Genomic DNA, 56,519 nt, shown 5'->3' on the forward strand with positions numbered 1-56,519 from the left:
ATCCAGCTTTGATGACAGGCTGGTTATACTTCGCTTTTAAAAGATTAGTGGATACAGACCATGACTGAAGTTGCCCTGGACACTGCAACCCCACACGCACCGTCTGTCATCCGGCTACTGCTCGAAAAACTCCACGTGCCCTACGAAGAGGTGGCAGAGCACCCAGCGCTGTCGAGCGCATCACAGGTGCAGGCGATCCTCCTCGACGACGAGATTGGCGCTTTGCTGGTGTTGTTCCCGCAAAGCAAGCTGCTGGACCTCAGCCGCCTGGAAGAGCTCACCGGGCGCAAGCTCAAGGCCGTCCCGCTGCCGCGCCTCAAGCAGATGCTCGACAAACACCAGCTCAAGGCATTGCCGGCGATCCCGGCGCTGACCAGTTCGCCCTGCCTGTATGAAGGCAAGTTGCTCGAGGCCGAGCACCTGCTGATCCAGTCCGGTGAAACCGGCTTGCTGCTCAAGGTTCACCGCGACGATTTCAAGCGCATGCTGATCAAGGCCAGCGCCGGCAGCTTCGGCCAGCCCGTTCGCGATATCCGTCCCAATCTCGACCGCCCGGATGACGACCCCAAGGAAATCACTCTGGCGGTGCAAGCGTTCACCGCACGGCGCATCCAGAAGCGCCTGGAGGAAACCATCGAGATTCCTCCGCTGGCCGACACTGCACAAAAAATCATCAAGCTGCGGGTCGACCCCAATGCCAGCATCGACGACATCACCGGCGTGGTGGAAACCGACCCGGCCCTGGCCGCCCAAGTCGTCAGCTGGGCTGCTTCGCCCTACTACGCGTCACCCGGCAAGATCCGCTCTGTCGAAGATGCCATCGTGCGCGTACTGGGCTTCGACCTGGTGATCAATCTGGCCCTGGGCCTGGCGCTGGGCAAGACCTTGAGCCTGCCCAAGGATCAGCCCCAGCAGGCCACGCCGTATTGGCAGCAGTCGATCTATACGGCCGCCATCATCGAAGGCCTGACCCGTGCCATGCCACGCGCCGAACGCCCCGAGGCCGGCCTGACTTACCTCGCAGGGCTGCTGCACAATTTCGGCTACCTGCTATTGGCGCATGTGTTCCCACCGCACTTCTCGCTGATCTGCCGCCATCTGGAGGTCAACCCGCACCTGCCGCACACCTTCGTCGAGCAGCACCTGCTGGGCATCAGCCGTGAGCAGATCGGCGCTTGGCTGATGAAGCTGTGGGACATGCCCGAAGAGCTGTCGACCGCCCTGCGTTTCCAGCATGATCCGGCATACGACGGCGAAAACTCGGCATATCCCAACCTGGTGTGCCTGGCCACCCGCCTGCTGCGCTCGCGCGGCATCGGCTCGGGGCCGCAGGAGGAAATTCCGGACGAGCTGCTCAAGCGCCTGGGCATCAGCCGCGACAAGGCCAATGATGTGGTGAACAAGGTGCTTGAGGCCGAGTCGCTGCTGCGCGAACTGGCGTCGCAGTTCAACGCTCCACACTGACGACCGGCATGCGCGGTGGGCGCAACGTGTTGCGCCCACCGGTTTTGGTCAGCGTTTCTTCTTGGGTTTCAGGTATTTCATCAGCCCCTGGAACCACATGACCAGCGCCGGATTGCCTTTGATCTGGATGTGCTTGTCTTGGATACCCTGCATGAAGGCCAGCTGTTTGTTGCTCGCCTGCAGCGTGGTGTAGCCGTAAGCCGCATCCTTGAAAGCGATGGCGAAGGCAGGCTGCGGATAGGTGCCGGCTTTGCTGCTGACCCGCTCGCCGCTGACGATGAAGTGCCGAGCGATCTTGCCGTCGAGCGTCTGCATCTGGAACACCAGATCCTTGTCCCTGAGCTGCTGCTGGAACGCCGGGTTGGTGCGGCTGGCTCGGGCCATCAGCAGGCCCATGGCCCAAAGGAGAAAGCGAAACTTCATCAACACGCCTCGAATACAAAATGACTGAGACGCGCAGTTTAGCCTTTTCCTGAATTATTTAGCCAAGTTCGTAACACTTCGCCGCTGAAACGTACAACGGGCGCCCGTGGGCGCCCGTTCGAGTGACAGTGCCAATCTCATTTTTTCTTCGTGGCTTTCGCTGGCTTGGCCGCCACATTGACGCTGTCGCGCAGGTTCTTGCCAGGCTTGAAGGCCACGGTGTTGCTGGCCTTGATCTTCACCGGCTCGCCGGTTTGCGGATTCTTGCCCGTGCGCGCACCCCGATGGCGCTTCTCGAACGTGCCGAAACCGACCAAGGTCACGGTGTCCTTGTCCAGGGCACTGGTAATACTGTCGAGGATAGCGTTGAGCACCTGATTGGCCTTGTCCTTGGTCAGATCGGTCTTTTCGGCAATGACAGCGGCGAGTTCTGGTTTACGCATAGTGAAGCCTCTTTGACGGAATTCTTGTTGTTATGCCGTGCTGCCATTGGAGCAGCGTTCAAGGCACCGCAGGCTCTAACCTGCGGCAGACGGAACTGAGAATGGCACGCTCGCCAAGGCCGCGCCAGTATCGGGACGGCCATTGTGCTGGCAACAACAGGATAAATCCGACAGAACGCCCGCGATTTACGCCATCAACGCCGGGAGCTGGCGGTTGAGCGCCAGTTTCTCCATCACCGCGCTGCCGGTCAGTACATAGCCCAGCAGTTGGCCATCGGCGTCATGACAGAGCACCTTGAGGTCGCGGCCCTGCCCGCTGACTTGCCAGGATCCTTCTGTGCCGGGCGGTGGCGGCGAGACCACCAATGGGCAAGCCGGAGTCTTCACGGTGATCGGCATGGGGCCGTAGCTGACCTCGGTGGGGTTGCCGACCAAGGTCTGCGCCAGCGCCCGCACACAGGCCATCAGCGGCATGACATAGAGCAGGTTGATGCCGTCGACCTCGGCGCAGTCGCCAAGGGCGAAGATGTGGCTGTGCGAGGTGCGCAACTGACGGTCGACGACCACGCCGCGATTGATCTGCAAGCCTGCAGCGGCGGCCAGGTCAGTGCGCGGACGCAGGCCGATGGCCGACACCACCACGTCACAGGCGATCACCTGACCATCGGACAGATGCGCCTGCAAGCCCTCGTCAGCGCGCACCAAGCGGTTCAGCACCGGGCCCAGGTGCAAGCGTACTCCGAGTTCTTCCAATCCGGCTCTTACTGCTGCCGCCGCAGCCGGATGCAGCAGCGTGGGCATGACCTGCTCGCACGGTGCGACCATGTCGACGTCGAAGCCGCCCTGGCGCATGTCGTTGGCGAATTCACAGCCAATCAGACCGGCGCCGAGGATCAGGACGCGCTGCTTGCCCGCAGCCGCAGCGCGCAAACGCGCGTAATCTTCCAGATCGTTGACCGGAAACACCTTGTCGGCAGCGTCGCCCTCGATGGGCACCTGCACGGTCTGCGCCCCCCACGCCAGAATCAGGTCGCGGTACTCGATCGCTTCCTCACCGACCCAAAGCCGCCGATGACCTGGGTCGATGCCGCTGATGCGCGTGTGGGTACGGATCTCGGCGTTGAGCTGCTCGGCCATCGCGCCGGCTTCAGCCATGCACAGGCCATCGGCATCTTTTTGCTTGGCAAAGCCGGTGGACAGCATGGGCTTGGAATACGAACGACCGTCGTCAGCGGTAATCAGCAACAACGGCGTGACGCCATCGAGCTTGCGAAATTCACGGGCCAGGTTGTAACCGGCCAGGCCGGTACCGATGATTACCACTGGAGCGGTCATGCGCTTGTTCCTCGATCAGCCGATGGAGATCATTTCAAAGTCGCTCTTGCCCACGCCACAATCTGGGCACAGCCAATCCGCCGGGACGTCTTCCCAACGGGTTCCCGGCGCGATGCCGTCGTCCGGCCAGCCTTCGGCTTCGTCATAGATCAGGCCACAGACAATACACTGCCACTTTTTCATCGGATCGTTTTCCTTGGTCCAGGCTCAGGCTAAGTGTTGCTGCTGCTGGCGCTTGGCAGGCTGGGGCGCCGCCACATGGCCAGTGCGCAATTCGTGCAGGCTTTGTAACGGCCCTGCCGGCAGGATGCAAGCGCTCAGGGCAATCATGCTAAGCTCGCCGCCTCTCTGGCTGTCATCAAGCATATCGACGTGTCGTACGAATCCCCGCAAGCAGCCGCTGTCGCGTGGCTGACGTATTCACAGCTGGCCAGCGCAGTCGACCAGCCGACCTTGGACTGGCTGTTCGACGACGGTTCGCTGACCCGCCGCCTCATTCAATTGTCCCAGGATCACTTTGCCGTCACCCCGTTGTACGAGGGCTGGCAAGCCCTGCGCGATGACGAGTGCCTGGCCCTGAACATCGCCCCCGGCGCCGAAGGCTGGGTCCGTGAGGTGTTCCTGCGCGGTCACGGTGAACCTTGGGTGTTCGCCCGCAGCGTCGCCAGCCGCAGCGCTCTCGAACGCGGCGGCCTCGATCTGGAAACCTTGGGCAGTCGTTCGCTGGGTGAGCTGCTGTTCTGCGATCAGGCGTTCGTTCGCCTGCCGATCGAAGTGAGCCATTACCCATCACACTGGCTGCCGGCCGAGGCCGCGCAAGCGGGGCTGTGGGGTCGGCGCTCGCGCTTCGAGCGCGACGGCCTGGCACTGCTGGTGGCAGAGGTTTTCCTGCCTGCGCTGTGGCACGCAGCCACGGAGGAACCCTGATGTACCTGCACTTGCTCAAATCGCTGAACCGCCTGCACCCGCGCGCCTGGGACTTCATTCAGCTCAGCCGCATGGATCGGCCGATCGGTATCTACCTGCTGCTGTGGCCGACCTTGTCAGCGGTATGGATTGCCGGGCACGGCTCGCCGACCCTGGCCAACGTGCTGATCTTCGGCCTGGGGGTGGTGTTGATGCGCGCAGCCGGCTGCTGCATCAACGACTTCGCCGACCGCAAGGTCGATGGCCACGTCAAGCGCACGGCCGATCGACCACTGGCCAGCGGCCGAGTCAAATCGCGCGAGGCGCTGGTGCTGTTCGCCATTCTGGTCGGCGTGAGCTTCCTGCTGGTGCTGTGCACCAATAGCCGCACGATGTGGCTGTCGTTTGGCGCAGTGGCGCTGGCGTTCTGCTACCCATTCATGAAGCGCTACACCTATTACCCCCAGGTGGTACTCGGTGCCGCCTATTCGTGGGGCATCCCCATGGCCTTCACCGCTGCCGGGGGCGAATTACCGGCCAGTGCCTGGCTGCTGTACATCGCCAACCTGCTGTGGACGGTGGGCTATGACACCTACTACGCCATGGTCGATCGCGATGACGACCTGAAGATCGGGGTCAAATCCACTGCCATTCTGTTCGGCGAGGCCGATCGCAACATCATCCTCGGCTTGCAATTGTCCTCGTTGGCCTGCCTGCTGCTGGCCGGATCCCACTTCGCGTTGGGTGGCTGGTTCCACCTGGGCTTGCTGGGTGCGGCGGCGTGCTTTGCCTGGGAATACTGGTCGACGCGCAGCCTGGACCGCGAGGCCTGTTTCAAGGCGTTTTTGCACAACCACTGGGCGGGTATGCTGGTGTTCGTGGGTGTGGTGCTGGATTACGCACTGCGCTGAACATGCCGTGGGCCAGGCGCAAAATGCCTGGCCCCGTCATTTAATGTCGCAAGAACGGCCAACCCTCTGTCACACAGCTGCAATAATTCCGTTATCTAATGCGGGCCAAGACAGGATTTCTGGAAGAGGTTTTGAGCATGGTTGGCAGAAACATTCTGATCGTCGACGACGAAGCGCCGATTCGCGAAATGATCGCCGTGGCATTGGAAATGGCCGGCTATGACTGCCTGGAAGCCGAGAACTCGCAGCAGGCGCACGCTATCATCGTCGACCGCAAGCCTGACCTGATCCTGCTCGACTGGATGCTCCCAGGCACCTCCGGCATCGAGCTGGCCCGGCGCCTGAAGCGTGACGAGCTGACCGGCGATATCCCGATCATCATGCTCACCGCCAAAGGTGAGGAGGACAACAAGATCCAGGGCCTGGAGGTCGGTGCCGATGACTACATCACCAAACCCTTCTCGCCCCGCGAACTGGTCGCCCGCCTCAAGGCGGTGCTGCGGCGCACCGGCCCCAGCGACAGCGAGGCGCCGATCGAAGTCGGCGGCCTGTTGCTCGACCCGATCAGCCACCGCGTGACCATCGATGGCAAGCCGGCCGAGATGGGACCCACCGAGTACCGTCTGCTGCAGTTCTTCATGACTCACCAAGAACGCGCCTACACGCGCGGGCAGTTGCTTGATCAGGTCTGGGGCGGCAATGTCTATGTCGAAGAGCGCACGGTCGACGTGCACATCCGCCGCCTGCGCAAGGCGCTGGGCGAAGCCTACGAAAACCTCGTGCAAACCGTTCGCGGCACCGGCTACCGCTTCTCCACCAAGAGCTGAAAAGCAGTAGCAAGCTTCAAGCTTCAAGGAAGAGCAGTCGGCATCGACTTCTAGAGATTAATCACCATCGTGGATCCAGCACCTCTTGTAGCTTGCAGCTCGAAGCTTGCAGCTGGGTCCGAAGGATCCCCCCCCAGTGAACCAGAACTGGCACGCCACGCTGATTCGTCATTTGTTGCTGTTGATCACCGTCTGCCTGATCGGCGGGCTGATCAGTGGTTACTATGGCTGGAGCCTGGCCATTGGCCTGGCACTCTACCTGGGCTGGACCCTCAAGCAGCTGCTGCGCCTGCATGACTGGCTGCGCAATCACCAACCCGATGAAGCACCGCCCGATGGTTACGGCCTGTGGGGTGAGGTGTTCGACAGCATCTATCATTTGCAGCGTCGCGACCAACGGGTGCGCGGGCGCCTGCAGGCCGTGATCGATCGGGTGCAGGAATCCACGGCGGCATTGCGCGATGCAGTGATCATGCTTGACAGCGACGGCAACCTGGAATGGTGGAACCGCGCGGCAGAGACCCTGCTCGGATTCAAGACGCCTCAGGATGGCGGTCAGCCGGTGACCAACCTGGTGCGTCACCCGCGCTTCAAAGAGTACTTCGAAGCGCAAAATTACGCAGAGCCGCTGGAAATCCCCTCACCGATCAACGACCGTCTGCGCGTGCAACTGCACATCACCCGCTACGGCAACAACGAGCACCTGATGCTGGTGCGCGACGTCACCCGTATCCATCAGCTTGAACAGATGCGCAAGGACTTCGTCGCCAACGTGTCCCACGAACTGCGCACGCCGCTGACGGTGATCACCGGTTACCTGGAAACCCTGCTGGATAACGTCGAGGACGTGAACCCGCGTTGGACCCGAGCACTGCAGCAGATGACTCAGCAGGGCTCGCGCATGCAGACGCTGCTCAATGACCTGCTGTTGTTGGCCAAGCTCGAGGCCACCGACTACCCGTCGGATAACCAGCCGGTGGCTGTCGATGCCCTGCTCGCGGCGATCAAGCAGGATGCCCAGGCGTTGTCGGGCCCGCGCAAGCAACGCATTACCCTCGAAGCTGCGCCAGGCTTGCGCCTCAAAGGCAGTGAGTCAGAGCTGCGCAGCGCGTTTTCCAACCTGGTGTTCAATGCGGTCAAGTACACCCAGGACGAGGGCAGCATCCGCATTCGCTGGTGGGCCGATGACCAGGGCGCCCACCTGACGGTGCAGGACTCGGGGGTTGGCATCGACGCCAAGCACCTGCCCCGGCTCACCGAGCGTTTCTATCGCGTCGATTCCAGCCGTGCGTCGAATACCGGTGGCACCGGCCTGGGCCTGGCGATCGTCAAGCACGTGTTGATGCGTCATCGCGGCAAGCTGGAAATCAGTAGCGTGCCGGGGCACGGCAGCACCTTCACCTGCCACTTCGGTCCTACCCAGCTGATGGGCCCCAAGGGCTGAGATTGCGTCGATGCGACTTGCCGTCGAAGGCTGAGAGCCGCTACATTGGATCCCCCGTGCCAGCAAGAGCTGGCACTTTTTTTTCTCTACGCCAAAACGGACCCTGTAAAAACTCCATCATGGACCCTTCCCCTGGTATCAGCCTCACCTCGTTATTCGCCGATTTCGGCATGATCATGTTTGCCCTGCTGCTGGTGCTGCTCAACGGCTTCTTCGTTGCGGCAGAGTTCGCCATGGTCAAGCTGCGCGCGACGCGCGTCGAGTCCATTGCCGAACAACACGGCTGGCGCGGCAACATCCTGCGTAAAGTGCACAACCAGCTCGACGCCTACCTCTCGGCCTGTCAGTTGGGCATCACCTTGGCTTCGTTGGGCCTGGGCTGGGTCGGAGAGCCCGCGTTCGCCCACTTGCTCGAGCCGCTGCTGGCCTACCTGGGCGTCGACAGCGCCGAGCTGGTCAAGGCCATATCATTCTTCGTGGCGTTCTTCGTCATCTCCTACCTGCACATCGTGGTCGGCGAGCTGGCGCCCAAGTCGTGGGCGATCCGCAAGCCCGAGCTGCTGTCGTTGTGGACGGCGGTGCCGCTGTACCTGTTCTACTGGCTGATGTATCCGGCGATCTACCTGCTCAACGCCAGTGCCAACACTATTCTGCGCATCGCCGGCCAAGGCGAGCCAGGCCCGCACCACGAGCACCACTACAGCCGCGAAGAGCTCAAGCTGATCCTGCATTCCAGCCGTGGCCAGGACCCCAGCGACCAGGGCATGCGCGTGCTCGCGTCGGCGGTGGAAATGGGTGAGCTGGAAGTGGTCGACTGGGCCAACTCGCGCGAAGACATGGTCAGCATCGATGCCCATGCCCCGCTCAAGGAAATCCTCGCCCTGCTGCGCCGCCACAAGTTCAGTCGCTACCCGGTCTACGACACCGAGCGCGAGGAATTCACCGGGCTGCTGCACATCAAGGACTTGTTGCTGGAACTGGCGGAACTCGAGCACCTGCCGGAAACCATCGACCTCGAAGACCTTGCCCGTCCGCTGGAGCGCGTCTCGCGGCACATGCCGCTCTCGCAATTGCTGGAGCAGTTCCGCAAGGGTGGCGCGCACTTCGTGCTGGTAGAAGAAGCCGACGGCAAGGTCATCGGCTACCTGACCATGGAAGACGTGCTCGAAGTGCTGGTCGGCGACATCCAGGACGAGCACCGCAAGACCGAGCGCGGCATTCTCGCGTACCAGCCAGGCAAGCTGCTGGTACGTGGCGATACCCCGCTGTTCAAGGTCGAGCGCCTGCTGGGCGTGGACCTCGACCACATCGAGGCGGAAACCCTCGCTGGCCTGATCTACGAAACCCTCAAGCGCGTGCCCGAAGAGGAAGAAGTGCTCGAGGTCGAAGGCTTGCGCATCATCATCAAGAAGATGAAAGGGCCCAAGATCGTCCTGGCCAAGGTGCTCAAGCTCGACTGAGCCTAAGGGTTGCCGGCCGTGAAGTCCGGCAACCCATTGAGCGGTCGATCGAACTGAAACGGTATCGACTCCAGCGCCAGGCCGACATTGCGCTGCACCACGAAGTGCAGATGGGGCCCGGTGCTGTTGCCGGTGTTGCCCGACTTGGCCAATGCCTGGCCCACTACCACCTGCTGCCCTTCCGTCACCAGCACCGAGCCGCGCATCAGGTGCAGGTAGACGCCCATGGTGCCGTCAGGATGCATGATCCGCACGAAGTTACCTGAGCGCAGGCTGCCGCGTCCGCTCTGGCCGTTCTCCACGCCTACCACCACGCCACCGCGCGCCGCGATGATCGGGGTACCCTCGGGCATGGCGATATCCATGGCATAGCGGCCCTTGGGGCCGAAGTGGCTGAAGCGGCCGTTGGCGCCCTGGGTCAGGCGAAACGGCCCGCCTTTCCAAGGAAACGGATACAGGTACGCCATCGAGCGCGGGCGCGGATCACCCATGGCGTACTGGAAGTTGGCCGCATACTGCAATTGCCCACCCGGGGCCGCCAGCACCGAGCCGATCACCTTGGTCGAGCGCGGGCCGATCACGGCGCGCACCAGGCGCGGTTTGTTGCCGCCGAAGGCATTGACCAGCTTGTCGATACGCACCTGGACCTGCATCGGCACGTGCAGGTCGTTACGCACCATGAAACGCACCCCGCCAGGGAACACTTCGGCCTGCAGGCGCACGCGCTCATCGATGCGTTCGAGCATTGGCTCGCGCAGCTCAAGGGCCTTGGCACCTGGGCTGTAATGCTCGGAATAGGACACGGCGCCATAGTTATCGACGCTTTTGTACAGGGTTGCGCCCAGGCTCGATACCGACGCCGAAAGCAAGGCACAGGACAGCAACAAGCGAGCGGCTGCGAGCATGATGGTGGCTTTTTGACAGTTAGGGTCTGTCGAAGACTAGCAGCGCCAGAAATCCGCGATAGTGCTATTGGTCGGATCACACCGCCAGTTGCGAGCACCGCCTGTGACAGCGCTCGACCTGAGCCGTACCGAGCAGGGTCGCGCCCCGCTCAGGCGCCGGGGGTAAAGTGTTTCTGCTGGGTGCCACGGGCGATCAGGCGCGACAGGTAGTCGAGCTTCTGCGCATCCTGGTCGACGAACTTGAAGTTCAACTGCAGCCACTCGCTGTCAGGCTTGGCTTCCAACGCAGCCACTGCATGCAGATACCCATTGAGCCGCGCCACCTCGGCGTTTTCGCCCTGTTCCAGGTCGAGCACTGCGCCCTCGAGCACTTGCGGCAAGGCTGTGCTACGGCGCACCACCAGCAAGGCTTCCTTGAGGCTCAAGGCCTTGATCACGCAGGGCTGGCTGCCGCTGGACAGGCGCAGCTGGCCCTGCCCTCGCCCGACCTGGGCTGCCGCAGCGGCGGCACTTTGCGGCTTCGGCGCGTTGACCAGCGGCTTGGCTGGCGCGGCGCTGGCGGCCGCCACTTTGACTGCTTCGGGCTTGCCACCGGTCAGCGCACTCAAGGAATCGTTGGCGAACGCCGAATTCACCCGCGCCGGCGCACCGGCGATGAGGCCCTCGAGCTTGCCGATCTTGGTCAGCGCCTTTTTCACCTTGGTCAACAGCTGCTCATTGGTGAACGGCTTGCCGACGAAGTCGGAAACCCCGGCCTGGATGGCCTGGATGACGTTTTCCTTGTCGCCACGGCTGGTCACCATGATGAACTGCAAGTCCTTCATTTCAGCCTGCTGGCGGCACCAGGTCAGCAACTCCAGGCCCGACATCTCAGGCATTTCCCAATCGCACAGCACCAGGTCGAAGCGCTCTTTGCCGAGCATGGCCATGGCCTTGCGGCCGTTGACTGCATCCTCGATGACCATGCCGGGAAAGGCGTTGCGCAGGCACTTTCTGACCAGGTCACGAATGAACGGCGCGTCATCCACGACCAGCACATTGACTTTACTCATCGATACTCCTCTTGAACCCGACTAGCCTACCGCGCAATGGTGGCCATTTGCCAACTCTTGGGTCACGCCGGGACTTCTTCGCATCGTTCGCGGGTGCCTGCCGATTGCTCTGCCGCCAACGAAAACGCCCGGCACAGGCCGGGCGTCGTAGCTCGGGAGCAATCTTATTTATCGTCCGCTAGACCAGGAACATTAGCGATTTCGCGCGGATCTTCCGGGCTGCCTTGCACTTGCGCCTGCATGCGCTTGAGGCCCATGTGGCGCACATCGGTACCGCGCACCAGGTAGATCACCAGCTCGGAGATATTGCGCGCATGGTCGCCGATGCGCTCCAGCGAACGCAGCACCCAGATCACGCTGAGTACCCGCGAGATGGAACGCGGGTCTTCCATCATGTAGGTGACCAGTTCGCGCAACGCCGTCTTGTATTCACGGTCGATGGTCTTGTCGTACTGGGCCACGGCCAACGCCAGGTCGGCATCGAAACGGGCGAACGCGTCCAGGGCGTCACGGACCATGTTGCGTACCTGATCGCCAATGTGGCGCACCTCGACATAGCCGCGCGGCGACTCGCCCTCTTCGCACAACTGGATGGCGCGGCGGGCGATCTTGGTCGACTCGTCGCCGATACGCTCCAGGTCGATCACCGACTTGGAGATGCTGATGATCAAGCGCAGGTCAGAGGCAGCTGGCTGGCGCCGAGCAAGGATGCGCAGGCATTCTTCGTCGATGTTGCGCTCCATCTGATTGATCTGCTCATCGACCTCGCGCACCTGCTGAGCCAGGCCCGAGTCGGCCTCGATCAGCGCGGTGACGGCATCGTTCACCTGCTTCTCGACCAAGCCGCCCATGGCCAGCAAGTGGCTGCGCACCTCTTCGAGTTCGGCATTGAACTGCTGAGAAATATGGTGCGTCAGGCTTTCTTTGTTGATCATGTGTTCGCTCCGCGAAGCGGCAAGCTGCACGCTTCAAGTGGTTCGTGTCGTTCCCTGGCGCTACGCCGACCGCTCTTCGCTGCAGCTTGCAACTCTAAGCTTGCCGCTGCGACGTGGACGCCCTTAGCCGTAACGACCGGTGATGTAGTCTTCGGTTTGCTTCTTGCCCGGGTTGGTGAACAAGGTATCGGTATCGCCGAATTCGATCAGCTTGCCCATGTACATGAATGCGGTGTAGTCCGAAACGCGGGCTGCCTGCTGCATGTTGTGGGTGACGATGACGATGGTGTATTTGGCCTTGAGTTCATAGATCAGCTCTTCGACCTTCAAGGTCGAGATCGGGTCCAGAGCCGAGCATGGTTCATCGAGCAGCAGCACTTCCGGCTCTACCGCAATGGTACGGGCGATCACCAGACGCTGCTGCTGACCACCAGACAAGCCCAGGGCCGATTCATGCAGGCGGTCTTTTACTTCGTCCCACAGCGCTGCACCCTTGAGCGCCCACTCCACCGCCTCGTCGAGCACGCGCTTCTTGTTGATGCCCTGGATGCGCAGGCCGTACACGACGTTCTCATAGATGGTCTTGGGAAACGGGTTGGGCTTCTGGAAGACCATGCCAACCCGCCGACGCAGCTCGGCCACATCCTCGCCCTTGCGGTAGATGTTGTGCCCATAAAGGTTGATGGCACCCTCCACGCGGCAACCGTCGACCAGATCGTTCATGCGGTTGAAGGTGCGCAGCAAGGTCGACTTGCCGCAGCCGGATGGGCCAATGAACGCTGTCACGCGCTGCTTGGGGATGTTCATCTGGACATCGAACAGCGCCTGCTTGTCGCCGTAGAACAGGCTCAGGCCAGGCACCTCGATGGCGACGGTTTCCTCAGCCAGGCGAAGCCCTTGCTTGTCACGGCCCAGGGCAGACATATCGATGCTGCGGGTTTGCGGTTCATGCTGCATGGTCGACTCCGTTGTAGCTGCAAGCGCTGAGCTGCAAGCTGCAAATTGTGGCAAAACGGCAAGCTGTTTGGGCTGGCCGTGGCTTGAAGCGTCAATCAACTGTCCAGCGCCTTGTACTTCTCGCGCAGGTGGTTACGGATCCATACCGCTGACAGGTTAAGCGTAGCGATCACCAGCACCAGCAACAGCGCAGTGGCGTATACCAGGGGGCGCGCGGCCTCCACGTTCGGGCTCTGGAAGCCGACGTCGTAGATATGGAAACCCAGGTGCATGATCTTCTGGTCAAGGTGCAGATACGGGTAGTTGCCGTCCAGCGGCAGCGAGGGCGCCAGCTTCACCACCCCGACCAGCATCAGCGGCGCCACCTCACCGGCAGCGCGGGCCACAGCGAGAATCATGCCGGTCATCATCGCCGGGCTGGCCATCGGCAGAACGATCTTCCACAGGGTTTCGGCCTTGGTTGCGCCCAGCGCCAGTGAACCTTCGCGCACCGTTCGCGGGATCCGCGCCAGGCCTTCCTCGGTGGCGACGATCACTACCGGCACTGCGAGCAACGCCAGGGTCAGCGAGGCCCAGAGCAGCCCTGGCGTGCCCAGGGTCGGTGCCGGCAAGGCCTCTGGGAAGAACAAGCGGTCGATCGAGCCACCCAGGACGTAGACGAAGAAGCCCAGCCCGAACACGCCATAGACGATCGCCGGCACGCCGGCCAGGTTGTTCACGGCGATACGAATCAAGCGCGTCACCGGGCCTTGGCGAGCGTATTCGCGCAGGTAGACAGCCGCCAGTACGCCGAAGGGCGTGACGATCACAGCCATGATCAAGGTCATCATCACCGTGCCGAAGATCGCCGGGAAGATGCCGCCTTCGGTGTTCGCCTCGCGCGGATCATCGCTGAGGAATTCCCACACCTTGGCAAAGTAGGTCGTCAGCTTGCTCACGCTGGACATCGCGTTCGGCCGGGTGGCGTGGACAACCTTGCTCAAGTTGATTTCAACTTCCCGGCCGTTGCCGTCCCGGGCCACCAGGCTGTCGCGGGCAAACGCCTGGTGCAGGCTCAGAAGGCGCTCTTCGATGGCCTTGTAGCGGCTGTCGAGCTCGGCACGCTCGGCTTGCATATCGGCCTGAGCCGCGGCGTCCAACTTGCCTTCGAGCTCAAGCTTGCGCCCTTGCAGGCGCAGGCGCTCGAGGCCATGGTTGATGGCACCGATGTCTTTCTTTTCCAGCGCCTGCAATTCACGGTTGAGCTGGTTGGCACGCTTGAGCCGGGCCTGCAGTTCGTCCCAGGCCGCCGCGCCGGTGGCCAGCACGCGGCCGTCCTGCTTGACGCTGACCAGATAGCCGTAGAAGTTGCCCCATTCGCGACGCTCCAGGGTCATCAACTCGGCTGGGCGCTGCTCATCGACCAGCCAATCACCAATTACCCAGGTGAAGTCGCTGCCATTGAGGTCGCGGTTACCCACCTTGATCAGCGCTCGGGTCATGAATTGCGGCCCGTCGTCCGGCACTGGCAAGCCAGCACCCTTGAGACGCTCGCGCGGCACTTGTTCGCTCTGCACCACCTCGCCGATGACGGTGTGATCGGCCTGGCCCGGCACCTTGTAGGTCGCTTGCACCAGATCAGCCGGCCAGAAATGGCCGAGGCCGCGCACGGCGATGACCGACAGCAGGCCGATGGTCATGATCACCGCCATGGCCACGGCACCGGCGCTGATCCAGACACCGGGCGCGCCGCTCTTGAACCAGCCTTTGAGGGAATCCTTTTTCACCGATCGCTACCTTCTGTCAAAGCGACGAATATTTCTTGCGCAGACGCTGGCGTATCAGCTCGGCCAAGGTGTTCATGACGAACGTGAACATCAGCAGCACCAACGCCGCGAGGAACAGCACGCGGTAGTGACTGCCGCCAACTTCCGACTCGGGCATCTCGACCGCCACGTTGGCGGCCAGGGTGCGCATGCCCTCGAAGATGTTCAGCTCCATGACCGGCGTGTTGCCGGTGGCCATCAGCACGATCATGGTTTCGCCCACCGCACGGCCCATGCCGATCATCAGCGCCGAGAAAATGCCTGGGCTGGCAGTCAGGATCACCACGCGGGTCAGGGTCTGCCAGGGCGTCGCGCCCAGGGCCAGAGAGCCCAGGGTCAGGCTGCGCGGCACGCTGAACACGGCGTCCTCGGCGATCGAATAGATGTTCGGGATGACCGCGAAACCCATGGCGATGCCGACCACCAGGGCATTGCGCTGGTCATAGCGCAGGCCAAGCGTCTCGGTGATCCACAGGCGCATGTCGCCGCCGAACAACGCGCTCTCCAACCACGGGCTGACCGACAGGGCGAACCAGCCGATCGCCAGGATCACCGGAATCAGGATCGCCGCTTCCCAGCCATCGGGCACGCGCAGGCGAATCGACTCGGGCAGGCGACTCCAGCCGAAGCCGACCAGCAGGATACCCAGCGGCATGATCAGGAACAGGCTGAACACACCGGGCAGGTGACCCTCCAGGTAGGGAGCCAGGAACAGGCCGGCGAAGAAGCCGAGGATCACCGTCGGCATCGCTTCCATCAACTCGATCACCGGCTTGACCTTGCGACGCATGCCTGGGGCCATGAAGTAGGCGGTATAGATGGCCGCCGCGATGGCCAGCGGGGCTGCCAGGATCATTGCGTAGAACGCGGCCTTCAAGGTGCCGTAGGTCAGCGGTGAAAGGCTCAGCTTGGGCTCGAAGTCGGTGTTCGAAGCGGTCGACTGCCACACGTACTTGGGCTCGTCGTAGTTCTCGTACCAGACTTTGCCCCACAAGGCGCTGAAGGACACTTCAGGGTGCGGGTTGCGCAGACTCAGCGGCAGCAGCTTGCCGCCCTGCTCGATGATGATGCGGTTGGCGCGCGGCGAAAACGCGAGGACTCCCGGGCCCTCGGCTACTGGCTCGACCAGCAGCGTGCGATGTGCGGTGCTGTGGAACACGCCCAGTTGCCCGGCGCTGTCCAGGGCGATGAAGCCCTTGCGACGCTCCTCGGCATCGATCTGCACGATGGGCGACTTGCCCATCTGGAAAGTGCGGATCTGCTTGAAGCGCTGCTCGCCGTCGGGGTCGCGGGCCATGAACCATTGCGCCAACCGGCCTTTGGAATCGCCGATGATCAGCGAAATGCCGCCGACCAGCGGCGCCGTGGCGGTGATTTCGGTATCGGCACTGTCGGTGAGCCTGTAGCGGCCGTTGAGGCTCTTGTCGCGCAGGCTGAAGACATCTGCAGTCGCGCGGCCGTTGATCACGTAAAGCCACTGCTGGCGGGGATCGATGAAGATATTCTTCACCGCCTCGGTCATCTGCGGCAGTTCGATGCGCCGCTGCTCGGTGCTGACCTCGCCGGTCATCATGTTCTCGCTACGCGACAGTTCGACGACCTGCAGGTGCGCGCCGGTGGAGCCGGCCAGCATCAGCGTGTCACCGTTGACGTTGACGCTGACATGCTCAAGAGCACGAGCCTGGTCGTCCAGCACGAACGGCGCCTGGCCGTATGGGTAGTCCAGGCCAGGGGTGATGGTTTTCTGATTGTCGGGGTAGGTCACCTTGTAGGTGTGGTGGAACACCAGTGCCTGGCCATTGGACAGGCCGAGTACCACCAGCGGGCTGCCCGGTTGGTCGGCGCTGATCGAGACGACCTGGGTGCCCGGCGGCAACGGCAGATCGACGCGCTTGAGTGCATTGCCGGTCTTGGTGTCGAAGAACAGCACCTGGCCCTGATCCGCTACCCGCATGCCGACCAGGTTCTGCTCTTCGAGCGCGATCATCAGCGGCTTGCCGGCATCCTGCTGCAGCCAGCTCGGCGCCAATGCCGGCTTCTGTGTCAGTTGCGCACCCTGGAACAGCGGCAGCACGACGTAAGCCAGGTAGAAGAAGATCAGGGTGATCGCCGCCAGTACGGCCAGGCCGCCGACCAGCACGTACCAGCGGGTCAGGCGATCCTTGAGGGCGCGGATACGGCGTTTGCGTTGCAGCTCGGGCGTATTGAAATCAATGCGCAAAGGTGGGGAATCAGCGGACATTTTGGAATTGGCCAGATCATTCATGCGCACACCCTAGCGGTCCCGTATGACAGAAACATGACAGTGAGTTGACGCACAAAAGCCCGCTGCTCAGAAACCTGGCACCGGACTGGGAAGACATGCACGAGGCCGGCACCAGCACCGGCCTCGTACCGGGATTATTGCTTGGCGATGTTACCGGATCGAGACAGCCCAAGGTCAGCCAGGGTCTTGTCGACGACCTTGGCCGGCAGCGGAATGTAGCCGTCCTTGACCACCACTTGCTGGCCTGCCTGCGACAGCACCAACTTGACGAACTCCGCTTCCAGCGGCGCCAGCGGCTTGTTCGGCGCCTTGTTCACGTAAACATAGAGGAAGCGCGACAGCGGGTAGGTGCCGTTCAGCGCGTTGGCTTCGTTGTCTTCGACGAACTCGCCACCTTCCTTCTTGGCCAGGGCTACGGTCTTGACGCTGGCGGTCTTGTAACCGATGCCGGAGTAGCCGATGCCGTTGAGCGAGGAGCTGATCGATTGCACTACCGACGCCGAGCCTGGTTGTTCATTGACGCTTGGCTTGAAGTCGCCCTTGCACAGCGCCTCTTCCTTGAAATACCCGTAGGTGCCCGATACCGAGTTGCGGCCGAACAGCTGCACGGGCTTGTTGGCCAGGTCGCCCGTCACGCCCAGGTCGCCCCAGGTTTTGACATCGGCCTTGGCGCCGCACAGGCGGGTAGACGAGAAGATCGCGTCGACCTGAGCCATGGTCAGGCCCTTGATCGGGTTGTCCTTGTGCACGAACACGGCCAGGGCGTCGACAGCGACCGGAATGGCAGTTGGCTTGTAGCCGTATTTCTGCTCGAAGGCCTGCAGCTCGACGTCCTTCATCTTGCGGCTCATCGGGCCGAGGTTGGCCGTGCCCTCGGTCAGCGCAGGTGGCGCAGTGGAGGAGCCTGCGGCCTGAATCTGAATGTTTACGTTTGGATATTCCTTCTTGTAGGCCTCAGCCCACAAGGTCATCAGGTTCGCGAGCGTATCGGAGCCGACGCTGGAGAGGTTGCCCGACACACCGGTGGTCTTGGTGTAGGTCGGGATCGCAGGGTCGACAGCGGCTACCGCGTTGGCGGTGGCAACGCCAGCGGCGGCAAACGTGAGGGCCGCCATCAAACGCTTCAGTTTCATGCCTTGCTCCTAGCAGGAATATTGGGGTGCTGGATGGAACGGGGCCAAGTATCTGCAGGCCGCATGAACACGATATGACCCAATTGTGACAAATGGATGAAAGGCCATCATTGCCTCTGCGGTGGCCCTGCTTCCAAAAGAGTGGCCGTGCCCCGCCGCTCCCGAGGTGTGGACGGCAGGCGTCGCTGAATCAGCGCTTGTTGGCAAGCAGATACACCCCTACCGCCAGACCCACCCCGCACAATCCGGCCACGTAGTAAGCCGGCGCCATCGGGCTGATCTTGAGCAACGCCGTGACCACCATCGGCGTCAGGCCGCCGAAGATCGCGTAGGCCACGTTGTAGGAGAACGACAGGCCACTGAACCGCACCGCCGCCGGAAATGCCTTGACCATCACGTAGGGCACCGCACCGATCACGCCCACGCACAGGCCGGTTACCGCATACAGCGGGAACAGCAGCTCAGGGTGGGTTGGCAGGCTGTGGTAGAAGGTCCAGGAGCTGGCCAGCAGCAGCAGGCTGCCGACCACGAAGACCCGGCCTGCACCAAAGCGGTCGGCCAGGCTGCCGGCGCCGATGCAGCCGAGGCTGAGCAACACGATTGCCAGGCTGTTGGCCTTGAGCGAATCGGTTGGGCTGATGTGATAGATGCTCTGCAGCAGGGCCGGCGTCATCAGGATCACGACCACGATCCCAGCCGAGAGCATCCAGGTCAGCAGCATCGACAAGATGATCGGGCCGCGGTGATCACGCAGCACGGCGCGCAGCGGCAGCTCCTCGGCCAGCGCCTTGCGCTGCTGCATTTCGGCAAACACCGGAGTTTCATGGAGCCAGCGGCGCAGATACACCGAGAACAGGCCGAACACCCCGCCCAGCAGGAACGGAATTCGCCAGGCGTAGCCGGCAACTTCTTCAGCGCTGTAGACCGTGTTGATCAACGTGGCGACCAGCGAGCCGAGCAGGATGCCGGCGGTCAGGCCAGCGGTAAGCGTGCCGCAGGCATAGCCCGTGTTACGCGCCGGCACATGTTCGGAGACGAACACCCAGGCGCCCGGCACCTCACCGCCAATCGCCGCGCCCTGTATCACCCGCATCAGCAGCAACAGGATCGGGGCCCACAGGCCAATCTGCGCGTAGGTCGGCAGCAGGCCCATGATCAGCGTCGGCAGGGCCATCATGAAAATGCTCAAGGTGAACATCTTCTTGCGCCCGAGCAGGTCGCCGAAGTGGGCCATGATGATGCCGCCCAGCGGACGCGCCAAGTAACCGGCGGCGAAGATCCCAAACGTCTGCATCAGGCGCAGCCATTCGGGCATGTCAGGGGGGAAGAACAACTTGCCGACCACGGTGGCGAAGAATACGAAGATGATGAAATCGTAGAATTCCAGCGCTCCGCCCAAGGCGGACAGTGAGAGGGTCTTGTAGTCGCTGCGGGTCAGCGGCCGGGACGGCTGCTCGGTACTGCTGGGCACGGAAGTCATCGCTCTTCATTCTCTTTGTAGGTCGTGCAGGCCGCTTGGCACGCGGCTTCTGGGATGGGGCGAGGAGCGAAGATAGCAAATTGCCGAGCCGCGCCGAAAGCGGAACAAAATCTGTACAAATATTCATGAAGGCACGGTCGTCGCTGGACGATTGCTATATATACTGGCCGTTCGTAGGAAAAAGTCGCTTCTATCTACGCAATTTGTGCGAAAACGCCGATCAAAATGTCAGACGATTTCGCAGAGTTTGCCCACGGCCGCCCAGCAAAGCGGAATCGGCGTAGTATGTCGCTAGTTGAATCGACTAGCGGCCCCGCGCCACATCAACGAAAGCGTCACGGGTCAGAGGCCCCATCGCATGATTGAGCTCGAACAAGAAGATCCTATCCCACAAGGCGATCTGGCCTTGCAAATCACCGCGCTGCCGCGCGAAACCAATGGCTTCGGCGATATCTTCGGCGGCTGGCTGGTGGCGCAGATGGACCTTGCCGGCACAGCCATGGCCAGCCGTGTGGCAGGCGGTCGCGTGGCCACGGTATCGATCGACCGCATGGCGTTCCTGGTGCCCGTGGCTGTCGGCGCGCAACTGTCGTTCTACACCCAGACCTTGGAAATCGGCCGCAGCTCGATTCGCATGATGGTCGAGGTCTGGAGCGACGACCCGTTGTCCAGCGAATGGCGCAAGGTCACCGAAGCGACTTTCGTCTTCGTCGCCATCGACGGCAGTGGCCGCACGCGCTCAGTGCCTCGCCGCTGACCCACGCGAGCGGTAAACTCATTGCACGTCATCGGGTCCAAGGGCCCACAGGCAAACAATGAGATGAGTGCAATGGCTACCTTCGAGGTCGATTCCGAGCAACATGGCGAACTGAACTGCTGGCGCATCAGCAGCGCCCCCGGTGAACTTCTGATCGCCCAGCAAGGCGCCCAGATTCTCAGCTATCAGCGGGTCGGCGAGCCGCCGCTGCTGTGGTTGAGCGAGCAGGCCATCTTCCGCCAGGGCAAATCGGTACGTGCCGGTGTTCCGGTATGCTGGCCGTGGTTCGGCAACCTGCAACGCAATCCGCAATCGGTTCAGGCGATGTACCGTGGTGAACAGGCGCCGGCCCATGGCTTGGCACGTACCCGCGACTGGCAACTACTGGGGATCGAAGAGCGCGGTCAGGCCCTGCACATCACCTTCGAGCTGCCGTCAGCACGCGGCGAGCTGCCGGATTGGCCACACGACGTCGAGCTGACGCTGCAGATCGTCATGGGCGAAGCCTTGGATGTATCCCTCAACAGCCATAATCGCGGCGATAGCCCGGTGACCATCAGCCAGGCCCTGCACAGCTATTTCGCCGTCAGCGACGTACGCCAGGTGCGCGTCGAAGGCGTAGAGGGCTTGCCGTATGTCGAAACCCTGGCCGACTGGGAGCAGCGCCAGCAACAGGGTGCATTGGCGTTCACCGGCGAAACCGACCGCATCTACCTGGATACGCCGCCACAGCTGAGCATCGTCGATCCACACTGGCAACGGCGCATCACCCTGGCCAGCACCGGCTCGCGCTCTGCGGTGATCTGGAACCCTTGGACCGAGCGGGCCAGCGAGCTGACCGACATGGCCGATGACGGCTGGCAACGCATGCTCTGCATCGAGACGGCCAATGTCTGGGATGACCTGGTTGAGCTTGCGCCGGGTGCCAGCCATTCGCTACGCGTCAGCATCAGCAGCACCGCGCTCTGATTTCACGATGGGGCCAGTGATTGGCCCCGCAACCCGGCCGGAGCGCGATCAGAGATCCGCATCCTCGACCACTCGCACCTTCCCGGCATCCAGCGCGTACGCAGCATCCGCGAGGTCGTTGCTGACCTTCTCCACCTTCAGCGTGCCGCTGACCCACAGCGGCGTGTAGATGTCGGCGATCTTCAGCCCTTTCGGGTAGCGCACCAGCACCAATTGGTTCGGCGGCGGCGGCGGCACGTGGATGCAGGCGCCAGGGTACGGCACCAGGAAAAACAAGGTGCTGTTGCCCTTGGCATCGCTTTCCAAGGGCACGGGATAACCGCCCAGGCGGATCTGCTTGCCATTCAGCGCGGGCACGGTCTTGGTGGAATACATCACCGCCGGCAGGCCTTTGCTCTGCTTCAAGCCGCCTTTGGCGGTGAAGGTGCCATCGGCCTCTGGCGAGTTATGGTCGATTTCAGGCATCTGCTCGAGCGCCTTCTGATCGGACTTGGGCATCAGCTCCAGCCAATCGGTTTCGGGCAATTCGGCATGGGCCAGGGCACTGGCCAGGAGAAGGGGAACGAGAAAGAATGCACGCATGAACTGCTCGGCAACTCGGGATGAATTGCCGGGCATTCTAACCAGAATTCAACGCTTCTTGATGAATCCGTAGATCACCAGCAGGATGATTGCACCAATCAGCGCGCCCAGGAAGCCTGCGGCCTGGCCTGCCTGGTAGATCCCCAGTGCCTGGCCACCGTAGGTGGCGAGCAAGGAGCCTGCGATACCCAGCAGAATGGTCATGATCCAGCCCATGCTGTCGTCGCCCGGCTTGAGAAAACGCGCCAGCAGGCCGACGATGAGGCCGATGAAGATGGTTCCGATGATACCCATGGCAATCCCTCTGCATTAAAGATGAAACAAGCCAAAGCCTAGACAGCGCTTTGGCGTGTTGCCATTTCAGAGGGCTTGGCGCGGGCAGAAGTTCGATCAGTTGCTGATCAAGGCCTCTACATCGGCAATCTTGGCCTTCAGGGTGGTCATGTCCTGGCAACGCAGGGTAGCGTGCCCGACCTTGCGGCCGGCCTTGAAAGCCTTGCCATAGTGGTGCAGGTGGCAATCGTCGATGGCCACCACCTGCTCCACTGCCGGGACTTCGCCGATGAAGTTGAGCATGGCGCTCTCGCCCAGCTTGGCAGTCGAGCCCAGCGGCAGGCCAGCCACGGCGCGCAGGTGGTTTTCGAACTGGCTGCACTCGGCGCCTTCGATGGTCCAGTGGCCGGAGTTGTGCACGCGCGGTGCGATTTCGTTGGCTTTCAGGCCACCGTCGACTTCGAAGAACTCGAAGGCCATGACGCCGACGTAGTCCAGTTGCTTGAGCACGCGGCCTACGTAGTCTTCGGCCAGGCTTTGCAGCGGATGCGCAGCGCTCGCCACCGACAGGCGCAGGATGCCATCGACGTGGGTATTGTGGACCAGCGGGTAGAAGCGCGTTTCACCGTCGCGGGCACGCACCGCGACCAGCGACACTTCACCGGTGAACGGCACGAAGCCCTCCAGCAGGCACGGCACGCTGCCCAATTCGGCAAAGGTGCCTGCCACATCTTGCGGCTGGCGCAGCACCTTCTGGCCCTTGCCGTCGTAACCCAGGGTGCGGGTCTTGAGCACGGCAGGCAGGCCGATGCTGGCCACCGCCGCCTCCAGGTCTTGTTGCGAGAGGATGTCGGCGAACGCTGGGGTTGGAATCCCAAGGTCGCGGAACATGCTCTTTTCGAACAGCCGATCGCGGGCGATGCGCAACGCCTCGGCGCTCGGGTAGACCGGGACGAACTGAGACAGGAAGGCCACGGTTTCAGCTGGGACGCTTTCGAATTCGAAGGTCACCAGGTCAACGTCGTTAGCCAGCTGGCGCAGGGCATCCTGGTCGGCGTAGCCGGCCAGCAGATGCTCGCCCAGCGAGGCGGCGCAGGCGTCTGCTGCCGGATCGAGAAAAGCGAAGTTCATGCCCAGCGGAGTACCCGCCAGGGCCAGCATGCGGCCCAGTTGGCCGCCACCGATTACACCGATTTTCATGACGTTCGACCTCAAGCCTGGCGCGGGTCTGGATTATCCAGCACGGTTTCGGTCTGCTCAGTGCGAAACTGCTTGAGCGCCGCGTGGAACTGCGGGTGCTTGGCACCCAGGATACTCGCCGACAGCAGCGCCGCATTGACCGCGCCGGCGCGGCCAATGGCCAAGGTCGCGACCGGTACGCCGGCCGGCATCTGCACGATCGACAGCAACGAATCGACGCCCGACAGCATTGACGACTGCACCGGCACGCCCAGTACCGGCAGGTGGGTCTTGGCAGCGCACATGCCTGGCAAGTGCGCAGCGCCACCAGCGCCTGCGATGATCACCTCGATGCCACGCCCTTCGGCCTCTTCGGCATACTGGAACAGCAAGTCCGGGGTGCGATGGGCGGAAACCACCTTCACTTCATAGGGAATGCCGAGTTTTTCCAGCATATCGGCGGTGTGGCTAAGGGTGGACCAATCGGACTTGGAGCCCATGATCACGCCAACCAGTGCACTCATCGTCGAGCCTCTCCTGCAAGCGCCGTCTGGCGCGCTAAAAGCAACAAGCCACGCAGGTGGACCGGCGTGGCTTGTCATACGGATTCTGAATCGACCGGGTCGGCCGAAGGCGCGGGATTGTAGCTCATTTCAAAGCGAACCGCCCAGCCCTGCAAGCACATGTCGGATCAAAGGGCAAGCTGTCTCAGGAGACAACTTTTCCTACTGACCCGGTATCGGTCCAGCCGGCAAAATTGCGGCTTTTTCGTAGTTCGCGCCCTGAAGGTTCCGAGATGAACAAACCCCGAGACATTGCGCTTGCCTTAGGTCTGGCGTGCTGCATGACTGTGTCTGCGGCCTGGGCCACGAGGCCGTTGGTGATCACTGTTTATCCCCATGACGAGCTAGCCGATATCAGCGACGAGCAGTTGCACGAACGGTACTTCCAGCACTGGCTGGAAGAAATGCGCAGCTTCACCGACCACCCGATCGAAGTGATCTATCAGCGCTCGATCGCAGGGCTGACCGACATCGATTACCACGCCCTGGCGCCGCACCAACTGCTCGATACGTTCACCGACGAAATTCAGGCTCAGCGCTCAGGCCGGCCGTTTTCCTATATGAACAAAGACCTGCTGCTCACCCAGGCCAGATATGGCACAAGCGGCATGCTCCCGACTGCCGGGCTGCCCCACCCCAGCGACACCACCGCCGTGGCTTCGGCCCACAGCCCAAGCGACCCGGGACACGAACTCGGCCACCTGCTTTCAGCCACGCATGAACAGGCGCAGATCAGCTACAACGGCTGGCCGTGCGAGAGCTACATGGTGCCCACCCGCACCCCGCTGCGCGGCAACTGCTACACCTACAGCGCTGCCAATCGCGCGGCCATCCGCGACTACCTCCGGTACAACTCAGACTGACGCTTCGCTCGAGTTACCGGCAGATTCCAGCTTGCGCCACAACAGGCGAACATTGGCCTTGCGTACCAGCGCGCAGCGATACAGGCGAATTTCCAACGGCACATGCCACTGGCTGGGTCCGCAGATCGCCAGCTCGCCGCGCTCCAGTTCGCCGCGCATCGACAGGCGTGGCACCCAGGCGACGCCCATGCCCTCCAATGCCATGCTCTTGAGACTGTCAGCCATGGCCGTCTCGTACACGGTGGTGTAGCGCAGGTTGCGCTGGCGCAGCAGCAAGCTGACCGAGCGTCCGAGAAAGGCACCGGCACTGTAGGCCAGCAGCGGCACGCTGACGTCGCCCTCAAGGTCGAACAGTGGTTTACCGTCTGCGTCCACCGCGCACACCGGCAGCATCTCGGTGATGCCCATGTGCAGCGACGGGAAGATCTCGGCGTCCATCTGCAGGGCCGCATCCGGATCGTAAAACGCCAGCATGAGGTCGCAACCACCCTCGCGCAGCGCATGTACCGCGTCTCCGACGTTAGTCGCAACCAGGCGCGTGGCGATGTTCAGGCCATCGTTGCGCAACTGCGCCACCCAGCGCGGGAAGAACCCCGATGCCAGCGAGTGCGCCGCCGCCACCTGAATGACCTCGCCCTGGCCACCTTCAAGGTGGTGCAGATGACGCAGAACCTCACTGAGCTGGTCGACGACCGTGCGCGCCGTGACCAGAAACAGCTGACCCGCCTCGGTCAATTCAATGGGGGTGCGGGAACGATTCACCAAGGTCAGGCCCAAGGCCGCTTCCAGGCTGCGGATGCGCCGACTGAAGGCCGGCTGGGTGACGAAACGTCGTTCGGCCGCCTGGGAAAAACTACGGGTCGAGGCCAGCGCACTGAAGTCTTCCAGCCATTTGCTTTCGAGGTTCATGAAGCACATCTCCCGGCATGCACCAAAATGGAACACGCTCGAATGTCAATTGACGTCACACCAATCACTATGCCGTTTGTGCATAGGTTAGCGTGCATCAGCATTGGCCGCAAAATCACCTTAAGGCCTAGGATTGGCGCCATTCCGGCATGTGCCGGGTCAAACTCGAGATGATATCTATCATGTCCTCCGCTGCATCGTTCCGCGTCGAAAAAGATCTGCTTGGTACCCTTGAAGTCCCTGCCGATGCCTACTACGGCATCCAGACCCTGCGCGCTGCCAACAACTTCCATCTCTCTGGTGTTCCGCTGTCGCACTACCCGAAGCTGGTCGTGGCCCTGGCCATGGTCAAGCAGGCGGCTGCCGACGCCAACCGTGAGCTGGGTCACCTGAGCGATGCCAAGCACGCTGCCATCAGTGCAGCCTGCGCCCGCCTGATCAAGGGCGACTACCACGAGCAGTTCGTGGTGGACATGATCCAGGGTGGCGCCGGTACTTCCACCAACATGAACGCGAACGAAGTCATCGCCAACGTCGCGCTGGAGGCCATGGGTCACCAGAAAGGCGAGTACCAGTACCTGCACCCCAACAACGACGTGAACATGGCGCAGTCGACCAACGACGCCTACCCGACCGCCATCCGCCTGGGCCTGCTGCTGGGTCACGACGCGCTGCTGGCCAGCCTCGACAGCCTGATCCAGGCCTTCGCTGCCAAAGGTAAGGAATTCGATCACGTGCTGAAGATGGGCCGTACCCAGCTGCAGGACGCCGTACCGATGACCCTGGGGCAGGAATTCCGCGCCTTCGCCACCACCATGACCGAAGACCTGCAGCGCCTGCGTTCGCTGGCTCCAGAGTTGCTGACCGAAATCAACCTGGGCGGTACTGCCATCGGCACCGGCATCAACGCCGACCCTGGCTACCAGGCACTGGCAGTCCAGCGCCTGGCCACCATCAGCGGCCAACCACTGGTTCCGGCAGCCGACTTGATCGAAGCCACCTCGGACATGGGCGCCTTCGTGCTGTTCTCGGGCATGCTCAAGCGCACCGCGGTCAAACTGTCGAAGATCTGCAACGACCTGCGCCTGCTGTCCAGCGGCCCGCGTACCGGCATCAACGAGATCAACCTGCCGGCGCGTCAGCCGGGCAGCTCGATCATGCCGGGCAAGGTCAACCCGGTAATTCCAGAGGCCGTCAACCAAGTGGCCTTCGCCATCATGGGTAACGACCTGGCCCTGACCGTCGCCGCCGAAGGTGGCCAGCTGCAGCTGAACGTGATGGAGCCGCTGATCGCCTACAAGATCTTCGACTCGATTCGCCTGCTGCAACGCGCCATGGACATGCTGCGTGAGCACTGCATCGTCGGCATCACCGCCAACGAACAGCGCTGCCGTGAGCTGGTCGAGCATTCGATCGGCCTGGTTACCGCCTTGAACCCGTACATCGGCTACGAAAACGCCACGCGTATCGCCCGCGTCGCCCTGGAAACCGGCCGCGGCGTGCTGGAGCTGGTCCGTGAAGAGAAGCTGCTGGATGACGCGATGCTCGACGACATCCTGCGTCCGGAAAACATGATCGCGCCGCGCCTGGTTCCGCTTAAAGCGTAACCAAGTCACTGCAACACCGTCTCACCAGGTCGAGGGACTAGACACCTCTCAACCTTTCAGAGGCCCGAGCGCACGCTACGGGCCTTTTTTTTGCCTGACAGGCCCGCTGCATGCGCCGCTGCGGCGTCGGCACGCAACTTGCTCCATAATGCCTCCCAGCCCCCGGGATGAGCGAGCGATGCTGCACAGCCACCTGACCACCCTCAACGCTGTTTCCCTGATCCTCAACCTGTTCCAGGAAGAGGGCTGCGAAGCCATGACGCTGCTCGACGGCAGTGGCATAGGCCCGGCGGACCTGGGCCACAGCGATGCGCGCATCACCACCCAGCAGGAACTGCAAGTCTGCGCCAATGCCGTCGCCAGGCGTGAAGAGATTGGCCTGGAACTGGGCCGGCGCATGCATGTGTCGTGCTACGGCATGCTTGGTTACGCCCTGCTCTCCAGTGCCACTTTGGGTGACGCCCTGCGCCTGGCGCTGCAGTATCCGGCACTGCTGGGAACGGTGTTCACGCTGCGCCTGGTCGACGATGGCCGGCGCGTATGGCTCAGCGCCAGCGACTACCGCGATGCGCCCGCGCTGGCCTCGTTCAATAGCGAATTCTGCATGGTGTCGTTGAAGGTGATCTGCGACGACCTGCTTGGCCGCACCCTGCCACTGCTCGGTGCACGCTTCGAGCACAGTCGGCCCGGCTATCACCGGCTGTATGCCGGAGCCTTCGAATGCCCGCTGGCGTTCGAGGCCGAAGACAGCGCGTTCGCCTTCGAGCGCCGCTGGCTCGACACCCCGTTGCCGCTGGCCGATCCAATCACCCACAAGGCCATGAGCGAGCGTTGCCGGCAGTTGAACCTGGAGTTCACCGGTCGCCAGGCCTGGCTTGGGCGTATTCGCCAGCTGTTGCTGCAGCAACTGGATGCTGCGCCTGGCCTTGAGGGCCTGGCACGGCAGATGAACTGCTCATCGCGTACCTTGCGCCGGCATTTGCAGGCTTTGGGCTGCAGTTATCAGCAGTTGCTCGACCAGGTGCGCTTCGAGCGAGCCAAGCAACTGCTCGCCGACGAGCACATGCCGATCTACCGCATCGCCGAGTGCCTGGGCTTCAGCGAGACAGCCAGTTTCCGCCACGCCTTCCAGCGTTGGAGTGGCGTGGCGCCGAGTCATTTTCGCGGGTAGAAACCAGCGACAGCGCCAGGCGGCCATTCAGCTTGGCCATATCGATCCCCTTTTGGCCAGTTGCGTCGTTCTCGCTCACTGCCTCGACCATGAAAATGGAGCCACGCCAGTCCCGACGGAGAACAACAAATGCTGACTGTGTATTCCGATGATCATCGCCTGCACCATGGCCGCTGCGAGCTGATCGACGGCAAGCTGATGCCCTGTTTCGAAATGCCTTCGCGCGCCGACCACGTGCTGCAGCAGGTCCACACGCGCAACCTGGGTGAGGTGCAGGCACCCACTGACTTTGGCCGGGAGCCGCTGCAGCGCATCCACAGTGCCGCTTACCTGGATTTCTTCGAAGGTGCCTGGGCCCGCTGGGCCGCGCTGGGTCACGAAGGTGACCTGCTGCCGTTCACCTGGCCCGCGCGGACCCTGCGCCAAGTCAAACCAACCGGTTTGCACGGTGAATTGGGTTACTACAGCTTCGATGCCGGTGCGCCGATCACCGCCGGCACCTGGCAGGCCGCCTACAGCGCCGCGCAAGTGGCGCTTACCGCTCAGGCCGCTATCGCGCAAGGCGCTCACGCAGCGTTCGCCCTGTGCCGGCCACCGGGGCACCATGCCGCAGCCGAAGTCATGGGCGGCTACTGCTACTTGAACAACGCCGCCATCGCCGCCCAGGCGTTTCTCGATCAGGGCCGCAGCAAAGTGGCCATCCTCGATGTCGATTACCACCACGGCAACGGCACCCAGGACATCTTCTACCAGCGCAGCGATGTGTTCTTCGCCTCGATTCACGGTGATCCGCAGGATGAATTTCCGTTCTTCCTCGGTTATGCCGATGAGACCGGTGAGGGCGCAGGTGCTGGCTACAACATCAATTACCCGTTGCCTGCCGGTAGCGACTGGGCAGCCTGGAGCGCTGCACTGGAAGATGCCTGTCAGCGCATTGCCGCCTACGATGCCGAGGTGCTGGTGATTTCACTGGGTGTGGACACCTTCAAGGACGACCCGATCTCGCAGTTCAAGCTGGACAGCCCGGATTACCTGGAAATGGGCAAGCGCATCGCCGCGCTCGGCAAGCCGACCCTGTTCGTGATGGAAGGCGGCTACGCTGTGGAGGAAATCGGTATCAACGCGGTCAATGTGCTGGAAGGTTTCCAGCGCGCCCAGCCAGGAGTCCGATAATGGCCCGACTCAAGCGTCTGCTCGCCCCTTGCATCGCTGCAAGCCTGTTCGCCGCAACCTTGCAGGCGCACGCCGAACAACGAACCTTGCGCGTGTATAACTGGTTCGATTACATCACCCCGCAGACCTTGACCGATTACCAGAAGGACAGCGGGGTCAAGTTGGTGTACGACATCTTCGACACCAATGAGGCGCTGGAAGCCAAACTCCTGACGGGCAATTCCGGCTACGACGTGGTGGTGCCCTCTAATGTGTTTCTGGCCAAGCAGATCGAAGCCGGTGTGTTCCAGCCGTTGGACCGCAGCAAGCTGCCGAACTGGCAACACCTGGACCCGGCGCTGATGAAGCTCATCGAAGCCAACGACCCAGGCAACAAGTTCGCCGTGCCTTATATGTATGGCACGATCCTGATCGGCTTCAACCCAGAAAAGGTCAAGGCAGCGCTGGGCGAGAACGCACCGGTCGACAGCTGGGACCTGATCTTCAAGCCTGAAAACATTGCCAAGCTCAAGCAGTGCGGGGTAGCGCTGCTCGACTCACCGTCCGAAATCCTGCCGCTGGCATTGCAGCATCTGGGCTTGCCGCCGAACAGCGACAAGCCAGAGGACTACAAGAAGGCCGAGGCGCTGATGCTGAAAATTCGGCCTTCGATCACCTACTTCCACTCTTCCAAGTACATGGCCGACATCGCCAATGGCGACATCTGTGTCGCCGTCGGCTACAGCGGCAGCTTCTCGCAGGCAGCCAACCGCGCCAAGGAAGCGAACAATGGGGTGCAGGTGGACATGCGCCTGCCCAAGGAAGGTGCGCCGATCTGGTTCGACATGCTGGCGATCCCAAAGAACGCGGCCAATGCCGAGGATGCCCACGGCTTCATCAATTACTTGCTGCGCCCTGAAGTGATTGCGCCCATCAGCGACTTCGTCGGCTATCCCAACCCGAACAAGGACGCGACCGACAAGGTCAGCCCGGCGATACGCAACAATCCGAACCTTTACCCGACTGCTGAGGCGATGACCAAGCTCTATACCCTCAAGCCCCTGCCGCGTGACGCCGAGCGGGCGCGCACCAGGGCCTGGACGCGGATCAAGTCCGGTACCTGAGGCAACCTGCCATATCCGGGGCCGCACAGCGGCCCTTTTTCATTTCTTCCAAGCTTTGCGCAAGCGCATCAATGCTTCGGCGATTTGCCCTTCGGGCACCGCAGCAAAGCCCAGGACCAGCCCGGCTCGCTTATCCACAGGCGCCGATGAATCAGGTAGCCAATAGCCGCTGAGCGGATTGACCTCCACCCCTGCCGCTTCAGCCTTGGCCACCAACTCCCGCTCGCGCGCAAGGTTATCCACAGCGACTTTCACATGCAGACCCGCAGCGACCTCTGGCATCTCGCCCAACCCGGCCACGTCTGTAGGCCAACCTGCCTTGAGTACGTTGCGTCGGCTCAACGCCGCCTTGCGCATACGGCGGATATGGCGCTGGAAATGGCCCTGGGCCATGAATTGGGCCATCACACATTGAGTACCGACCTCCGAATGCCTGACCGCCAGAGCCCGCGCCTGACTGAACGGTTGCATCAAACGTGCTGGCAACACCAGATAGCCCAGCCGCAACGCCGGGAAGGCGATCTTGCCGAAAGTGCCGACGTAAAGCACCCGGCCTGCCCTGTCGAGCGCTGCCAACGGCGCGAGCGGTGCCCCGGTGTAGCGGTACTCACCGTCGTAGTCGTCTTCGATGATCCAGCCGTTGCGGTGCTCTGCCCACTCCAGCAGGGCCAGGCGCCGGGCCAGGCTCAGGGTCACACCAGTGGGGTACTGATGGGCAGGGGTCACATACGCCAGGCGGCAATCGGCCATCTGCCACAGCTGCTGGCACTGCATGCCCTGCTCGTCCACTGGCACGCCGGATACCTTGCCGCCGGCCATTGCAAAAGCGTGCCCTGCGGCTCGGTAACCGGGGTTTTCCACAGCCACGCCATCCCCTGGCTGCAACAGCAGCTGTGCACAAAGGGTTATCGCCTGCTGTGCGCCGCTGGTGATCACTATTTGTTCAGCGCTGCAACTCAGACCGCGCGAGCGACGCAGGTAAGCGGCGATCAACTCGCGCAGTGCGGGCTCGCCTGCGGGGTCGCCGTAGCCCAGTTGTGCAGGGTCCGGGTTACGCCAGAAGCCCGCTTGTAACTTGGTCCAGACGTCGAAAGGAAAGAGATCGAAGGCCGGCACCCCCACCCGAAAAGCGCGTGGCGCACCCGCTCTAGGCAGCGGCAGATGATGATTTTTCAATCGTTCGATGGGCGCCTGAAATGACGCTTCACTGGATAAAACCTCAGTATCGGCAGTCAAAAATGTGGATAAGTCTGTTGATAAACCCTGGGATAACCCTGTGGACAGTTGTGTGGATAGTTTCCCCAGGCGGGTCACGTAGGTGCCGTCGCCGACGCGACTCTCGATGAAGCCTTCGGCATATAGCTGGTCGTAAGCCCGGATAACGCTGTTGCGCGACAGCGAGATGATCCGCGCCAGGTCACGCGTGGCCGGCAACCGTGTGCCGCTGCTCAAACGGCCATCGAGCACTCGTGCGCGCAGGGCCTGATAGAGCTGCTGGGCCAATGGGCGACGGCGGTCGAGGACAATGCCGGCAGGATCGAACGGCAGCGCAATGGATAACTCGTTCATGGGAATTGGACCTATCAAAAGACTAGGTAATGGCTCTTACCGGGAACCATTAGCTTGCCTAGCATGAGTCCATCGAACAAGGACCTTCATATGTACAACAGCAAACCCCACCAGGAGCATGATCTGCAGCGCTTGCATCAACGGATGCTCGAAACACGTCTGGCGATCTTGATCAGTCATGGCGAACACGGCTTGCTGGCCACTCACCTGCCCGTGCTGGTCGATACCCAGGAAGGCGAGAACGGTACTGTCTACGCCCATCTGGCCCGAGCCAATGCGCAGTGGCAGGACCTGCAAAATGCGGCTGAGGCGTTACTCGTGTTTCCAGGGCCTGACGCTTATGTGAGCCCCAGTTATTACCCCAGCAAAGCCGACAACCCGAACGTGGTGCCAACTTGGAACTACCTCGCGGTGCATGCCTACGGCGCGGTCGAAGTGATCCATGACCCCGCCCCGCTGCTGGACATCGTAAGCCGCCTGACCGCACGCCATGAAGAGGGCCGCAGCGCGCCCTGGCAGGTCTCTGATGCGCCGGCCGACTACCTCGACAGCATGCTGCGCGCCATCGTCGGCATCCGTTTGCCGATCGCCCGCCTGCAAGGGGCACGCAAGCTCAGCCAGAACCGCTCTGTCGAAGACGTCGCCGGCGTGCGTGACGGCCTGAGCGCCAGCCCCGACCACCTGGACAATCAACTCGCCGCGCAGATGCGCTCACTCTGAAGGACTAGCCCATGCCCACCGTTACCTTGCGCCCTGTCAGTACCCATGATCACGCTGCCTGGTTCGATCTCTGGCAAGCGTACTTGCGCTTCTATCAAACCGAATTGGCGCAAGACGTCACCATCAGCACCTGGCAACGCCTGCTCGAGCCCAGCGAGCCGACCCATTCGACGCTGGCCTGGGTCGATGGCCGTGCGGTGGGCATGGTCAACTTCATCTATCATCGCTCCAACTGGAGCATCGAGAATTCCTGCTACCTACAGGATCTCTACGTCGACAGCGGCCAGCGCGGCTTGGGCATCGGTCGCCAACTGATCGAGCATGTCTATGCTCAAGCCAAGGCCGACGGCTGCAGCAAAGTGCACTGGCTGACCCACCAGACCAATGCCACCGCGATCAGCCTGTACGAGCAAGTCGCAGAGCGCTCGGGCTTCATTCAATTTCGCAAAGGGTTGTAGGCCATATGACTGATGCACTGAACTGGACCCCCGCTGCGACACCCAAGGCCGAGCCCATCGATGGCCGCTTCATTCGCCTCGAAAAGCTCGAGGCTGCGCGCCACGGTGACGATTTATGGGCGGTGCTGCAGGGGCCGGCCGCGGACCCGGCACTGTGGGACTACCTGCCCTATGGCCCATTCAGCGAGCGCAGCGCCTTCGATCGCTGGCTGCAGGGCCACGCTACGGGCCAGGATCCCCTGTTCTTCAGCGTGATCGACCGCCGCAGCGGGCAGGCCCAAGGTTTGCTCAGCCTGATGTCGATCGTGCCCGTTCACGGTCGCATCGAAATCGGCCACGTCGCCTTCGGCGCTGCCATGCAGCGCACGCCCAAGAGCACCGAAGCGGTGTATCTGCTGGGCAAATTGGCGTTCAAGCTGGGCTACCGCCGCCTGGAATGGAAATGCAACAACGCCAATGCCCGCTCAAGGCGCGCTGCGCAGCGGTTCGGCTTTGCCTTCGAAGGGGTGTTCCGCAAGCATATGGTGGTCAAGGATCACAACCGTGACACCGCCTGGTACTCGATTACCGATGACGAGTGGCCGCAAGTGGCGGCAGGCTTCGAGCGGTGGTTGAGCGAGGAGAACCAACGGCCTGACGGCCAGGTTGAAACGCTTGAGCAATGCCGCAAAGCCTAGCTTGGCGCGCCCCCCCGGAGCGAAGGCAAAAAAAAAAAGGGGAGCATTCGCTCCCCGGAGGTTAACCGCTTGTAGCGTGAAGCCTGTTTCAGCCTTCGATCTCGATCAGGATTTCACCCGGCGTCACGCGATCGCCCTTGGCCACGTGAATGGCCACGACCTTGCCGGCGATGGCAGCCTGCACTTCGGTTTCCATCTTCATCGCTTCGGTGATGAGCACGGCCTGGCCGGGCTTGACCGTGTCGCCCTCCTTGACCAGCACATCGACGATGTTGCCCGGCATGGTGGTGCTGACATGGCCAGGGGCGCTGGCCTGCTTGCGCTTGCTGCTGCCACCGCCGACGAATTCATTGAGCGGCTCGAACACCACTTCCTCGGGCATGCCGTCGATCGACAGGTAGAAGTGGCGCTTGCCTTCTGCCTTGACCCCAACCCCAGTGATATCGACCCGGTAGGTTTCGCCGTGCACATCGATGACGAACTCGGTCGGCACCCCTTCGCCACCAGGCGCGGCGACCGCCCCGGCTTCCGGAATCGGCAGCAGCGCCTCAGGGGTGAGGGTGCCTGCCTCGCGTTCTTCAAGGAACTTGCGTCCGATATCAGGGAACATGGCAAAGGTCAGCACGTCTTCTTCGCAACGCGCCAGTGCACCGATCTCGGTACGCAGCTTGGCCATTTCTGGCTTGAGCAGGTCTGCCGGGCGTACGTCGATCACTTCTTCGCTGCCGATCGCCTGGCGGCGCAGCTGCTCGTTGACCACGCCCGGTGCCTTGCCGTAGCCGCCTTGCAGGTACAGTTTGACCTCGTTGGTGATGGTCTTGTAACGCTCGCCAGCCAGCACGTTGAAGAACGCCTGAGTGCCGACGATCTGCGAAGTCGGGGTCACCAGCGGCGGGTAACCGAGGTCTTCCCGGACCCGAGGAATTTCGGCCAGCACTTCGTTCATGCGGCTGAGCGCGCCCTGTTCCTTGAGCTGGTTGGCCAGGTTGGAAATCATGCCGCCCGGTACCTGGTTGACCTGCACGCGGGTGTCCACGGCGGTGAACTCGCTTTCGAACTGGTGATACTTCTTGCGCACCGCATAGAAGTACAGGCCGATTTCCTGCAGCAGCTCAAGGTCGAGCCCGGTATCGAACTCGCTGCCCTTGAGTGCAGCGACCATCGACTCGGTACCCGGATGGCTGGTGCCCCAGGCAAAACTGGAGATGGCGGTATCGATATGGTCGGCACCGTTTTCCACGGCCTTGAGCTGGCACATGGCGGCCAGCCCTGCGGTGTCATGCGAGTGGATGAACACCGGCAGCGACTGTTCGGCCTTGAGCGCCCTGACCAGCTCGCCGGTAGCGAACGGGGTCAGCAGCCCGGCCATGTCCTTGATCGCGATGGAGTCGCAACCCATGGCTTCCATCTGCTTGGCTTGGGCCACGAAGGCGTCGATGGTGTGTACCGGGCTGACGGTATAGGCGATGGTGCCCTGGGCGTGCTTGCCGGCGGCCTTGACCGCTTCGATCGCCACGCGCAGGTTACGTACGTCGTTCATGGCATCGAAGATGCGGAACACATCGATACCGTTGACCGCGGCCTTGGCCACGAAGGCCTTGACCACGTCATCGCTGTAATGCCGGTAACCCAGCAGATTCTGGCCGCGCAGGAGCATTTGCAGACGAGTGTTGGGCAGTGCTGCGCGCAGCTTGCGCAGGCGCTCCCATGGATCTTCCTTGAGAAAACGCACGCAGGCGTCGAAGGTGGCGCCGCCCCAGACTTCGAGCGACCAATAGCCGACCTTGTCGAGCTTGTCGCAGATCGGCAGCATGTCTTCGGTGCGCATGCGGGTGGCCAGCAAGGACTGGTGGGCGTCACGCAGGATGGTGTCGGTGACGTGGATTTTCTTGGACATTGTTATCTCCTCAAAGCGGCGAGCTTCAAGCTGCAAGCGGCAAGAAAAGCTGATCTGCTTTTACTTGCAGCGTGCCGCTTACAGCTTGCAGCTGCATTCATAGGCCTGCGTGGGCGGCGATGGCGGCGGCGATGGCTAGGGCCAGCTCTTCGGGTTTGCGCTTGATCGAGTAATTGGTCAGTTCCGGGTGGCTTTCAACGAAGCTGGTATTGAACTGACCACCACGGAATTCCGCATTGCGCAGGATCTCCTGGTAATACGCGGCGGTGGTCTTGACCCCCTGCACACGCATGTCGTCCAGGGCGCGCAGGCCACGGTCCATGGCTTCTTCCCAAGTCAATGCCCAGACCACCAGCTTCAGGCACATGGAATCGTAGAACGGCGGAATGGTGTAACCGGTATAAATCGCCGTGTCGGTGCGCACACCCGGGCCACCTGGGGCGTAGTAGCGGGTGATCTTGCCGAAGCTGGGCAGGAAATTGTTCTTCGGATCTTCAGCGTTGATGCGGAACTGCAAGGCGTAGCCGCGGTGCTGAATGTCTTCCTGCTTGACCGACAGGGGCAGGCCCGAGGCGATGCGAATCTGCTCGCGGACCACATCGATGCCGGTGATTTCTTCGGTGATGGTGTGCTCGACCTGGACGCGGGTATTCATTTCCATGAAGTACACCTCGCCATCGGCGAGCAGAAACTCCACGGTGCCGGCGTTCTCGTAGTCCACCGCCTTGGCCGCACGCACCGCCAGGTCGCCGATGTAGGCGCGCTGCTCGGGCGTCAGCTGCGGGCTGGGAGCAATTTCGATGAGTTTCTGGTTGCGTCGCTGGATCGAGCAATCGCGTTCGAACAGGTGCACGACGTTGCCAAAGCTGTCGCCGAGGATCTGCGCCTCGATGTGCTTGGGGTTGACGATGCACTTCTCGAGGAACACTTCGGCCGAACCAAACGCCTTGGTGGCCTCGGAGATAACCCGCGGGAAGTTCTGCTCCAGTTCTTCACGGCTGTTGCAGCGGCGGATGCCACGGCCACCACCGCCTGAGGTCGCCTTGAGCATCACCGGATAACCGATGCGCTCACCTTCGCTCAGGGCTTCATGGATGTCGGCAACATTGCCTTCGGTGCCGGGCGTGACCGGCACACCGGCCTGAATCATGGTGCGGCGCGCTTCGGTCTTGTCACCCATGCGGCGGATGACCTCAGCCGCCGGGCCGATGAACTTGATCCCGCGTTCAGTGCAGATTTCGGCAAGCTCGGCGTTTTCCGACAAGAAACCGTAACCGGGATGCAGCGCATCGCAGCCGGTTTCAACGGCAAGGTTGACCAGCTTGCGCGGGTTGAGGTAACCCTCCAGCGGCTCGGCACCAATGCTGTAGGCCTCGTCGGCACGCTTGACGTGCAAGGCGTGACGATCGGCATCGGAATAGATCGCGACAGAGCGAATACCCATTTCGGCACAAGCCCGCACGATGCGGACTGCGATTTCACCCCGGTTGGCGATCAGGATTTTTTTTATCACTGGATTCTTCCCAAAGCCGTAGGAACAGACGATCCGGTTCTACCGGTCGGCGCGGCCAGTGGTTACTGGCCAGTCGCACAATCACCCTAGCGCCGTGGGTCGATAAACAAAAATCAATATTTGTTAGAGGCAGTATTAGCAAAAGCTTATAGTGCGGTAACAAGGTATTGCCCAAGAGATAATAAAAATGCGTAAGTCCTTGATGCGCATGACATTGCGCCAGCTTCAAGTGTTCAATGAGGTGTGCGACTTGCGCTCATACAGCCGCGCTGCCGAAGAAATGGCACTCACTCAGCCTGCTGTCAGCTTGCAGATTCGCCAGCTCGAAGAGTTGATCGGCCAGCCGCTTTTCGACTATGTGGGTAAAAAGCTGTACCTCACCGAAGCGGCCGAAGCGTTGCAACGGGCCAGTCGCGATATCTTCGGGCGCCTGGAGAGCCTCGACATGCAGTTGTCGGACATGCAGGGCTCACTGCAAGGGCAATTGAAGTTGGCGATCGAATCCAGCGCCAAGTACTTCGTGCCGCACCTGTTCGCGGCTTTCAAGCAGCGCCATCCGGAGGTCAACCTGACCTTGACGGTGGTCAATCGCGCCCAGGCCATCCGCCGCCTTTCCGATAATCGCGACGATCTGATCATCATGTCGATGGTGCCGCAGGACATGGGCCTGGAGTTTCTGCCATTTCTCAACAACCCGATCGTGGCCGTCGCCCCGCCCGGGCATCCGCTGACCAAGCTCGAGCAGCTGCGCTTGCAGGACCTGGAGCCGCACACGTTGCTGGTGCGTGAGCAAGGATCCGGTACGCGCAAAGCCTGCGAGGAATACTTCAAGGACAAGCGCGTGCACTTCACCCAGACGCTGGAGGTCGCCTCCGCCGATGCCCAGCGCGAGTGCGTGATCGCAGGCCTGGGCATTGCCTTGCTGACCCGCCATGCGGTGAACATGGAACTGGCAACCGGGCTGCTCCAAGAGCTGCCCGTCGAGGAGCTGCCGCTGTACCGCAGCTGGTGCGTGGTGCAGGCCAAAGCCAAGCGACAATCGCCGGTAGCGCTGGCGTTTCATGCATTCATTCGCAGTGAACGTGCGTTGATCAGCACGCTTGTCGAACGTTTTTCAGGGAGTTCGCTGCCGCCACCTGCCACCCGGTGAGCGCGTGCAAATCGGGGTAGTCGGACAACTCGCGCTGCAGTTGGCGCTGGTCGCAGTAGCTCTCGATGGCGCGGCGGTAGGCCATGCGACGCTGATCTTTTTCCTGCTGCTTGCGCGCTTTGGCGTTGGGCAGATAGGTACCGTCGAAATCACGAGCCATGGCGTGTCTCCCTGAGCGGATGCGGGAGCTTCAGACTGGCCTGACAGGTTGACAGTTTGGCTGTGAACGGGTGACAGAACGATGAAAGGTGACGAAGTGTGCCGGCGCGCAGCCAGCACAGGGCCAGCATCAGTCTTCCGTGGCCTTGATCGACTTGGGCGACAGGCGCAGGCTGCGCAAGCTGCGCTTGACGCTCTTGAGGTGATTGACCAGGCTGGGGCCGCGCGCCATGGCGACACCCATGGCCAGCACGTCGATCACCACCAGGTGAGCGATGCGCGAGGTGAGCGGGGTGTAGATTTCGGTGTCTTCATGCACGTCGATGGCCAGGTTGACCGTCGACAACTCGGCCAATGGCGTTGCGCTTGGGCACAGGGTGATCAGGTTGGCCCCGCTTTCGCGCACCAGGTTAGCAGTGATCAGCAGATCCTTGGAGCGGCCTGACTGGGAAATGCACACCGCCACGTCACCGGGCTTGAGCGTCACCGCCGACATCGCCTGCATGTGCGGGTCCGAATACGCCGCAGCGCTGAGCAACAGGCGGAAGAACTTGTGCTGGGCGTCGGCGGCCACCGCGCCAGAGGCGCCGAAGCCGTAGAACTCCACGCGTTGCGCCTGGGCCATGGCGCTGACTGCCTGCTGCAGCGCCTGCGGATCAAGGTGCTCGCGCACTTCCATCAAGGTGTGCAGCGTGGTGTCGAAGATCTTCAGGCTGTAGTCGGCAACCGAGTCGTCTTCATGGATGGCGAACTGACCAAAACTGGCGCCAGCCGCCAGGCTCTGGGCAAGCTTCAGCTTCAAGTCCTGGAAGCCCGAGCAGCCGATGGCCCGGCAAAAACGCACGATGGTCGGCTCGCTTATGCCCACGTTGTGCGCAAGGTCAGCCATGGAGCTGTGCATCACGGCAGCTGGGTCCAGCAGCACATGGTCGGCGACCTTGAGTTCCGATTTGCGCAGCAGATGGCGCGATTGGGCGATATGTTGCAACAGATTCACGGGCTGGACTCGGTTATGATCGGCTGGCCGGGATGTAGCTTTCTTGTAGTTATACTACATGGACGCCAACCCGCCCAGTTAAACGAACGTGGAGCGTGGTGGTTTGACTATTCCTTGCGACATTCTGGTATTCGGCGGCACGGGCGACCTGGCCTTGCACAAGCTCCTGCCGGCGCTCTATCACCTGTATCGCGAGGCGCGTTTGCACAATGCCGTGCGCATCATCGCGCTGGCGCGCCGGCACATAAGCCGTAACGAATACGTTCGCCTCGCCGAGCGGCACTGCCGTGCACAGATTGCCCGCAACGACTTCGAAGAAGAGGTCTGGCAGCGCTTCAGCGCGCGCCTGGACTATTTCCCACTGGACGCCTCGCAAAGCGCCGACTTCGGTCGCCTGGCGCGCTATCTGGGGGAGCCGGGCGGGTTGACGCGGGTGTTCTACTTGGCCACCGCCCCCAATCTCTTCGCCCCGATCGCCACCCACCTGCAGATTGCCGGGCTGGCCGACAGCGAAGCGCGCATCGTGCTGGAGAAACCGATTGGCCATTCGCGGGCCTCGGCCACGGCCATCAATGAGGCGATCGGCGCCGTGTTCGGCGAATCGCAGGTGTTTCGCATCGATCACTACCTGGGCAAGGAGACGGTGCAGAACCTCATGGCGCTGCGCTTTGCCAATGCGCTGCTGGAGCCCGTCTGGCGCAACGGCCAGGTCGATCACGTGCAGATCAGCGTGTGCGAAACCCTGGGTGTCGAGAACCGCGGGGCATACTACGATCGCGCCGGTGCGACCCGTGACATGCTGCAGAATCATCTGTTGCAGCTGCTGTGCCTGGTGGCGATGGAGCCACCGGCGCAGTTCGAAGCCGAGGCCGTGCGGGACGAAAAGGTGAAGGTGCTGCGCGCACTCAAACCCATCTGCGGCCAGGACGTGCAGGACAAGACCGTGCGTGGGCAATACGGTGCCGGCTACATCGGCGGCCAGGAGGTGCCGGCGTACTACTTCGAAAAGGACGTCGATAACGACACCGACACTGAAACCTTCGTGGCGGTGCAAGCGCACATCGATAACTGGCGCTGGGCCGGGGTGCCCTTTTATCTAAGAACCGGCAAACGCATGGCGCGCCGCTCATCGCAGATCGTCATCCAGTTCAAACCGGTACCCCATGAGCTGTTCACTGGCGGGCAGGTCAACCAGTTGGTGATCCAGTTGCAACCTGAAGAACGTATCAGCTTGCGCATGATGAGCAAAAGCCCGGGCAAGGGCATGCGCCTGGAACCGGTCGAGCTGGACCTGAACCTTGCGCAGGTGTTTGGCCAGACCCGTCGCTGGGAAGCCTACGAGCGGCTGCTGCTGGACATTGTCGAGGGTGACTCGACGCTGTTCATGCGCCGCGACGAAGTCGATGCCGCCTGGGCCTGGATCGACCCCATCCTCAATGGCTGGCAAGAGCATTTCCAGGCGCCCCGCCACTACGCCGCCGGCAGCAATGGGCCGGAACAGGCCAATACTCTGTTGGCCCGGCACGGCAGGCACTGGCACAGCTGAAACGCTTCGCTCTGCTGGCCCCATCGAACTATCCGCATTCTGGCGTGCAGAAGGGCATACCGCCCTTCTGCACACAGGAGTTCACCCATGTCCATCGCCAGCAAGAACTGGAAGGTCCAGCACGACAAAATGCCGCCAGGCGCCCGCCTGCGGGTGCACGGCACGGTCACCGTCAATCACCCGGGTATCGAACCGGTACTGGTCAGGCGCGCTGCCCAGAACGGTTCGACGACCGTCACGCTGGACCTTGAGCTGCAGCGCAAGGAAGGCGCATTCGTACAAGTCGTTTGCGACAAGGCTGTACGCTTCGAGGAGTCGATCCTCGACACCGTGTCGCAGGTGGAGATTTTCCATGACGGACAATTGCTCGCGTCCATCACGGACATTCTGATCACCCACTGACTTAGCCCTCCAGGCGGATGCTGAGCTGCCCGAGCACGGGGGCGGCGCCCCAGCAATGGCCCAGCATTGCGCGGAATTCCGGCTCAGGGACAGGTTTGCTGATGAGGTAGCCTTGCGCCTCATCGCAAGCCTGTTCGCGCAGAAACGCCAGTTGCTCGTGTGTTTCCACCCCTTCGGCCACGACCTTCAGACCAAGGCTGCGCGACAAGGTAATGATGGCCTGGGTGATGGCTGCATCCTGGCTACCAGGGTGTAAACCGCGTATGAATGCCTGGTCGATCTTCACATAGTCGACCGGCAAGCGTTTGAGGTAACTCAGGGACGAATAACCGGTACCGAAATCGTCGATGGCCAATTTTACCCCCAGCGCGTGAAGCTGCTCGAAGGTCGAGATGATGTGCTCGACGCTTTCCAGTAGCTGGCTCTCGGTCAGCTCCAGCTCCAGCAACTGCGGTGTCAGCCCCGTCTCTTCCAGCACCTGCCGTACCAGGCTTACCAGCTTGCCTTGGCGCAACTGGTACACCGAAAGGTTGACCGACACCCGTACCGCAAAGCCTTGCAACGACCATTGGCGCGCTTGCCGACAGGCCTGGCGAAGCACGAATTCACCGATTGGCGCGATCAGCCCGGTTTCCTCTGCCAGGCCGATGAACTGCGCCGGCGGCACCATGCCGCGCTCGGGGTGCTGCCAGCGCACCAGCGCTTCGGCCGCGTGCAGGCGGCCGCTACGCAGGCACAGTTTGGGTTGATAATAAACCGTCAGCTGCCCTTCATCGATGGCTTTGCGCAGCTGGTTCTCCAGCTGCAAGCGCTCAAGCGTGCTGGCGCGAAGGCTTTCGGTGTAGAACTGGAAATTGTCACCGCCCAGATGCTTGGCGTGCTGCTTGGCCATGTCTGCCTGGCCTATCAGGGCTTCGACATCCCGCGTTGCGTCGGACAGCACGCTGATGCCCACCGAAGCGCTGACCACCACTTCATGCCCGTCCAGGCGCTGGGGTTTGCGCAGCTTGTTGAGCAAGCGGGTGGTCACCCGCACCAGGCTCGACAGGTTGCTGTAGCCGTCGAACAGCACGGCGAACTCGTCCCCCGACAGCCGAGCTACCGTATCGGCCTCCGGCACGGCGCTCACGATGCGCCGGGCGATCTTGCGGATCAGTTGATCGGCCAGCTCGTGGCCCAGGCTTTCGTTCAACAGCTTGAAGCGGTCCAGGTCGATGTGCAGCAGTGCCAAACTGCGGCCATTGCTGCGAATCCGCTGCGCCGCTTCTTGCAAGCGCAGCCGGAACAACGAGCGGTTGGCCAGCCCGCTGAGTTCGTCGTAGTGAGCCAGGTAGCGCAAGCGCTCTTCGGAGGCGCGACGCGCCGACAGGTCGGTGAAAAAACCGACCAACTGGCTCACGCGGCCATCACGATCGCGCACGGCCTTCAGTTGCAGCCATTGGGGATGCAATTCACCCAGCTTGCGTGACTCGACCAGTTCGCCCTGCCAGTCTTCGTGCTGCTCGAGCGCTGCCTCGATGGCTTGGCTATGGCGCCGCGCATCACTGTGGCAGGGTAAATCGAACAGCGCCTGCGCCAGTACCTCGCTGCGGTCGTGACCGGTCATCTGGCAGTAGGCCTGGTTGACCGCCAGTACCACCCTGTCGGCACTGAGTATCACCACCCCTTCACTGCAGGCTTCGAACACCGTGGCCGCCAGGCGTTGCTGCTCTTCCAGCGCCTTGCGCGCAGAAATTCGCTGCAGGTCCTGATTCAATGCCTGATTGTGAAAGCGCCGCAGCAAGCTGCACTCCAGCAGCCTATGCACTTGCCAGGCCACCACCAGCAACGCCACCAGCAAGATCAGGCCGAGCCAGCCCCAACCGCGCTGCTGGCCCGCCTCGAACTGGAACAGGAACAGGGTCGGCGGCAGCAGGCAAGGCAAGGCAAAACTGAGAAACGCCGGCAGGCTGACGGCATAGGCGATGCTCGCACTCAAGCTGGCCATGCCCAGCAAGCCGAACACCCACGCCTGTTGCACGAAGTTGTCTTGCGGCACCAGCGCGATGGCGGCACCGGCCAGCGTCAGGCCACTGAACGCAGAACCGAACATGAACATGCGTCGCCAGGCAGGGTTGGCCTGACGTTGCGCTGGGGCATTGTTGAACGCCGTGACCTGAATCAGGCGCAGCGCTACCAACGCCAATAACCAGGCCAGCCCTACCCCCACCAGCAGTCGATGCCCAGGGCGCCACATCAGCCAGGCGCAAAGCAGCCCGTTGAGCAGCATGAACAGAGTGGGCAACAGCGAGCCCTGATACAGCAAGCGGGTACGTTCGACCGACAGTTCGGTGGCGAACTGCCTGCGCAGCTGCTTGGTCATCTCCGACGATACGCCGATCGCCGCGCAGTCCTGGGTCATGGTAGCGAGTCTTGTAGGGTTCTTATTATGGGCAGTGCCGAACGAGCTGCGATCTTACACAACCGAGCGAGCGCACCAAACACCCGATGAACGACAGCTGCAACGGTGAATATTTATACAGTAGATATTTGCCCCATCCCCGCCCTCCCCCTAGAATGGCCGGATGCACACAGATGACCTCTCCCTCCTGCTCAATTCCCTCAACGATGCCCAACGCCAGGCCGTCGCCGCCTCGCTCGGGCGTCAGCTGGTGCTTGCGGGCGCCGGTTCCGGTAAAACCCGCGTGCTGGTGCACCGCATCGCCTGGCTGATCCAGGTCGAGCAGGCTTCGCCGCATTCGATCCTGTCGGTGACGTTCACCAACAAGGCTGCCGCCGAAATGCGTCAGCGTATCGAGCAACTGCTGGGGATCAACCCGGCAGGCATGTGGGTGGGCACCTTCCACGGCCTGGCGCACCGCCTGCTGCGCGCACACTGGCAGGAAGCACGGCTGGTGCAGAACTTCCAGATTCTCGACAGCGACGACCAGCAAAGGCTGATCAAGCGCGTCATGCGCGAGCTTGGCCTCGACGAGCAGAAGTGGCCCGCCCGCCAGGCGCAGTGGTTCATCAACGGGCAAAAGGACGAGGGCCTGCGCCCGCAACATATCCAGGCCGGCGGCGACCTGTTCCTGCAGACCATGCGCGATGTCTACAGCGCCTATGAACTGGCCTGCGAGCGCGCCGGGGTTATCGACTTCTCTGAGCTGCTGCTGCGCGCCCTCGACCTGTGGCGCGATCACCCAGGCTTGCTCGAACATTATCAGCGGCGCTTCCGGCACTTGCTGGTGGACGAATTCCAGGACACCAACGCCGTGCAGTATGCCTGGCTGCGCCTGCTGGCGGGCCAGCAAGGCGGCAGCTTGATGGCCGTCGGCGATGACGACCAGTCGATCTACGGCTGGCGCGGCGCCAAGATCGAGAATATCCACCAATACACGGCGGACTTCCCAGACGCCGAGATGATCCGCCTGGAGCAGAACTATCGCTCCACCGGCGGCATCCTCAAGGCGGCCAACGCCTTGATCGCCAACAACAGTGGGCGCCTGGGCAAAGAGCTGTGGACCGACATGGGTGAAGGCGAGCCGCTGACGCTGTATGCCGCCTACAACGAACACGATGAAGCGCGTTACGTGGTCGAAACCATCGAAAGCCTGATCAAGAAGGGCAGCGCGCGCAACGACATCGCTATTCTGTACCGCTCCAACGCCCAGTCCCGGGTCCTGGAAGAAGCCTTGCTGCGCGAGCGCATCCCCTACCGTATCTACGGTGGCCAGCGCTTCTTCGAACGCGCCGAAATCAAGAACGCCATGGCCTACCTGCGTCTGATCGAAGGTCGTGGTAATGATGCTGCACTGGAACGGGTGATCAACGTGCCGCCGCGCGGCATCGGCGAGAAGACCGTCGAGGCCATTCGCGAGCATGCCCGCCACAGCCAAACGTCGATGTGGCAGGCGATGTGCCAGCTGATTGCTGCAAAAGCGCTCAAAGGTCGAGCCGCCAGTGCCTTGGGCGCTTTCGTCGAACTGATCGAAAGCCTGGCCAGCAAAGTGGCCGACATGCCGTTGCACACCATGACCCAGACGGCCATCGAGCAGTCCGGTCTGATCATCTATCACCAGGAAGAAAAGGGTGAAAAGGGCCAGGCACGGGTAGAAAACCTTGAAGAACTGGTGAGCGCGGCGCGCAACTTCGAAACCAGCGAGGACGACGGCGACCTGTCGCCGCTCTCGGCGTTCTTGGGCCATGCGTCGCTGGAAGCCGGTGATGCCCAGGCCCAGGAACACGAAGACAGCATTCAGCTGATGACCTTGCACAGCGCCAAGGGCCTGGAGTTTCCCTACGTGTTTCTGGTGGGCATGGAAGAAGGCCTGTTCCCGCACAAGATGAGCCTGGAAGAACCCGGCCGCCTGGAAGAGGAACGGCGCCTGGCCTACGTAGGCATTACCCGCGCCATGCGCCAGCTGATCATGACCTACGCCGAGACACGGCGGCTGTATGGTAGCGAGACCTACAACAAGGTATCGCGCTTCGTCCGCGAGATTCCAAGTGGCCTGGTCCAGGAAGTGCGGCTGTCCAACAGTGTCAGCAGGCCGTTTGGCGGGGCTTCCAGTGGTGCCAGCAGCCTGTTCGCCAACGCCGCGATTCCGCAGACGGCCTTCATCCTCGGGCAGCGGGTGCAGCATTCGGTATTCGGTGAAGGGGTGATCCTCAACTTCGAGGGCTCCGGCGCGCAGGCGCGGGTGCAAGTGAACTTCGCCGAAGGCAGCAAGTGGCTGATGCTGGGCTACGCCAAGCTCGAGGCCCTATAGGGCGATGGCAGGCGCCTGGTAATATCAGGCAAAAGCTCGAAACATCTTGCCACTGGCTATGTGCACAGGAACCTGTGCACCATGACGCGCGTGCAATCCACAACAGGGGAAATCCCATTTATGCAACGTTTTCTTAGCATCGCACTGGCGCTCTGCGTTGGCCTGACGCTGAGCCTGGACGCCAACGCCAAGCGCTTTGGCGGCGGCAAGAGCTCTGGCTCCGCGCCTATCCATCAGACCCGCCAGGCTACGCCAACCACGCCTGCAGCCGCGCCAACCGCGCCTGGCCGCGCTCCGGCCGCCGCCAGCGGTGCTTCGCGCTGGCTTGGCCCGCTGGCCGGCCTCGCCGCAGGTGGCCTGCTGGCGTCCATGTTCATGGGTGACGGCTTCGAGGGCCTGCAGATCATGGACTTCCTGATCGTCGGGCTGATCGCCTTCCTGGTGTTCCGCTTCATCGCCGCCCGTCGCCGCCAGCAGCAGCCGCAAATGGCCGCGCCCGGCCACGCGCCATTCCAGCGTGAAGCGCACGGTCAGCCAGCTCAATCGTCGATCTTTGGTGGTTCCGCCGCGCCTGCTGCCGCCGCCCCGGTGATCAACGCCCCGGCGTGGTTCAACGAGCAGAGCTTCCTGGCCGCTGCCCGTAGCCACTTCCAGTCGCTGCAGCAGCACTGGGATGCCAACGAGATGGACAAGATCGCCGAGTTCGTCACTCCGCAGATGCTTGAATTCCTCAAGCGCGAGCGTGCTGACCTGGGTGATGGCTTCCAGTCCACCTACATCGACGACCTCGATGTGCAGCTCGACGGTGTGGATGATCGCGCCGACCGCACTGACGCGACCCTGACCTTCCGTGGTGTATCGAAGACCTCGCGCTTCGACCAGGGCGAGCCGTTCAGCGAAAGCTGGCACATGGTGCGTGCCCAGGGCGACAACCAACCTTGGCTGGTTGCCGGTATCCGTCAAAACGGCTAACCGCTCTGCGGCGCACAAGAAACCCCGGGCCTTCCCGGGGTTTTTTGCTTTTGCCAGAGTGCGCTACTAGGGTATAACGCGCAGCGTTGTCATAAAGGTCAGAGGATGTGAACCGTGGAAGAAGTGATCGAACAACTCCGTGAAGCCAACGAACCCGTGCCTGTTCCGTTGGAGCTTCCCGACGAAGATGATCTGGTCGAAATCGAAGAACAACTGTTCATCAATATCCCGTTCGTGTTCAAGGAGTTTCTCCTGACCGTCAGCGACGTGGTGTACGGCTCGCTGGAGCCGGTGACGGTCACCGATCCGCAGTCGCATACCTATTTGCCTGATGTTGCCGCCAATGCCTGGGATGCAGGTGTACCGCGTGACCTGATTCCGCTGTGCGTCTATGGCGATGACTACTACTGCGTCGAAGAGGACGGCACCGTGGTGCTGTGGTCCGGCGAAGAAGAGATCGTCACCGAAGAAAGCTGGGAATCGGTGTGGCACTGGGCACGGGATGTGTGGCTGGAGAGCTGACAGCGGCTCAGTGTGCAGCACCCTCTTCGCCAGGTCGTTGGCGAAGAGGGCGCGCCGTCAGTGGGAATGATCGCGGTTGTTTTCCAGGGTTTCCAACAAGGCGATCTGCATCTTGGAATGCACGCGAATGAACCAACGCCACAGCACGGCGACCACTACAGCAGCAACCACGGCGATGATCAGCAACAGCTCGTTGGTCGGCAGAATGCTCGCCGAAAGCGCCGACAACAGCAGGAAAATCACCAGCAGCGACAACAGCGGAATCACCTCGGCAATCACTCGCCGAACACGCTGGGTATGCCGCCCGGCCACGTCGGGCTTGACCCCCATCTCGGCCAGCAGCATCGACAGTGCCTTGAGCTTGCGGTAGGCGGCAATCAGGAAGGGTAATGACAGCAACAGCGCTGCGCCCCAGATCAGCGCCTTCTGCTGGCTGACGTCGGTGACCCATTCACTGAGCCAGCTGCCGATGCGCGCCGCGAAATATCCGCCGCTGAAGAAGATCGCGATCACCAGTGCCAGGTTGACGCCTACTTGCAGCAGGATGCGTCGAATCATGGCGGCGAGCATGGCACCTTCGCCCTGGGGCTGGATGCTGCGTAACCACTCGCCATACAGCGACAGGACCCGGGACAAGCGTTGCGGCATGACCTTGCCCAGTTTTTGCGACAGCGGGTCGGCCGCCCGAATCAGGTAGGGCGTCAGCAGCGTGGTGATCGCCGAAACCGCCACCGCCACCGGGTAGAGAAAGTCGCTGGTGACCTGCAAGGTCATGCCCAGCGCGGCGATGATGAACGAGAATTCGCCGATCTGCGAAAGCCCCATGCCCACCCGCAGCGACGTGCGGCCGTCGTTGCCGGCAATGAATGCGCCCATGCCGCACGAGAGCATCTTGCCCAGCACCACCGCCAAGGTGATGACCACAATTGGCCAGGCGTAGTCGATCAGCACCTGAGGATCGATCATAAGGCCGATCGCGACGAAGAAGATGGCGCTGAACAGATCGCGGACCGGCTCGATCAGCCGCTCGATCTTCAGCAGTTGACGCGACTCGGCCATGATCGCGCCGATGAGGAAGGCGCCGAGCACCATGCTGTATTCGAGCTTGACCACCAGCAGGCAGAAGCCGAAGCAAAGCCCGAGCACGGTAATCAGCAGCATCTCGTTGCTGTCGAATTTCGCCACGTAGGCCAACAACCGCGGCACCAGCAGAATGCCGATGACCAGGGCCACGATCATGAACAGCGATAGCTTGCCCACCGTCGAGAACACCTCGCCGGAGCTGACCGAGCCGCTGACGGCGATACCGGACAGCAGGGCAATGATGCCGATGCCGAGGATGTCTTCGACGATCAGCACGCCGAAGATCAGCTGGGCGAAGCGCTCGTTCTTCATCTTCAGGTCGTTGAGCGCCTTGACGATGATGGTGGTCGAGGAAATCGCCAGGATCGCGCCGAGGAACAGCGAGTCCATCGTGCTCCAACCGAACCAGCGGCCGATCTCGAAACCGATCCAGATCATCAGGACGATTTCCAGAAAGGCTGCAATGAAAGCCGTGGCGCCGACCTTGAACAACTTGCGCAGGCTGAACTCCAGGCCCAGGCAGAACATCAGGAAGATCACCCCCAGCTCAGCGAGGGTCTTGATGGTGTCTTCGTCGTGGATCAGGCCGAACGGCGGCGTGTGAGGGCCAATGATGAAACCGGCAACGATGTAGCCGAGCACCACGGGTTGCTTGAGGCGATGAAACACGATCGTCACCACGCCGGCGACGAGCATGATGACCGCCAGGTCCTGGATGAAGCTGATGGCATGCATGGCGCGAGACTCCTTTTCGACTTAGCCGGATGCACCGGGCAGACCGCCCCGCTGCCGAGGCAGGGCCAAGCCAGCAGCAAGTACACACTGTATTGAATGCAGGAAAGCCCATGTTGCATGGGCGTAGTCAGGTTAACATCGCACCCCGCTGCAAACGGCCGGTGCAATATGTAGAAACAGATCGGCCGAACAGGCGTCGTTGCTGGCATGATCGGCGTGACGAACGCGCCGTGTGCCGCGTCTTTTCGTACACAGGCAATCATTTCGCAAGGGGAAACAGAAGTGTCCGCAGATACCCGCCCCGATTCAGCGCAACCAAACCGTGAGCACCCTATGGAACCTGGAAACGCCCAGCTGAGCATGACCGTCCTGATGACCCCGGACATGGCCAACTTTTCTGGCAACGTACACGGTGGCACCCTGCTCAAGTACCTGGACGAAGTGGCCTATGCGTGCGCCAGCCGCTACGCCGGCAGCTACGTGGTCACGCTGTCGGTCGACCAGGTGATTTTCCGCGAGCCTGTGCACGTCGGTGAACTGGTGACGTTCCTGGCATCGGTCAACTACACCGGCAACACCTCCATGGAAGTCGGCATCAAGGTGGTGACCGAAAATATTCGCGAGCGCTCGGTGCGTCACTCCAACAGCTGCTTCTTCACCATGGTCGCGGTCGACGACAACCGCCGGCCCGTGCCCGTACCACCGCGCCAGCCGCAGTCCAGCGAAGAGAAGCGTCGTTTCCTGCAAGGCCAGCAGCGCCGCCAGATCCGCCAGGAGCTGGAAAAACGCTATCAGGACTTGAAGACCGACGCAGGCTAGTGCGCCAGGCGCTGCGCCTCGAAGCGTACCCGCGGGTGGGCAATGCGATCCTGAGCCCGCACCAGTTGCAGTTCGTAGCTGGCGCAGGCCTGGGTTTCCAGCAGCACCTCATGCACGGCCGAGGCGGTGAATTCGAACGCCTGCAGCCAGCTGTCACCCAGCAGCACGCGCGCCAGGAACAGGCCTGAAGTCAGATCTCCCACCCCCACCGGCTGCCGCGGGAACGCCAGCAGCGGACGACGCAGATGCCAGCTGCCCTCGCGGGTCACCAACAGCATCTCGAAGGCGTCCGCCTCGCGGCCGGGATAGGCCAAGTGCTTGACCAGCACCACCTGCGGGCCATGTTCCAGCAGGCTGCGAGCCATATCAGCGCAGTCCTCCAGCGACTGCGCCTGGCGCCGGCAGAAGCTATCGAGTTCAAGCTGATTGGGGCAGAGGATATCGGCCTTGGCAACGGCTTCCCGCAACAGGAAATCACTCACCTCCTGCGGCACGATGCAGCCCTTTTGCGCATGGCCCATCACCGGATCGCACAGGTAAAGGGCTTTCGGGTTGACCGCCTTGATCCGTTCGACCCCAGCCAGAATCGCCCTGCCCTGCTCGGCGCTACCCAGGTAGCCCGAAAGCACTGCATCACAGTTGCCCAGTTCGCCGATGTTGCAAATGCCTTCTACCAACGCAGGAATTTGCGCTGGCGCAAGCACTTCTCCCGCCCACTGGCCATACTGAGTGTGGTTGGAGAACTGCACCGTATTGAGCGGCCACACGTTCACCCCGATACGCTGCATGGGGAACACCGCAGCACTGTTTCCGGCGTGGCCGAACACCACGTGGGACTGGATGGCGAGCAGATGCGGGGTACGTTTCATGCGGGAATTTTCCAAAGCGGTTTGAAATACTGTGCGTCGCGCAGTATGAACTCGATTGCCACCTGTACGACAGGCCAGGGACGCAGTTAAGCTGGTTCGACTTGTTTGGAGCATACGTAAATGTTGACCCTGGAGAACCTCTTCGTGTTGATGGTGGTGGCCACCGCAGGCGCGTGGCTATGGCACAACCACGGGCTGCGCGAGAAGGCCCTCGAGCGCGTCAAACAGCACTGCGCGAAGCTCGACCTCGAATTGCTCGATGACGCCGTTGCGCTCAAGCGGATCGCGTTCGTGCGCGATGCCAGCGGCAAGAAGCGACTGGCGCGGATCTACGCTTTTGAATTCACGGTCACCGGCGAACAGCGTCACCCAGGCACCGTGACCCAGTTCGGCGCTCACAGCGTGCAGATCGAACTTGCACCCTATCCGTTCGAGATCAAGACACCGCCGCGCACGGACAACGTCATCGAGATGCAACAGTGGCGTCAGGAGCACAACCGCTGGCATAACTGACTGGCTGCGGTCAGGGCGCCAGGGCAGTCATCTGCTCAAGCAGCCGGCGATCGCGGCCATCAGCGGCGCCTGCGGCTGGGCTCGCTCGAAGATCAGCTCGATGCGCGAATCGCAGCGCCAGTCGGACTCTAGCCACTGCGGCAGCTCACCCGCCAGTCCGTTGAATGACTGCCAGCCATCCGTGCTGTGGATAACGCCCTTGGCCCGCCGCCACGGCAGGGTGGCAAGCACAGCATGCAAGCGGCTGGGGTCAAACCGCTGGCTCGGATGAAAACGCCAACCGGCACTCCAACCACCCGCTCCACCCCCAGCAGAGAAAAGCGGCGTAGCGGGATCTATCCACAGGGGTGAAAGGGCTGTGGGCAAGTCTCCTTCAGCATGATCGTCCACATCCGCGAGGAGATTTGCCGTTGTGGGCAAGTTGGGCAGTGACTCGGCCCGGAGCCCGCCGTGCTGGGTCCAAACCCTGTGGACAGAATTAAACTGTTTATTTATCAACAACTTATCATCTTCATCCACAAGCTCTGCTTTATTCAGGACGACCAGCCCCGCAACGTCGAGCGCTTGCGCCTGAGCTACGGGTAACTTTTCGCTCCGAGCCAGACTGTGTGCATCGAGCACCATCACCAGCGGCTGTACTGCCAACACGCCGACCCAGGGCGTTTGCCCGAGCTGCCTGAGCACTTGCACAGGATGGCCAAGCCCCGAAGGTTCGATGAACAGCCGGTGAGGCTTGGCACGGCGCAGAAGACGCCCCAAGCCGACCTGGAAAGGCGCGCCATTCACGCAGCACACGCAACCACCCGCCACCTCGCCTATAGCGATGCCGTCACGGTCTTGAGCCAGCAGCGCGGCATCGAGCCCTACTTGGCCGAATTCATTGACCAATACCGCCCAGCGCTCCTGAGGCGGGCGCTGGGCGAGCAGGTGGCGAATCACGGTAGTTTTACCCGCTCCTAGCGGTCCAGCGATGACATGGGTTGGAATGTTCTGGAGCATGTGGGTCTTCAGGGGCAAATGACCACTATGCGCCCTCAGGCCAACCAGTCAAGGCTAAGCAGTAGTCTGCGCTGGTCGCCTGGCGGCGAGCGGTGGATAAGTCCAGCGCCCTCATTTCCCGCCCATCGTTCACCTTTGAGAACGGCCACGTCCCCTGTGCGTAACGTCTGGATGTTATCCACAGGGGGCGCTGCATGCTGCAACCCCTGTCGTGCGATGGCACCCTCTTGCAACCACTCACTGCCAGGCCCTGCATAGGTTGTCAGCAACCGCAGGGGTACGTTATCCACATGAAACCGTGGGCACATTGCCCCCTGCAGGACGCGCAGGCGTAGCCCCACGCGGCGTGCGCCGACCAGGCAGGTGTAAGCCGATACCAGCCATTGCACATCGGCGACGAAACCAGGGTAACCGTAAAAGTCCGCCGCTTCCTCCAGCAGACCTGGGAGGGACGGCTCTGCATGCTCGTCGACCTCCAGCACACGCTGATCAGCCGCCAGCGCGCCAAGACCTACTGCCAATGCCGCAAAATCTTCAACCTGGGCGGGCAAGCGGCGCTGCCACACTGCCAGGTTAACGCCGTCCTGAAAAATCTCCGTCAGTACCGACGGCGAATCACTCGCTACCTGGCGGATATCCACACCCAATCCAGCCGGCGTCATGCCGCCTCCTCAGCATGCCAAGGCCCGAAAGGATCCGGCAGTCGCAACCAAGCCATGGCGCCCAACGCCATTTCATCGTCGGTGAGCAGGCACGCCTCCAGCTCTGTGGATAACCTGGCGAAGTCGACATTCTGCCCAATGAACACCAGCTCTTGCCGGCAGTCGCCGGTTTCGGCGCTCCAGTGTTTGAGAATGTCTGCCGTGCTCTGCTCATCTTGCGGCCAGTGCTCGCGCGGCACGAATCGCCACCAGCGGCCTGCCAGACCGTGCCGCATCATCCCCCCGGCCTGGGACCAGCTACCGGCCTCCTGGAATTTGCTGGCGAGCCAGAAGAACCCTTTCGAGCGCAGCAACCGCCCATTGCTCCAGTCACTGTGAATGAAGTCGTAGAAGCGTTGCGGGTGCAATGGCCGGCGGGCGACCCAGGTACTGGAGGCGATGCCGTACGCTTCGGTTTCAGGTACATGCTCACCACGCAGCTCTTGCAGCCAGCCGGGCGCCTGGGCGGCTTGTTCGAAGTCGAACAGGCCGGTGTCGAGAATCTGTGACAGCGCCACCTCACCCATCACCATCGGCACGATGTGCGCACGCGCGTTGAGCGTGCGCAGAATCGCCATGAGCTCTTCGCGCTCATGCTGGCTGATCAAGTCGATCTTGCTCAGCAGCAGCACATCAGCAAACTCGACCTGCTCGATCAACAAGTCGCTGATCGAGCGCTCATCATCCTCACCGAGCGTCTCGCCACGGCTGGCCAGGCTGTCGGCGGCCTGATAATCGCGCATGAAGTTGAGGCCATCGACCACCGTCACCATGGTGTCGAGCCTCGCCATGTCTGAGAGGCTTCGACCCTGTTCATCGCGAAAGGTGAAAGTCTCGGCTACCGGGAGCGGCTCCGAGATCCCTGTGGACTCGATCAGCAGATAATCGAAACGACCCGCTTCAGCGAGCCGCGCCACTTCTTCCAGCAAGTCTTCGCGCAAGGTGCAGCAGATGCAGCCATTGCTCATCTGCACCAGTTTTTCTTCGGCGCGATTGAGGCTCACGTTGCGCTGCACTTCACTGGCGTCGATGTTGATTTCGCTCATGTCATTGACGATAACGGCAACGCGCAGGTTATCGCGGTTGCGCAGTACATGATTGAGCAGCGTGCTTTTGCCTGCGCCTAAAAAGCCGGACAGCACGGTGACAGGGAGACGGTTGTTCATGGCCAAACCTCATCGAGCGGACGCATTCGAAACGATGCATTTCATTACGTTATAAAGTAACATTACGATTTCGCCAAGACTCGGTTGTCGGAGAATTTCTTGAGCTCGATTATTTGCATGCGCCTGCTACTGATAGCTCTGCTGAGTGCGCCCTCCATCACATGGGCGACAAGCACCTCGCTATCTCGTTGTACGCGTAGCGCTACGCTATTGGCATGCCACAACGCCAACGGCAGTTTTTACAGCATACAGACGGCAGACGAGGATTTAGTTCTGCGCGGGTTCGACAGCGCCACTGGCAGACGCTGGGCTCAGACCAACAGTCGATACGGTAGCCTGAGTTTTTACACAGGATTAGCCAGCGATGGTGAGGTTTGGTTCGGATACAGCCGTCGTATCGGCTGGACTACGGTGAACCGTGTATCGAGTTCAAGCGGGCAGCGCTTCGATCTGCACTGCAGTTTGGTAGGTGGCTGTCGGTAACAGTTCAGCGATGTTCCACGTGGAACATGCACTGCAGCACATGTTCCACGCACAGCACATTCAGCCGACGCTGAGCATCAGGTGCGGGGCTTCACCGTGCCGCAGTCATTACCTAGCCAAACGGCCTTGGTGTTCATACTGCCCTGTTGTTGTACCCCAGACGCGTTGAAAGTGCCGTTCACGGTCGTCGTAAATTCCTTGTCGCTAAGGAAGGTCGCCTGTCCGGTACCCTGGGCCTTGGGGCAACTGAATTCGAACTTCCAGACATTGCCGGTGCGGTCAGTAATCTTTTGAGTGCAACCGGACTTGGGGTCCTGCAGCGGGATGTCGTTGGTCTGCACCTGCTCTGGTGTCAAGCACGAACGCACTCCGTTACCACCGATGGTAACGCCTTGCTTGGCGAGCATGCCTTCCATCATGGCGCGTTGATCCGGCGGCAGGTTTTTCAACTGGCCGAGCATGAACTGCATGTCAGGTAACGGTTTGCCATCGACCTGCATGTTGCTGGTAGTCAGCTCCCACAGGCCAGGCTGCAACATCTGTGCATGCGCCAAGGGGGCGCTCAGGCCCAAGGCCAGAGCCAACAGTGGCAGACGATTTTTCATGAATGAATGCTCCTCGGAAATACCGGCTCAGCAGCCGGACAGAGGCTTAGACGCCAAATCGGCAATCTGGTTGCAAGGGGCATATGTAACGTGTTTTGTTAGCGACCAGGTTTTCGCCAAGCAGGATGCGTATGGATTATCACAGCCCCTATTTCTTCGGCTATGTACTCGGCCTCGTTCACCTGCTGGGCATCGTAGCCGCGCTGCACGCGGTTTTCACCGTCCGCACCGCTCAGGGCGCGATCGCCTGGGCAATGTCGCTGTTCTTCATTCCATACCTCACGCTCATCCCTTACCTGATTTTTGGCGCGCGATCCT

55 protein-coding genes (1 of these 55 running past the window's edge) are annotated in these 56,519 nt (G+C 61.8%); 26 read left to right on the plus strand and 29 right to left on the minus strand.

The window, feature by feature from the left end:
* Nucleotides 1-60: 60 nt before the first annotated feature.
* A complete protein-coding gene (locus FS665_RS05120) occupies nt 61-1,464 on the plus strand; it encodes an aminoacyl-tRNA deacylase and HDOD domain-containing protein (protein ID WP_145184380.1) in 1,404 nt (467 codons plus the stop codon).
* 48 nt (nt 1,465-1,512) lie between these two features.
* On the opposite strand, the gene FS665_RS05125 is transcribed toward FS665_RS05120, so the two are convergent.
* From FS665_RS05125 to FS665_RS05140, 4 genes are all read right to left on the minus strand, one after another.
* Nucleotides 1,513-1,887 carry a helicase gene (locus FS665_RS05125; protein ID WP_145184383.1) on the minus strand — a complete coding sequence of 125 codons (375 nt, stop codon included), beginning with the start codon at nt 1,885-1,887 and terminating at the stop codon, nt 1,513-1,515.
* Between the two features lie 137 nt (nt 1,888-2,024).
* Nucleotides 2,025-2,330, minus strand: a complete 306-nt coding sequence (locus tag FS665_RS05130; RefSeq protein WP_145184386.1) for an HU family DNA-binding protein — start codon at nt 2,328-2,330, stop codon at nt 2,025-2,027.
* Nucleotides 2,331-2,516: 186 nt separating this feature from the next.
* Entirely contained in the window at nt 2,517-3,665 is a 1,149-nt protein-coding gene (locus FS665_RS05135; RefSeq protein WP_145184389.1) for an NAD(P)/FAD-dependent oxidoreductase, read from the minus strand.
* 15 nt (nt 3,666-3,680) lie between these two features.
* Nucleotides 3,681-3,848 carry a rubredoxin gene (locus FS665_RS05140; protein ID WP_110743431.1) on the minus strand — a complete coding sequence of 56 codons (168 nt, stop codon included), beginning with the start codon at nt 3,846-3,848 and terminating at the stop codon, nt 3,681-3,683.
* Nucleotides 3,849-4,037: 189 nt separating this feature from the next.
* Between FS665_RS05140 and FS665_RS05145 the strand changes: the two genes are divergently transcribed.
* From FS665_RS05145 to FS665_RS05165, 5 genes are all read left to right on the plus strand, one after another.
* Nucleotides 4,038-4,592, plus strand: a complete 555-nt coding sequence (locus FS665_RS05145; RefSeq protein ID WP_145184392.1) for a chorismate lyase — start codon at nt 4,038-4,040, stop codon at nt 4,590-4,592.
* Nucleotides 4,592-5,482, plus strand: a complete 891-nt coding sequence (gene ubiA / locus FS665_RS05150; protein WP_145184395.1) for a 4-hydroxybenzoate octaprenyltransferase — start codon at nt 4,592-4,594, stop codon at nt 5,480-5,482. The genes FS665_RS05145 and ubiA overlap by 1 nt, the downstream gene beginning before the upstream one ends.
* 137 nt (nt 5,483-5,619) lie before the next feature.
* Entirely contained in the window at nt 5,620-6,309 is a 690-nt protein-coding gene (gene phoB / locus FS665_RS05155) for a phosphate regulon transcriptional regulator PhoB (protein ID WP_003253341.1), read from the plus strand.
* Nucleotides 6,310-6,445: 136 nt separating this feature from the next.
* Nucleotides 6,446-7,753 (plus strand): phosphate regulon sensor histidine kinase PhoR, encoded by a 1,308-nt coding sequence (gene phoR / locus FS665_RS05160; protein WP_145184398.1) that lies wholly within the window; start codon nt 6,446-6,448, stop codon nt 7,751-7,753.
* A gap of 119 nt (nt 7,754-7,872) precedes the next feature.
* Nucleotides 7,873-9,213 (plus strand): hemolysin family protein, encoded by a 1,341-nt coding sequence (locus FS665_RS05165; protein ID WP_145184401.1) that lies wholly within the window; start codon nt 7,873-7,875, stop codon nt 9,211-9,213.
* Between the two features lie 2 nt (nt 9,214-9,215).
* Here the strand turns inward: FS665_RS05165 and FS665_RS05170 are convergent, their stop codons facing one another.
* The 8 genes from FS665_RS05170 to FS665_RS05205 form a co-directional block, all read right to left on the minus strand.
* Entirely contained in the window at nt 9,216-10,118 is a 903-nt protein-coding gene (locus FS665_RS05170) for a M23 family metallopeptidase (protein ID WP_145184405.1), read from the minus strand.
* Nucleotides 10,119-10,267: 149 nt separating this feature from the next.
* Entirely contained in the window at nt 10,268-11,170 is a 903-nt protein-coding gene (locus FS665_RS05175) for a response regulator (RefSeq protein ID WP_145184408.1), read from the minus strand.
* Nucleotides 11,171-11,334: 164 nt separating this feature from the next.
* On the minus strand, nt 11,335-12,105 hold the full coding sequence (gene phoU / locus FS665_RS05180; RefSeq protein WP_145184411.1) for a phosphate signaling complex protein PhoU: 771 nt from the start codon (nt 12,103-12,105) through the stop codon (nt 11,335-11,337).
* A 123-nt stretch (nt 12,106-12,228) separates the two neighbouring features.
* Complete coding sequence (gene pstB, locus FS665_RS05185) at nt 12,229-13,062, minus strand: phosphate ABC transporter ATP-binding protein PstB (protein ID WP_145184414.1); 834 nt, start codon at nt 13,060-13,062, stop codon at nt 12,229-12,231.
* Nucleotides 13,063-13,157: 95 nt separating this feature from the next.
* Nucleotides 13,158-14,828 (minus strand): phosphate ABC transporter permease PstA, encoded by a 1,671-nt coding sequence (gene pstA / locus FS665_RS05190; protein ID WP_145184416.1) that lies wholly within the window; start codon nt 14,826-14,828, stop codon nt 13,158-13,160.
* A 16-nt stretch (nt 14,829-14,844) separates the two neighbouring features.
* Entirely contained in the window at nt 14,845-17,133 is a 2,289-nt protein-coding gene (locus FS665_RS05195; protein ID WP_145184419.1) for an ABC transporter permease subunit, read from the minus strand.
* Between the two features lie 134 nt (nt 17,134-17,267).
* Nucleotides 17,268-18,266, minus strand: coding sequence for a phosphate ABC transporter substrate-binding protein PstS (locus tag FS665_RS05200; RefSeq protein WP_145184422.1), 999 nt, complete (start codon nt 18,264-18,266; stop codon nt 17,268-17,270).
* A gap of 190 nt (nt 18,267-18,456) precedes the next feature.
* Nucleotides 18,457-19,746, minus strand: a complete 1,290-nt coding sequence (locus tag FS665_RS05205; protein ID WP_145184425.1) for an MFS transporter — start codon at nt 19,744-19,746, stop codon at nt 18,457-18,459.
* A 358-nt stretch (nt 19,747-20,104) separates the two neighbouring features.
* On the opposite strand from FS665_RS05205, the gene FS665_RS05210 reads away from it, so the two are divergent.
* Both FS665_RS05210 and FS665_RS05215 read left to right on the plus strand, forming a co-directional pair.
* Nucleotides 20,105-20,503, plus strand: coding sequence for an acyl-CoA thioesterase (locus tag FS665_RS05210; protein WP_027917060.1), 399 nt, complete (start codon nt 20,105-20,107; stop codon nt 20,501-20,503).
* A gap of 72 nt (nt 20,504-20,575) precedes the next feature.
* Nucleotides 20,576-21,472: a D-hexose-6-phosphate mutarotase gene (locus FS665_RS05215; protein WP_145184428.1), complete on the plus strand. Its 897-nt coding sequence runs from the start codon at nt 20,576-20,578 to the stop codon at nt 21,470-21,472.
* 48 nt (nt 21,473-21,520) lie between these two features.
* Here the strand turns inward: FS665_RS05215 and FS665_RS05220 are convergent, their stop codons facing one another.
* The 4 genes from FS665_RS05220 to purE all read right to left on the minus strand — a co-directional run bounded on the left by FS665_RS05220 (nt 21,521) and on the right by purE (nt 24,030).
* Entirely contained in the window at nt 21,521-22,054 is a 534-nt protein-coding gene (locus tag FS665_RS05220) for a DUF3299 domain-containing protein (RefSeq protein WP_145184431.1), read from the minus strand.
* Nucleotides 22,055-22,102: 48 nt separating this feature from the next.
* Nucleotides 22,103-22,348: a GlsB/YeaQ/YmgE family stress response membrane protein gene (locus FS665_RS05225; protein WP_145184432.1), complete on the minus strand. Its 246-nt coding sequence runs from the start codon at nt 22,346-22,348 to the stop codon at nt 22,103-22,105.
* A 96-nt stretch (nt 22,349-22,444) separates the two neighbouring features.
* Complete coding sequence (locus FS665_RS05230) at nt 22,445-23,527, minus strand: 5-(carboxyamino)imidazole ribonucleotide synthase (RefSeq protein WP_145184435.1); 1,083 nt, start codon at nt 23,525-23,527, stop codon at nt 22,445-22,447.
* Between the two features lie 11 nt (nt 23,528-23,538).
* Nucleotides 23,539-24,030 (minus strand): 5-(carboxyamino)imidazole ribonucleotide mutase, encoded by a 492-nt coding sequence (purE, locus tag FS665_RS05235; protein WP_145184438.1) that lies wholly within the window; start codon nt 24,028-24,030, stop codon nt 23,539-23,541.
* Nucleotides 24,031-24,350: 320 nt separating this feature from the next.
* Between purE and FS665_RS05240 the strand changes: the two genes are divergently transcribed.
* Complete coding sequence (locus FS665_RS05240) at nt 24,351-24,932, plus strand: hypothetical protein (RefSeq protein WP_256674991.1); 582 nt, start codon at nt 24,351-24,353, stop codon at nt 24,930-24,932.
* Here FS665_RS05240 and FS665_RS05245 read toward each other — a convergent pair.
* Nucleotides 24,924-25,841: a LysR substrate-binding domain-containing protein gene (locus FS665_RS05245; RefSeq protein WP_178108294.1), complete on the minus strand. Its 918-nt coding sequence runs from the start codon at nt 25,839-25,841 to the stop codon at nt 24,924-24,926. The genes FS665_RS05240 and FS665_RS05245 overlap by 9 nt on opposite strands.
* Nucleotides 25,842-26,023: 182 nt before the next feature.
* On the opposite strand from FS665_RS05245, the gene aspA reads away from it, so the two are divergent.
* The 4 genes from aspA (at nt 26,024) to FS665_RS05265 (ending at nt 30,895) form a co-directional block, all read left to right on the plus strand.
* On the plus strand, nt 26,024-27,448 hold the full coding sequence (gene aspA / locus FS665_RS05250) for an aspartate ammonia-lyase (RefSeq protein ID WP_145184448.1): 1,425 nt from the start codon (nt 26,024-26,026) through the stop codon (nt 27,446-27,448).
* A gap of 178 nt (nt 27,449-27,626) precedes the next feature.
* Nucleotides 27,627-28,619 (plus strand): AraC family transcriptional regulator, encoded by a 993-nt coding sequence (locus tag FS665_RS05255; protein WP_145184451.1) that lies wholly within the window; start codon nt 27,627-27,629, stop codon nt 28,617-28,619.
* 129 nt (nt 28,620-28,748) lie between these two features.
* Complete coding sequence (locus FS665_RS05260) at nt 28,749-29,792, plus strand: histone deacetylase family protein (protein ID WP_145184454.1); 1,044 nt, start codon at nt 28,749-28,751, stop codon at nt 29,790-29,792.
* Complete coding sequence (locus FS665_RS05265) at nt 29,792-30,895, plus strand: extracellular solute-binding protein (protein ID WP_145184457.1); 1,104 nt, start codon at nt 29,792-29,794, stop codon at nt 30,893-30,895. The genes FS665_RS05260 and FS665_RS05265 overlap by 1 nt, the downstream gene beginning before the upstream one ends.
* A 39-nt stretch (nt 30,896-30,934) precedes the next feature.
* Here FS665_RS05265 and FS665_RS05270 read toward each other — a convergent pair whose 3' ends face one another.
* Nucleotides 30,935-32,464, minus strand: a complete 1,530-nt coding sequence (locus FS665_RS05270; RefSeq protein ID WP_145184460.1) for a PLP-dependent aminotransferase family protein — start codon at nt 32,462-32,464, stop codon at nt 30,935-30,937.
* Between the two features lie 90 nt (nt 32,465-32,554).
* Between FS665_RS05270 and FS665_RS05275 the strand changes: the two genes are divergently transcribed.
* Genes FS665_RS05275 through FS665_RS05285 form a run of 3 tightly spaced genes read left to right on the plus strand, consistent with a single transcriptional unit; the run spans nt 32,555 to nt 34,319 of the window.
* Nucleotides 32,555-33,184, plus strand: coding sequence for an FMN-binding negative transcriptional regulator (locus FS665_RS05275; RefSeq protein ID WP_145184463.1), 630 nt, complete (start codon nt 32,555-32,557; stop codon nt 33,182-33,184).
* A gap of 11 nt (nt 33,185-33,195) precedes the next feature.
* Nucleotides 33,196-33,642, plus strand: coding sequence for a GNAT family N-acetyltransferase (locus tag FS665_RS05280; RefSeq protein ID WP_145184466.1), 447 nt, complete (start codon nt 33,196-33,198; stop codon nt 33,640-33,642).
* 5 nt (nt 33,643-33,647) lie between these two features.
* A complete protein-coding gene (locus FS665_RS05285) occupies nt 33,648-34,319 on the plus strand; it encodes a GNAT family N-acetyltransferase (RefSeq protein WP_145184469.1) in 672 nt (223 codons plus the stop codon).
* 88 nt (nt 34,320-34,407) lie between these two features.
* On the opposite strand, the gene oadA is transcribed toward FS665_RS05285, so the two are convergent.
* Both oadA and FS665_RS05295 read right to left on the minus strand, forming a co-directional pair.
* Entirely contained in the window at nt 34,408-36,216 is a 1,809-nt protein-coding gene (oadA, locus tag FS665_RS05290; RefSeq protein WP_145184471.1) for a sodium-extruding oxaloacetate decarboxylase subunit alpha, read from the minus strand.
* Between the two features lie 97 nt (nt 36,217-36,313).
* Entirely contained in the window at nt 36,314-37,729 is a 1,416-nt protein-coding gene (locus tag FS665_RS05295) for an acetyl-CoA carboxylase biotin carboxylase subunit (protein ID WP_145184474.1), read from the minus strand.
* A gap of 187 nt (nt 37,730-37,916) precedes the next feature.
* Here FS665_RS05295 and FS665_RS05300 point away from each other — a divergent pair, with 187 nt between their 5' ends.
* Complete coding sequence (locus tag FS665_RS05300) at nt 37,917-38,879, plus strand: LysR family transcriptional regulator (RefSeq protein ID WP_145184477.1); 963 nt, start codon at nt 37,917-37,919, stop codon at nt 38,877-38,879.
* On the opposite strand, the gene FS665_RS05305 is transcribed toward FS665_RS05300, so the two are convergent.
* Nucleotides 38,821-39,039 carry a PA3496 family putative envelope integrity protein gene (locus FS665_RS05305; protein WP_145184480.1) on the minus strand — a complete coding sequence of 73 codons (219 nt, stop codon included), beginning with the start codon at nt 39,037-39,039 and terminating at the stop codon, nt 38,821-38,823. The genes FS665_RS05300 and FS665_RS05305 overlap by 59 nt on opposite strands.
* 129 nt (nt 39,040-39,168) lie before the next feature.
* Complete coding sequence (gene hexR, locus FS665_RS05310; protein WP_145184483.1) at nt 39,169-40,035, minus strand: transcriptional regulator HexR; 867 nt, start codon at nt 40,033-40,035, stop codon at nt 39,169-39,171.
* A gap of 103 nt (nt 40,036-40,138) precedes the next feature.
* Here hexR and zwf point away from each other — a divergent pair, with 103 nt between their 5' ends.
* Both zwf and FS665_RS05320 read left to right on the plus strand, forming a co-directional pair.
* Nucleotides 40,139-41,581 (plus strand): glucose-6-phosphate dehydrogenase, encoded by a 1,443-nt coding sequence (zwf, locus tag FS665_RS05315; protein ID WP_145184486.1) that lies wholly within the window; start codon nt 40,139-40,141, stop codon nt 41,579-41,581.
* A gap of 87 nt (nt 41,582-41,668) precedes the next feature.
* The gene (locus tag FS665_RS05320) at nt 41,669-41,983 is read left to right on the plus strand and encodes a hypothetical protein (protein WP_145184489.1); all 315 of its coding nucleotides are present in this window, start codon (nt 41,669-41,671) and stop codon (nt 41,981-41,983) included.
* A 1-nt stretch (nt 41,984) separates the two neighbouring features.
* Here FS665_RS05320 and FS665_RS05325 read toward each other — a convergent pair whose 3' ends face one another.
* The gene (locus FS665_RS05325) at nt 41,985-44,384 is read right to left on the minus strand and encodes a bifunctional diguanylate cyclase/phosphodiesterase (protein ID WP_145184493.1); all 2,400 of its coding nucleotides are present in this window, start codon (nt 44,382-44,384) and stop codon (nt 41,985-41,987) included.
* Between the two features lie 163 nt (nt 44,385-44,547).
* Between FS665_RS05325 and uvrD the strand changes: the two genes are divergently transcribed.
* From uvrD to FS665_RS05340, 3 genes are all read left to right on the plus strand, one after another.
* Nucleotides 44,548-46,734, plus strand: a complete 2,187-nt coding sequence (uvrD, locus tag FS665_RS05330; protein ID WP_145184496.1) for a DNA helicase II — start codon at nt 44,548-44,550, stop codon at nt 46,732-46,734.
* Between the two features lie 120 nt (nt 46,735-46,854).
* On the plus strand, nt 46,855-47,706 hold the full coding sequence (locus FS665_RS05335) for a Tim44 domain-containing protein (RefSeq protein ID WP_145184499.1): 852 nt from the start codon (nt 46,855-46,857) through the stop codon (nt 47,704-47,706).
* A 114-nt stretch (nt 47,707-47,820) separates the two neighbouring features.
* Nucleotides 47,821-48,228 (plus strand): SMI1/KNR4 family protein, encoded by a 408-nt coding sequence (locus FS665_RS05340; RefSeq protein WP_145184502.1) that lies wholly within the window; start codon nt 47,821-47,823, stop codon nt 48,226-48,228.
* A gap of 57 nt (nt 48,229-48,285) precedes the next feature.
* On the opposite strand, the gene FS665_RS05345 is transcribed toward FS665_RS05340, so the two are convergent.
* Nucleotides 48,286-50,046: a cation:proton antiporter gene (locus tag FS665_RS05345; protein WP_145184504.1), complete on the minus strand. Its 1,761-nt coding sequence runs from the start codon at nt 50,044-50,046 to the stop codon at nt 48,286-48,288.
* A 333-nt stretch (nt 50,047-50,379) separates the two neighbouring features.
* Here FS665_RS05345 and FS665_RS05355 point away from each other — a divergent pair, with 333 nt between their 5' ends.
* Nucleotides 50,380-50,865: an acyl-CoA thioesterase gene (locus FS665_RS05355; protein WP_145184510.1), complete on the plus strand. Its 486-nt coding sequence runs from the start codon at nt 50,380-50,382 to the stop codon at nt 50,863-50,865.
* Here FS665_RS05355 and pdxY read toward each other — a convergent pair.
* Nucleotides 50,862-51,734 carry a pyridoxal kinase PdxY gene (gene pdxY, locus FS665_RS05360; protein WP_145184513.1) on the minus strand — a complete coding sequence of 291 codons (873 nt, stop codon included), beginning with the start codon at nt 51,732-51,734 and terminating at the stop codon, nt 50,862-50,864. The genes FS665_RS05355 and pdxY overlap by 4 nt on opposite strands.
* 120 nt (nt 51,735-51,854) lie before the next feature.
* On the opposite strand from pdxY, the gene FS665_RS05365 reads away from it, so the two are divergent.
* Nucleotides 51,855-52,247 (plus strand): DUF3301 domain-containing protein, encoded by a 393-nt coding sequence (locus FS665_RS05365; RefSeq protein ID WP_145184516.1) that lies wholly within the window; start codon nt 51,855-51,857, stop codon nt 52,245-52,247.
* A gap of 27 nt (nt 52,248-52,274) precedes the next feature.
* Here the strand turns inward: FS665_RS05365 and FS665_RS05370 are convergent, their stop codons facing one another.
* Genes FS665_RS05370 through zigA form a run of 3 tightly spaced genes read right to left on the minus strand, consistent with a single transcriptional unit; the run spans nt 52,275 to nt 55,113 of the window.
* Nucleotides 52,275-53,246 (minus strand): GTP-binding protein, encoded by a 972-nt coding sequence (locus tag FS665_RS05370; RefSeq protein WP_145184519.1) that lies wholly within the window; start codon nt 53,244-53,246, stop codon nt 52,275-52,277.
* A 35-nt stretch (nt 53,247-53,281) separates the two neighbouring features.
* Nucleotides 53,282-53,908, minus strand: a complete 627-nt coding sequence (locus FS665_RS05375; protein WP_145184521.1) for a DUF1826 domain-containing protein — start codon at nt 53,906-53,908, stop codon at nt 53,282-53,284.
* Nucleotides 53,905-55,113, minus strand: a complete 1,209-nt coding sequence (gene zigA / locus FS665_RS05380; protein WP_145184523.1) for a zinc metallochaperone GTPase ZigA — start codon at nt 55,111-55,113, stop codon at nt 53,905-53,907. Before zigA ends, FS665_RS05375 begins: the two co-directional genes overlap by 4 nt.
* A 117-nt stretch (nt 55,114-55,230) precedes the next feature.
* Between zigA and FS665_RS23645 the strand changes: the two genes are divergently transcribed.
* Nucleotides 55,231-55,596 carry a glutamine synthetase gene (locus tag FS665_RS23645; protein WP_256674997.1) on the plus strand — a complete coding sequence of 122 codons (366 nt, stop codon included), beginning with the start codon at nt 55,231-55,233 and terminating at the stop codon, nt 55,594-55,596.
* 77 nt (nt 55,597-55,673) lie between these two features.
* Here FS665_RS23645 and FS665_RS05390 read toward each other — a convergent pair whose 3' ends face one another.
* Complete coding sequence (locus FS665_RS05390; protein WP_145184525.1) at nt 55,674-56,201, minus strand: DUF3617 domain-containing protein; 528 nt, start codon at nt 56,199-56,201, stop codon at nt 55,674-55,676.
* A gap of 131 nt (nt 56,202-56,332) precedes the next feature.
* On the opposite strand from FS665_RS05390, the gene cls reads away from it, so the two are divergent.
* Nucleotides 56,333-56,519, plus strand: partial view of a cardiolipin synthase gene (cls, locus tag FS665_RS05395; RefSeq protein WP_145184527.1) — the start only. 1,253 nt of this gene lie beyond the right edge of the window; only the first 187 of its 1,440 coding nucleotides appear in the window; the start codon lies at nt 56,333-56,335; the stop codon falls past the right edge of the window.

The organism is Pseudomonas sp. URMO17WK12:I11 (assembly GCF_007677725.1).
Classification (GTDB): Bacteria; Pseudomonadota; Gammaproteobacteria; order Pseudomonadales; family Pseudomonadaceae; genus Aquipseudomonas.

Coding starts and splice junctions, on each gene's coding strand:
- FS665_RS05300 (WP_145184477.1), top strand. CDS start 37,917: ATGCGTAAGTCCTTGATGCGCATGACATTGCGCCAGCTTCAAGTGTTC.
- FS665_RS05270 (WP_145184460.1), bottom strand. CDS start 32,464: ATGAACGAGTTATCCATTGCGCTGCCGTTCGATCCTGCCGGCATTGTC.
- FS665_RS05245 (WP_178108294.1), bottom strand. CDS start 25,841: ATGAACCTCGAAAGCAAATGGCTGGAAGACTTCAGTGCGCTGGCCTCG.
- pdxY (WP_145184513.1), bottom strand. CDS start 51,734: ATGAAACGTACCCCGCATCTGCTCGCCATCCAGTCCCACGTGGTGTTC.
- FS665_RS05285 (WP_145184469.1), top strand. CDS start 33,648: ATGACTGATGCACTGAACTGGACCCCCGCTGCGACACCCAAGGCCGAG.
- FS665_RS05355 (WP_145184510.1), top strand. CDS start 50,380: ATGGAACCTGGAAACGCCCAGCTGAGCATGACCGTCCTGATGACCCCG.
- FS665_RS05260 (WP_145184454.1), top strand. CDS start 28,749: ATGCTGACTGTGTATTCCGATGATCATCGCCTGCACCATGGCCGCTGC.
- FS665_RS05165 (WP_145184401.1), top strand. CDS start 7,873: ATGGACCCTTCCCCTGGTATCAGCCTCACCTCGTTATTCGCCGATTTC.
- FS665_RS05390 (WP_145184525.1), bottom strand. CDS start 56,201: ATGAAAAATCGTCTGCCACTGTTGGCTCTGGCCTTGGGCCTGAGCGCC.
- FS665_RS05225 (WP_145184432.1), bottom strand. CDS start 22,348: ATGGGTATCATCGGAACCATCTTCATCGGCCTCATCGTCGGCCTGCTG.
- FS665_RS05275 (WP_145184463.1), top strand. CDS start 32,555: ATGTACAACAGCAAACCCCACCAGGAGCATGATCTGCAGCGCTTGCAT.
- phoB (WP_003253341.1), top strand. CDS start 5,620: ATGGTTGGCAGAAACATTCTGATCGTCGACGACGAAGCGCCGATTCGC.
- FS665_RS05375 (WP_145184521.1), bottom strand. CDS start 53,908: ATGACGCCGGCTGGATTGGGTGTGGATATCCGCCAGGTAGCGAGTGAT.
- FS665_RS05230 (WP_145184435.1), bottom strand. CDS start 23,527: ATGAAAATCGGTGTAATCGGTGGCGGCCAACTGGGCCGCATGCTGGCC.
- FS665_RS05140 (WP_110743431.1), bottom strand. CDS start 3,848: ATGAAAAAGTGGCAGTGTATTGTCTGTGGCCTGATCTATGACGAAGCC.
- FS665_RS05265 (WP_145184457.1), top strand. CDS start 29,792: ATGGCCCGACTCAAGCGTCTGCTCGCCCCTTGCATCGCTGCAAGCCTG.
- FS665_RS05370 (WP_145184519.1), bottom strand. CDS start 53,246: ATGCTCCAGAACATTCCAACCCATGTCATCGCTGGACCGCTAGGAGCG.
- FS665_RS05215 (WP_145184428.1), top strand. CDS start 20,576: ATGGCTACCTTCGAGGTCGATTCCGAGCAACATGGCGAACTGAACTGC.
- zigA (WP_145184523.1), bottom strand. CDS start 55,113: ATGAACAACCGTCTCCCTGTCACCGTGCTGTCCGGCTTTTTAGGCGCA.
- FS665_RS05170 (WP_145184405.1), bottom strand. CDS start 10,118: ATGCTCGCAGCCGCTCGCTTGTTGCTGTCCTGTGCCTTGCTTTCGGCG.
- FS665_RS05365 (WP_145184516.1), top strand. CDS start 51,855: ATGTTGACCCTGGAGAACCTCTTCGTGTTGATGGTGGTGGCCACCGCA.
- ubiA (WP_145184395.1), top strand. CDS start 4,592: ATGTACCTGCACTTGCTCAAATCGCTGAACCGCCTGCACCCGCGCGCC.
- phoU (WP_145184411.1), bottom strand. CDS start 12,105: ATGATCAACAAAGAAAGCCTGACGCACCATATTTCTCAGCAGTTCAAT.
- oadA (WP_145184471.1), bottom strand. CDS start 36,216: ATGTCCAAGAAAATCCACGTCACCGACACCATCCTGCGTGACGCCCAC.
- FS665_RS05305 (WP_145184480.1), bottom strand. CDS start 39,039: ATGGCTCGTGATTTCGACGGTACCTATCTGCCCAACGCCAAAGCGCGC.
- FS665_RS05335 (WP_145184499.1), top strand. CDS start 46,855: ATGCAACGTTTTCTTAGCATCGCACTGGCGCTCTGCGTTGGCCTGACG.
- uvrD (WP_145184496.1), top strand. CDS start 44,548: ATGCACACAGATGACCTCTCCCTCCTGCTCAATTCCCTCAACGATGCC.
- FS665_RS05135 (WP_145184389.1), bottom strand. CDS start 3,665: ATGACCGCTCCAGTGGTAATCATCGGTACCGGCCTGGCCGGTTACAAC.
- FS665_RS05125 (WP_145184383.1), bottom strand. CDS start 1,887: ATGAAGTTTCGCTTTCTCCTTTGGGCCATGGGCCTGCTGATGGCCCGA.
- aspA (WP_145184448.1), top strand. CDS start 26,024: ATGTCCTCCGCTGCATCGTTCCGCGTCGAAAAAGATCTGCTTGGTACC.
- FS665_RS05255 (WP_145184451.1), top strand. CDS start 27,627: ATGCTGCACAGCCACCTGACCACCCTCAACGCTGTTTCCCTGATCCTC.
- FS665_RS05175 (WP_145184408.1), bottom strand. CDS start 11,170: ATGAGTAAAGTCAATGTGCTGGTCGTGGATGACGCGCCGTTCATTCGT.
- FS665_RS05210 (WP_027917060.1), top strand. CDS start 20,105: ATGATTGAGCTCGAACAAGAAGATCCTATCCCACAAGGCGATCTGGCC.
- FS665_RS05220 (WP_145184431.1), bottom strand. CDS start 22,054: ATGCGTGCATTCTTTCTCGTTCCCCTTCTCCTGGCCAGTGCCCTGGCC.
- FS665_RS05280 (WP_145184466.1), top strand. CDS start 33,196: ATGCCCACCGTTACCTTGCGCCCTGTCAGTACCCATGATCACGCTGCC.
- FS665_RS05325 (WP_145184493.1), bottom strand. CDS start 44,384: ATGACCCAGGACTGCGCGGCGATCGGCGTATCGTCGGAGATGACCAAG.
- FS665_RS23645 (WP_256674997.1), top strand. CDS start 55,231: ATGCGCCTGCTACTGATAGCTCTGCTGAGTGCGCCCTCCATCACATGG.
- FS665_RS05345 (WP_145184504.1), bottom strand. CDS start 50,046: ATGCATGCCATCAGCTTCATCCAGGACCTGGCGGTCATCATGCTCGTC.
- FS665_RS05240 (WP_256674991.1), top strand. CDS start 24,351: ATGACTGTGTCTGCGGCCTGGGCCACGAGGCCGTTGGTGATCACTGTT.
- FS665_RS05320 (WP_145184489.1), top strand. CDS start 41,669: ATGTCCATCGCCAGCAAGAACTGGAAGGTCCAGCACGACAAAATGCCG.
- FS665_RS05195 (WP_145184419.1), bottom strand. CDS start 17,133: ATGAATGATCTGGCCAATTCCAAAATGTCCGCTGATTCCCCACCTTTG.
- FS665_RS05205 (WP_145184425.1), bottom strand. CDS start 19,746: ATGACTTCCGTGCCCAGCAGTACCGAGCAGCCGTCCCGGCCGCTGACC.
- FS665_RS05120 (WP_145184380.1), top strand. CDS start 61: ATGACTGAAGTTGCCCTGGACACTGCAACCCCACACGCACCGTCTGTC.
- pstB (WP_145184414.1), bottom strand. CDS start 13,062: ATGCAGCATGAACCGCAAACCCGCAGCATCGATATGTCTGCCCTGGGC.
- FS665_RS05130 (WP_145184386.1), bottom strand. CDS start 2,330: ATGCGTAAACCAGAACTCGCCGCTGTCATTGCCGAAAAGACCGATCTG.
- purE (WP_145184438.1), bottom strand. CDS start 24,030: ATGAGTGCACTGGTTGGCGTGATCATGGGCTCCAAGTCCGATTGGTCC.
- FS665_RS05200 (WP_145184422.1), bottom strand. CDS start 18,266: ATGAAACTGAAGCGTTTGATGGCGGCCCTCACGTTTGCCGCCGCTGGC.